We start from the raw sequence: 57,671 nt of genomic DNA, 5'->3' as shown, positions 1-57,671 counted from the left end.
CCGCGCCGTGCGGGCAATCTCCAGCAGTTTGCCGTCACGCAGCCACAAGGTGTTCCACTGCGCCGGCCCGGCGGCCATGGCCGCATCCATCTCCGGGCGCAGGCTGGCGAACTGGGCAAACAGGCCCGCCAACAGAAGGTGGGTGCTGGCCGTACTCGGACACAGCCGCGCGACTTCGGCGCAGCCCGCCAACAGGCTCAGCAGGCGTAGCTGCAGTTCGCGCGGCCAGCCGCTGTCCCGGCCCACGCCATAGAGCCAGGCATTCACTGCCGTCAGCACATGCAGATCCTCGATGCTGCGGAATGGCTTGGCGTAGGCATCCCAGCCATCGCCGGGCAGTCGCTCGCAGTGGGCCTGCTGCAGATGCAGACGGCCGTGGCTGATATCGGGCATCAATGGCAGGGCCGGCAGCGTTTCGATACGCACGCCCGGGTCGCCATTGCGCACCACGCCCATGGCCAGGCGCGGCGGCTCCCCGTGCGTTTCCTCACGAGCCGCCACCAACAACCAGTCGGCGGCCTCGGCGGCGGTAACGAAGTCCTTGCGCCCGGACAGCTGCAGATCATCCAGGCGGGTACTCATGTCCGCCGGGCGGGTGCTTTTGTTTTCTGTCACGCAGAGCGCGCCAAGGCTATGCGGCGCCGCCGGCCACAGCGCACGCAGGGCCGCCTGATAGCCGGACAGGAAGGCCAGACCCGGCGTGCTCGCCAGGCGCCCGCCGAGCAGGGCCAGGGTGAAGGGATTGCCATCGCCCACGCGCGCCAGCAAGGCGGTGTACCAATCCTCGAGATTACTCGCCGGCAGGCGGTCGCGGGTTTCCAGCAAAGATTGCCAGGGCATCGAAAAGTCCTCGTCGTCTGTCACACAAGCATCACCGAACCTTCATGGAGGTGACACCGGGTCTTCCTAGCCTGAGCTTGCCCAACAACATCGACCGGCCGCAACCCATCGCAAGGCTGGCTCACGGAGGCTACTCGATGACTCAGATCGCCCGAACTGCCGAACGCCGCCTGCAAGCCGAGCGTCTGCTCGGCCCGGATGCGCTGCGCGAGGCCCAGACCCTGCGCTACTCGGTGTTCAGCAGCGAGTTCGATGCCAAGCTCAAAGGCGCCGAGCTGGGCCTGGACATGGATGACTACGACCCGCACTGCCAGCACATCGGCGTGCGTGACCTCAACAGTGGGCGCCTGGTCGCCACCACCCGCCTGCTCGACCATCGCGCCGCCGCCAGCCTGGGCCGCTTCTACAGCGAAGAGGAATTCAGCCTGCACGGCCTGGCGCACCTCGAAGGTCCGGTACTGGAACTTGGCCGCACCTGTGTCGACCCGGCCTACCGCAACGGAGGCACCATCGCCGTGCTGTGGAGCGAGCTGGCCGAGGTGCTCAATGAAGGCGGCTACCGCTACCTGATGGGTTGCGCCAGCATCCCCATGCAGGACGGCGGCATCCAGGCCCAGGCGATCATGCAGCGCCTGCGCGAACGTCACCTGTGCACCGAACACCTGCGCGCGGAGCCGAAGAACCCGCTGCCGAGCCTGGATATTCCCGGCAACGTCATCGCCGAGATGCCGCCGCTGCTCAAGGCCTATATGCGCCTGGGTGCCAAGGTGTGTGGCGAGCCTTGCTGGGATCAGGACTTCCAGGTGGCCGACGTGTTCATCCTGCTCAAGCGCGACGAACTGTGCCCGCGCTACGCGCGGCACTTCAAGGCGGCGGTCTGAACGGCATGAACACATTGCGCCTGTACCTGCGTCTGGCCCGCCTGGCCGCCGTGTTGCTGCTGGGCGCGGCGCTGGCCGGCAATGTTGCCTTGATCGAGCGCCTGCGCCGGCATGACCTGATGGCTCTGCGTCAGCGCCTGACCTGCTGGTATCTGCGGCGCCTGAGCGCGGCCCTGCCGTTCGAGGTACAGGTGCAGGGCGAGCTGCCGACCGAGCCGATGCTGTGGGTCAGCAACCATGTGTCCTGGACCGATATCCCGCTGCTCGGCCAGTTGCTGCCGCTGTCCTTCCTGTCCAAAGCCGAAGTGCGCACCTGGCCGCTGGCCGGCTGGCTGGCGCACAAGGCCGGCACTCTGTTTATCCGGCGCGGTTCGGGCGACAGCACCTTGCTGGCGCGGCAGCTGCACCGCCATCTCAGTGCCGGGCGCCAGCTGCTGATATTCCCCGAGGGCACCACCACCGACGGCCAGCAGGTGCGCACCTTTCATGGTCGCCTGCTGACCGGCGCCATCGAGGCCGGTGTGGCGCTGCAGCCGGTGGCGATTCGGTATCTGCGCAACGGCGAAAGCGATCTGCTGGCGCCCTTCATCGGTGACGATGACCTGCCTTCGCACCTGCTGCGCCTGTTCGCCGGCGAGCGCGCATTGGTGCAGATCCAGCTGCTCGCGCCCATCGCCAGTACCGGCATCGAACGCAATGCCCTGGCTCGCCAGGCGCAGCGCGCGGTGCAGATAGCGCTGTTTGGCGAGGTCGAGACGCGTAGTCAGGAAGCCGCCTGAGAGAGATGTCGCAGAAACCACCGTCCAGCTCATGCTCACCCAGCCCGCTTAGCGGGGGGCTCCCAGCTGCCGCAGCTCGCTAAGCGCGAACGCCTGTAGCTGCGGGTAAAAGTCTCGGAAATCCGCGCTCAGCGGCTCGTACAACCGATCAAGCTCCAGCATTGCGCCAGCCAGCAACTGCGGCCGCGACAGGCGCCGGCCCATGCCATGCAGCACCTGCTCAAGCACGGCGAAGTCACGGTAGCTGCCGAGCCAGTCCTGTTCGGCCATGCGCGGAGCGATGCGGGCCAGGCGTTCGGGCAGTTCGGGCTGCGCGGCGAGCACCTGGTAGACCCGCCCGGTGAACGCCGGCAGGGGTTCGTCACCGTAATCCGCCCAGTCACGCGCCAGGCAGTGGTCGAAGAACAGGTCGAGCAGAATTCCCGAGGTACGCCGCCGCTCACCGGGAAAGCGCGCCCGTGCGCGCTCGGTGAGGGGATGGCTGTCGGTGAAGACGTCGATGCGTCGATGCAGGCGGATGGCGGCCTCGATCTCGGCTGGGAAACGCCCCTCCAGGCGACCTTTGACGAAATCGCCATACAGGCTGCCGAGCAGCTGCGCCGGCGCGCTGCCGCCCAGGTGCAGATGCGCCAGATAGTTCATGCAGCGCCCTGGCGCCAGGCCCTGGGCGTGACGCCCAGCCAGCGGCGGAAGATGCGACTGAAATTGCTGCTGTCCTGATAGCCGACTCGCTCGGCGACCGCCTCCACGCTCAGCGCCGTGTTCTGCAGGAGCCAGCAGGCCAGCTCCTGGCGCACCTCGTCGAGCAGTTGCTGGTATTGCACGCCCTCCTCGCGCAAGCGGCGGATCAGGGTGCGTTCGGACAGGTGGAACTCCTCGGCCAGCTGCTGCAGGGTCGGGTAGCGGCCCTGGCACGCCAACAGACGCAGCTGCACCCGTGCGCTCCAGTCGCTGCCTCGTGGGGTGCCGTGCAGCAACTGCTCGCAATCGCGCAGGGCGTTGCGTGCAGCAACCGGATCGGCGCTCAGGCTCGGCCGGTCCAGCCACTCCAGCGGCAGGCTGACGCCATAGGCCGGCGCGTCGAACACCACCTGCCCCAACAGCTCGCGGTAGCGCTCTGCCCAGGGCGGCTCGGGAAACGGGAAGGCGAACTCCAGCTCGGCCAGGGCCAGGCCGCCACACACGGCATCGAGCAGGCGCAGCGCGGTGCCGGCCATGGTGGCGAGGATATGTTCGCGGGCATCGCCCAGGTCGAAGGCCTCGTCGCCGCACATGTGATAGCGGCCGTCCCGTTCATAGCCAGTCAGGCGCACGCCGTTCATGCGCAGCACGCTGAAGCGCTCGACCACCTGCAGCACGCCGCGCAGGTCGGCACAGGCCACGGCCGCATAGCCCACCGGGCCATGCGCCGAGACCTGGGTGGCACAGCCGGTTTCCAGACCGAGCCAGGGGCATTCGGTGAGCTGGATAGCGCGGCGGATCAGGCGCTGGATCTGGGCGAAACACAGGCTGCGATTATCGGCGTGCAGCTGCTGCCAGTCCAACCCGGTGCCGGCAAGGATCTGCTCCGCGTCGAACCCGCGCCGCTGCAATGCGGCACACAGCAGGCGCGCATAGATGGGATGCAGGCAGGGCTGTAGCGAAGACTCGACGGACGGCATGGCGGGTTCCGGATCGGGCGAGATTGTCACCATAAGACGATTTTCTGCCCGCCTCAACGGTTACCGAGCTGGACAGCAGCGCGCATGCTGACTACAGGTCGAAGAACCCTGGAGATAACAAGATGGAAGCCCACACCACTGCCCTGCCCTATCGCGACCGCAAGCGCCCGCTGTGGCTGCTGTCGCTGTTCGTCCCCACGCTGGGCCTGATCGGCCCGGCCCTCTATCTGCTGGTGTCGCCCAGCGAGCTGTGGCTGTGGCTGTCGCCGCTGTTCTTCTACTTCGGCATTCCCCTGCTCGATGCGCTGATCGGCGAAGACCCGAGCAATCCACCGGAGTCGGAAGTGCCGGCGCTGGAGGCCGACCTCTACTACCGCTGGATCACCTACCTGCTGGTGCCGGTGCTGTGGGTCTCGTTCATCGCCGTCACCGCCTTCGTCGCCAGCCAGCCGCTGAGCTGGAGCGGGCTGCTGGCGATGATCATCAACACCGGCGGCGGCCTTGGCTTCGCCATCAACCTCGGCCATGAGATGGGGCACAAGAAGCCTGCGCTGGAGCGCTGGCTGGGCAAACTGGCCCTGGCCCTGAGCTGCTACGGACACTTCTATATCGAACACAACCGTGGCCATCACCGCGACGTTGCCACCCCGCACGACAGCGCCTCGTCGCGCATGGGCGAATCCATCTACCGCTTTGCCCTGCGCGAGCTACCCGGCGGCCTGCTGCGCGCCTGGCAGCTGGAGACGGAGCGCCTGGCACGTGGCGGCAAGGGCCCGTGGAGCCTGGGCAACGAGATACTGCAGACCGCCCTGATCAGCCTGGCGCTGTATGGCGGCCTGGTGTTCGTCTTCGGCCTCGGCATCCTGCCCTTCCTGCTGCTGAGTGCCGGTTGGGGCGCCTTCCAGCTGACCTCGGCCAACTACCTGGAACACTACGGCCTGCTGCGCCGCAAGCTGGACAACGGCCGCTACGAGGTATGCCAGCCGCACCACTCGTGGAACAGCAACCACCTGTTCTCCAACTGGGCGCTGTTCCACCTGCAACGCCACTCCGACCACCATGCTTACCCCACGCGGCGCTACCAGTCGCTGCGCAACTTCCCCGACCTGCCGCGCCTGCCCAGCGGCTATTTCGGCATGTACCTGGTGGCCTACGTGCCGCCGCTGTGGTTCCGCCTGATGAACCCCAGGCTGATCGAGGCCGTACAGGGCGATGCCACGCGCATCAACTTCCAGCCGGGCCTGCGTGAACCCCTGATGCGTCGCTACGGCCTGCACGAGATGGCCGCCTGAGTCGCTATCGTTAATCCCCCTCGCAGGAGCGAGCCTAGCTCGCTCCTGCATGCCGCTCTGTCGCGACCGCGCTGAGGCCCATCAGCCGTCTTGATAAGCAGTATCGGCGCAAACGATCTGAATATCGGACAAACCCGATATAAAGTTCGTCGCAACCCGATACACGACAGCAGCGCCATGACCACCGACATCGACGACATCATCAAGGCTCTCGCCCACCCCGTACGGCGCGAGATCCTGCAGTGGCTGAAGGAGCCGGAAAAGCACTTCGCCGACCAGGACCACCCGCTGGAGCTCGGCGTCTGCGCCGGCAAGTTCGAGCGCTGCGGCCTGTCACAGTCGAGCGTCTCGGCGCACCTGGCAACCCTGCAGCGTGCCGGCCTGGTGAGTTGTCGCAAGGTCGGTCAGTGGAGTTTCTACAAGCGTGACGAGGACGCCATCCAGGCCTTCCTGCACGAGCTAGACAGCCAACTCTAAGTAACACCTGCCGCGGCAGGATCAACTACCCGAATCACTCAGGAGCCGGCCCGATGCCGTTACCGCTTCTAGTCCTCGCGCTTTCCGCGTTTGCCATCGGCACCACGGAATTCGTCATCATGGGCCTGCTGCCAGAAGTGGCCGCCGACCTCGGCGTGTCCATCCCCGGTGCCGGCTGGTTGGTGACCGGCTACGCCCTGGGCGTGGCCCTCGGCGCGCCCTTCATGGCCCTGGTTACCGCCAACTGGCCGCGCAAGCTGGCCCTGCTGGCGTTGATGGGCATCTTCGTGCTGGGCAACCTGCTCTGCGCCACCGCCGCCGACTATGAGCTGCTGATGATTGCCCGCGTGGTCACCGCCCTGTGCCACGGCGCCTTCTTCGGCATCGGCTCGGTAGTCGCCGCCAGCCTGGTACCGGAGAACCGCCGCGCCTCGGCCGTGGCCCTGATGTTCACCGGCCTGACCCTGGCCAACGTGCTCGGCGTGCCACTGGGCACCGCACTGGGCCAGTACGCCGGCTGGCGTGCCACTTTCTGGGCGGTGACCGGCATCGGCATCCTCGCCTTCATCGGCCTGTGGCACGTGCTGCCTGCGGCCCGCGAACAACATCGCAGCGATATTCGCAGCGAGCTGCGTGCGCTGCGCGGCAGTGGCCTGTGGCTGGCCCTGCTGACCACCGTGCTGTTCTCCGCCACCATGTTCGCGCTGTTCACCTATATCGCCCCGCTGCTCGGCGAAGTCACCGGCGTATCGCCGCGCGGCATCACCTGGACGCTGCTGCTGATCGGCCTCGGCCTGACCCTGGGCAATATCGTTGGTGGCCGCCTGGCCGACCGCAACCTGGCCAGCGCCCTGGTGGGCGTGCTGCTGGCCCTGGCCATCTTCTCCGCCCTGGTGCGCTGGAGCAGCCCGCAACTGATTCCGCTGGAGCTCAACCTGCTGCTCTGGGCCATGGCCGCCTTCGCTGCCGTGCCGGCGCTGCAGATCAACGTGATGAACTTCGGCCAGGGCGCCCCGAACCTGGTGGCGACCCTGAATATCGGCGCCTTCAACCTGGGCAACGCCCTCGGCGCCTGGACCGGTGGCCTGGTCATCGACCAGGGGCTGGGCCTGACCGCCGTGCCCATCGCCGCCGCCGGCCTGGGCGCCGCCGCGCTGATCGTTGCTCTGCTCAACCTTTCCCTCAGTGGCGACAACCTCGCCACCGCTGTCCTCGACTGACCCCTCGGAGGCTTCACCATGACTACCCTGTTCGACCCCATCAAGATCGGCAGCCTGGAGCTGCCCAACCGCATCATCATGGCCCCGCTGACTCGCTGCCGCGCCGACGAAGGCCGCGTGCCCAACGCGCTGATGGCCGAGTACTACGTACAGCGCGCCAGCGCCGGCCTGATTCTCAGCGAGGCCACGTCGGTCACCCCGATGGGCGTCGGCTACCCCGACACCCCCGGCATCTGGTCCGAGGACCAGGTGCGCGGCTGGCTCAACGTGACCCAGGCGGTGCATGCCAACGGCGGGCGCATCTTCCTGCAGCTGTGGCACGTCGGACGCATCTCCGACCCGCTCTATCTGAACGGTGAACTGCCGGTGGCGCCCAGCGCCATCGCCGCCAAAGGCCACGTCAGTCTGGTGCGTCCGCTGAAGGACTACGTCACCCCGCGCGCCCTGGAAACCGAGGAAATCGCCGATATCGTCGAGGCCTATCGCCACGGCGCGGAGAACGCCAAGGCCGCCGGCTTCGATGGCGTGGAAATCCACGGCGCCAACGGCTACCTGCTCGACCAGTTCCTGCAAAGCAGCACCAACCAGCGCAGCGACCAATATGGCGGCTCCGTGGAGAACCGCGCACGCCTGCTGCTGGAAGTCACCGACGCCGTAGTCGGCGTCTGGGGCGCCGATCGTGTCGGCGTGCACCTGGCGCCGCGTCGCGACTCCCACGACATGGGCGATGACAACCCGCGCGAAACCTTCGGCCATGTCGCTCGCGAGCTGGGCAAGCGCGGCATCGCCTTCATCTGCACCCGCGAGAAGGAAGGCGAAGACAGCCTGACGCCCTTCATCAAGGAGCAGTTCGGCGGCCTGGTCATCGCCAACGAGCGCTTCACCAAGGAGCAGGCCAACGCCTGGCTGAGCGAAGGCAAGGCCGATGCCGTGGCCTTCGGCATTCCCTTCATCGCCAATCCGGACCTGCCCGCCCGCCTGGCCCAGGACGCCCCGCTCAACGAGCCGCGCCCGGAGCTGTTCTACGGCCAGGGGCCGGTCGGCTATATCGACTACCCGCGTCTGTAACACTTGGAGGCCGGTGCCCCGCACCGGCCAGCTTCTCCGTTTAAGGAAAGAACGATGCAGAACATCCTGATTACCGGTGCCTCACGGGGCATCGGCCTGGGCCTGGCCAAGGCCTACCTGGAAAGCGGTGCCCGGGTGCACGCCGTGGTCCGCAACACCGACTCACCGGCCCTGCACCAGCTGCAGCAGGACCATCCCGAGCACTTCAACCTGATCGCCTGCGACCTGAACCAGCCCGAGGCGCCACAACGCATCGCTGCGGCGCTGGGCGAGCAGTTGCTGGATATCGCCGTCTTCAATGCCGGGGTAATGGGCCCTCAGCACCAGGACGTTGGTCAGGCCAGCAGCGAGGAGATCGCCCACCTGTTCCTCACCAACGCCATCGCTCCGGTACACCTCGCCCAGCAACTGGCAAACCGCGTCACCAAAGGCGGTGTACTGGCCTTCATGAGTTCACAAATGGGCAGTGTGGCGCTGGCCCGTTCGGCCGAGATGCCGCTATACGGCGCCAGCAAGGCCGCGCTGAACAGCCTGCTGCGCAGCTGGAGCCAGGCCGACGACCGCCCGCAGGCCAGCCTGCTGACCCTGCATCCGGGTTGGGTGCGTACCGACATGGGCGGCAGTGACGCCGACCTCGACGTCGCCACCAGCGCCGCCGGTCTGGTCGCCACCATCGCCAGCCAGCTCGGCGCCAACAGCTGCCTGTTCCTCGACTACCAGCAGCAACCGCTGGCCTGGTAAAGGCTGCGCCGGTTCGCCCACTCCGGGGGAGCCGGCCAATGGCTCTTGCGCAAAGGGGCACCGAGCTGGCTATGATCGGAGCCCATGAACTCCGTTCCCCAGCTTCGCCAACCCTGCCCGCCCGGCGCCTGCGACTGCCAGCGCGAACGCCTGCAGGACAGCCCCGGCGCCGATCTGCGCATCCTCCTGCTCACCCGCGCCGAGGAAAAGCGCCTGCTCGAACGCCTGGAAAACCTGCGCGACCTCAACGACCTGCGGCATATGCAGCAACGCATGTACCAGCAGCTCGGCATCCATGTGCAGGTCGTCCCCGGCCTCAACGAAGTACGCAGCATGCGCGGCATTGCCATCCATATCGCCGACCACCCGGGCCTGTGCCGCAAGACCCGCCAGGCCATCCCCGCCGCCATTCGCCGCGGCCTGGAAAGGCAGCCGGAAATCGCCTATCGCCTGCTCGACGAGCATGACCTGCTGCGCGATGCCTGAATAACAGTCGCGCCCTGGCTAAAGTGCTACCTTGCAGCTAATAAGAGAAGAAAACCCAATCGACCTATGCCCTGAGACCGACGACATGCATGTCATGATCGTGGACGACGACCCGTGGATCGCCGGCCTGCTGCAACAACTGGTCAGCAACATGCGCCCATCGGCCAATATCGATTGTTTTGGTGATATCAGCAGCGCCCTGGATGCCTGGAAGCGCCAACGCTATCAACTGGTACTGGCCGACTGGAACCTGCCGGACGGTTCAGGGTTGAACCTGCTGCGAAGCATTCGACAGCACGACCACAGTACGCCACTGATCATGATTACCGGCCGCTCAGACCGCGAAAGCGTGATGGCTGCCCGCCCCCTGGGCATCAATGCCTATATCACCAAACCGTTCGAGATTCCCAAGGTCCGCGCCTACCTCGACCAGCTGCTGCCCCCAGCCGAAACCGATAGCGCAGTAGCGACCAACGAGGACGATTTCCTTGCCTACCTCGGCAAGCTCTCGGGCGGTGACCTGGATATACCGCTTCTCAGTGGGGTCAAGGATCGGCTCAAGCAGGCTAGCGAGGGGACTCCGCAGGACCTGCGCAAGCTGAGCGAGCAATGGCAGCAGGATCCCGCGCTTTGCGCCTACATGATCTCCGCCGCCAACAGTCCGGGCTATCGAGCCGGAGGAAAACCCTGCACCAGCCTGCTGGACGCACTCAAGTGCCTGGGGGAGCGAACCAGTCTCAACCTGGCAATCGGTTTGGCTCTACGCCAGAACTGCTGTGGCAACGACACCATGCTGGATCTGCTGCTGCAGGAACACCTGAACGCCTCCGAGCAGTTGGCAGAGCGCGTCACCCAACTGGCCAAACAATGTCGAATCGACCCCGGCCCTCTGCACGCAGCGGCCTTGCTTCATCGCATGGGTGAGCTGAGCGTCCTGTTGCAAGCCCAGTATTGGACGACCCAGGGCATGACGGTCGACGACAACCTTCTCAACCAGGCCATGGACCATTACGCGCGCCCATTCGCCATTGCTCTCAAGGCCCAATGGGGTCTGCCGATGCTGCTACGCGAACTGATCGGTGCCATCTACAGTCTTCCGAAAACCCAGGTGCACAGAGAACAGGTACTCATGCGCCTGGCTGCAGCCTTGTGCAACGACGAGCCTGCTGAAACCATCGCACGTCTGAAGAGCCTGGCCGGCGTGGATTGAACGCGAGCAACGCTGATTTATTGGGCTAGTCTCTCAGGCAGAAATGGATATTCGGACTACTGCCATGACTTCCGAGGCACCTGTAATCCTGATCGTCGATGACCAATCCAGCGATGTACTGATCCTAAGCGAAGCACTGCACGATCTAGGCGAGGTCATCAGCGCAACCGACGGCCGCACGGCCCTGGAAATCGCCCGCTTTTGCCGCCCCGACCTGGTCCTGCTGGACATTCAGATGCCCGGAATGAATGGCTTCGACATCTGTCGGGTGATGAAGTCGGACCCCAAGCTGTGCGATGCGGCCATCCTGTTTGTCACCTCGCACACCCAGTCCGACAACGAGATCAAGGCCCTCGAACTGGGCGGCGTCGACTTTATCCAGAAACCCCTCAACATCCCCGTCGCCAAGGCCCATGTGCGGGCCCACCTCAACCTGCGGCGCGAGGCCAAGCGACTTGCCTACTACGATGCCCTCACCGGCCTGCCCAATCGGGCGCTGCTGCAGGATCGCGCCGAACAGGCGCTGCAGAAAGCCCGACGCAATGGCGACAAGGTAGCCTTGCTGCTGCTCGACCTGGACAACTTCAAGAGCATTAACGACTCGGTCGGGCACTCGGTCGGCGACGCACTGCTGCAAGAGATTGCCAAGCGTCTGGCCGGGTCATCGCGAGGGATTGATACCGTATGCAGGCCTGGCGGCGACGAATTCCTCATCCTGCTGCCCGACATGCAGCGCATGGACGCCATCGGTGACTATATCGAGCGTCTGCTGAAGAGCCTCGCCGCGCCCATCGAGCTGGAGAAAAACCGTTACGACCTGACAGCCAGCGTGGGGGTCAGCGTGTTTCCTGATGACAGCGACAGTCCGGAAGCCCTCCACCGCCATGCCGATGCCGCCATGTACCTGGCCAAACGCGAGGGGAGAAACCGCTACCACTTCTTCTCGCAGAGCATCGAGACCAGCACGCGCGCTCGCCACCTGCTGGAGAGCCATATGCGCAGGGCTCTGGAGCAAGGCGTCTTCGAAGCCTTCTACCAGACCAAGTACGATGCCCAGCGCCAGGCCATCTGTGGCATGGAAGCGCTGATTCGCTGGCGCAATGGCGAAGGCAAACTGGTCTCGCCAGCCGACTTCATTCCCCTGGCCGAAGAAACCGGGCTGATCGTGCCGATCGGCAAATACATGCTGCTGCAGGCCTGTGCCGATGCCCGGCGCCTGCACCAGTGCGGCCACCCCATCAGTGTCAGCGTGAATATCTCCGCCGTGCAGTTCCGCGAAGAATCCTTTCTCGACATGGTCAAATCGGCATTGCACGAAACCCAGCTGCCACCAGCCATGCTGGAGCTGGAAATCACCGAAGGCGTGCTGGCCCACGATATAGGCGAGGCGGCCAAGCTGCTTGCCGAGCTCAAGCGCCTGGGCGTGAGCATTGCCATCGACGACTTCGGCACCGGCTACTCCAGCCTGACCTACCTCAAGCGCCTGCCGATAGACGTGCTGAAAATCGACCAGGGCTTCGTGCGCGACATGCTGACGGATAGCAGTGACGCAGCCATCATCGAGGCCATCGTGCGCATGGGCCAGGCCCTGGGCCTGGCCCTGGTCGCCGAAGGCGTGGAGCAACAGGCGCAGGCCGACAAGTTGCAGGAACTGGGCTGCCAAACCTTGCAGGGCTATCTATATTGCCGACCGATGCCCTTTGCCGAGTTGCAGCAGCTACTCAGTGGTGGCACGGTCAAGGTGGTGGGCGACCAGCACAGTTGAAACACCGCCAGAGGGGCGTTTGCCGTTGAAGAAAAACCGTGCCGTGAAATGGAGTACCGCCCTGGCTCTGCTCGCGGGGCTATCGGTCACCGCGCTGCTTGCCCACTGGCTGCAACAGGCCAATCAGCAGCAATTGCAGGCGGCACTGGCCAGTACCACCGAGCAGACCGCCGACGCAGTCATCGACCGCATCAACCTCTACCAATATGGCCTGCGCGGCGCGCGCGGGGCGGTGCTCACCAGCGGTGAGCGTGGCATCAGCCGAGCGCTGTTCCTGCGTTACAGCAAGACTCGCGATGTCGATAAGGAGTTTCCTGGCGCACGCGGTTTCGGCTTTATCCGCCGCGTACCCAAGGAGCAGGAGGCTTCATTTCTCGCCCAGGCCAGGGCCGACGGCAAACCCGACTTCAGCATCCGCCATCTGGCGCCGCATGATGGCGAGCGTTTCATCATCCAGTACATAGAACCCGTCGAGCGCAACCTGGCCGCCGTGGGCCTCGACATAGCATCGGAAAAAACCCGGCGCGAAGCGGCCCTTACCGCCATGCGCAGCGGCGGAGTGAGCCTTTCCGGGCCGATCACCCTGGTGCAGGCCACCGGCAAGCCGCTGCAGTCCTTCCTCATTCTGATGCCTATCTATCGTGATGCCGTCACCCCGAGCAGCCCGGCAGAACGCATGAACAAGGGCTTTGGCTGGAGCTATGCACCACTGCTGACCGAAGATGTTCTCAGCGGCTTGCGCCTGGACAATACGACCTTGCATCTGCGCCTGCGCGACATCACCGATGCCGATAACAACGTGCTGTTCTACGAGGCCAGCAGGCCCGCTACGACTGCTCCTGAAATCCTGAGCCAGGTAGTGGAACGGGATATCTTCGGCCGTCGCTGGCAGATCGAGTTGAGCGCCTACCCGCCGTTCGCAGCACACCTGCACCAGACCTCACCCAGCCTGGTCTACTTCATCGGCGGCCTGCTCAGCCTGATGTTCGCCGCACTGACCGGGGTGCTGGACGTCAATCGCCAACGGCGCCGGCAGATATTCGCCGAACAGGCACGCCTGGCAGCCATCGTCGAGAGTTCCAGCGACGGCATCATCGGCAAGACCCTGAACGGTACCGTCACCAGCTGGAACAAGGGCGCCGAACAGATTTTCGGCTATAGCGCCGAGGAAGCCGTGGGACGAACGTTGACGCAGCTGATCGTGCCACCGCAGCTGGCCGACGAGGAGGCTGAGATCCTGCGCCGCGTCTCGAAAGGTGAGCCCATCCAGGATTTCGAGACCCTGAGAAAGTGCAAGGATGGCAGCCTGCTCGACGTTTCTGCGGCGATCTCGCCGATTCGCGACGAGAAAGGCCAGGTGATTGGCGTCTCCAAGACCGTGCGCAACATTTCCGAGCGCAAGGCCAACGAAGCGAAGATCCTCGAGCTCAACGCCAACCTGGAACAGCAGGTTGCCGAACGCACCGCCGAGCTCAAGGAAATCAACGTACTGCTCTCCAGCGTGCTCGACGCCGCCTCCGAGGTTGCGATCATCGCCACCGATACTGCCGGCACCATCAGCATCTTCAATCGCGGCGCGCAGAACCTGCTCGGCTACAACGCGGCGGAGATTGTGGGCAAGCAGACCCCGGCCATCATCCATGTGGCAGACGAGGTGGCTCGCCGCGGCGAGGAGCTCAGCCACGAGTACGGCGTGATGATCCGCGGCTTTCGCGTCTTCGTACACAAGCCGGAGCTGGAGGGCGCGGAGATCCGCGAGTGGACCTATGTGCGCAAGGACGGCACGACCTTGCGGGTCAGCCTGGCGGTAACCGCCATTCGCGACAGCCAGGACAAGCTGGTGGGTTATCTGGGCATCGCCATCGACATTACCCAACAGAAGGAAGCGGAACGGCGCATTGCCGAGAGCCTGGCCACAACCCGCGCGATCCTCGATACCGCCGTCAACCCGGTCATCACCTTCAATGCCGATGGTTTTGTACAGAGCTTCAACCCCGCGGCACAGCGAGCCTTCGGCTACAGCGCCGAAGAAATGGCCGGGCGTTCGCTATTCGAGCTGATCAGCACGCAATCGCACGCCCGTCTGCAACGGCTGGTCGAAGGCTATGTCGGTCACGACAGCGGAGCAAAAGGCAACTCGCTGGAGCTGGCTGGCCTGCACCGCGGCGGCGAGGAGTTTCCCATCCAGCTGTCGATCGGCTCCATGCCCTCGGCGGGTCAGCCACTGCTGGTCGGGGTGATTACCGACCTCAGCCAGCAGGTGGCCTTGCGCCAGGAAGTGCTGGCCGCCCGCGACCAGTTGATGATGGCTGCCGACGTGGCCCAACTGGGCATCTGGTCCTGGACCCTGGAAAACGACGACCTGCAATGGAACGACCGGATGTACGAGTTGTACGACCAGCCGCTGGCATTGCGCGAACAAGGCCTGAATTACCAGCACTGGTACAGCCGGGTACATCCCGAGGACGCCGATGTGACCGCGGCCAAACTGCAGGCCGCCGTCGCTGGACAGGGTGTCTACGAGCCGATTTTCCGCATCGTGCGGAGCGACGGGCAGGTTCGCTTCATCCAGGCCGGCGCCCAGGTCGAGCGTAATGCCGAGGGCAAGGCCATCAAGGTCACCGGGATCAACCTCGACATCACCGCCCAGCACGAGGTGGAAGCGCAGCTGCGCTATGCCAAGGAACAGGCGGATGCCGCCAGCGCGGCCAAGAGCGCGTTCCTCGCCAACATGAGCCACGAGATCCGCACGCCGATGAACGCGGTGCTCGGCATGCTGCAACTGGTGCAGGCCACCGATCTGACTCCGCGCCAGCTCGACTACCTGCACAAGGCCCATGGTGCGGCGCAATCGCTGCTCGGCCTGCTCAACGACATTCTCGACTACTCGAAGATCGAAGCGGGCAAGCTGCAGCTCGACCTGCATGCCTTCGAGCTGGAACCGCTGATGCGCGATCTGGCGGTGATCCTTGCCGGCAACCAGGGGCAGAAGGATGTCGAGGTGATGTTCGATCTCGACCCGCAACTGCCGGAATCGCTCATCGGCGACAGCCTGCGCCTGCAGCAGATCCTCATCAACCTGGCCGGCAACGCCCTCAAGTTCACCGAGCACGGTCAGGTGGTAGTCAGCCTGCGCCAGCTGGACCAGCAGGGACAGACGGTTCGACTGCGCATCGCCATCAGCGATACCGGGATAGGTATCAGTGAGGACCAGCTCGAACGCATCTTCGAAGGGTTTTCCCAGGCCGAGGCCTCCACCACTCGACGTTTCGGTGGCACCGGCCTCGGCCTGGTGATCTGCAAGCGCCTGATCGCCTTGATGGGCGGCGAGCTGCAGGTGGCCAGTCGCGTCGGCGAAGGCAGCCGCTTCTGGTTCGATATCGAACTGAAAATGGCGACCCAGAGCTCCCTGCGCGCCTCCTGCAGCGCCATCGACAGCAACCTGCGCCTGCTGGTGGTAGACGACAACGCCGTCGCCGGCGAGCTGCTCATGCAACTCGCCGGCGACCTTGGCTGGCAGGCCCGCTATGCCAACAGCGGCATCACAGCACTGCGCGAGATAGAAGCCGCTGCGCAGCAAGGGCTGCCCTTTCAGCTCGTGCTGATGGACTGGCGCATGCCCGGCATGGATGGGCTCGCCACGGCTCAGCGCCTGGACGCATTGCATCTGGAGAAACCGCCGATCGTGGTGATGATCACCGCTCACGGCCGCGAGGTGATGAGCGACCTGCAACAGGAAGGCATGGCTCCGTTCAGCGCCTTCCTGACCAAGCCGGTAACGCCCATGCAACTGTCCCACGCCATACAACTCGCCTTGCACGGCCAGCAGACGAACGCGCAGCCCGCACGGCCAGTACCGCCTGCGCGCCTCGCCGGCCTGCATCTGCTGGTGGTCGAGGACAATGCGCTGAATCGCCAGGTCGCCCAGGAACTGCTGCAAGGAGAAGGCGCCCAGGTGCAGTTGGCCGAGGACGGCCAGGCCGGTGTGACGGCCGTGCTGCACGCCAAGCCGCCGTTTGACGCGGTGCTGATGGATATCCAGATGCCCGGCATGGATGGGCTGGAGGCGACTCGACTGCTGCGCGGCCATGCGCACCTTGCCGCCCTGCCCATCATCGCCATGACGGCCAACGCTTCCCGCGTGGACCGGGACAACTGCCTGGACGCCGGGATGAACGAGCATGTGGGCAAACCCATCGACCTGGAGCAGCTGGTGCACACCCTGCTGCACTGGACCGGGCGTTCCGGGGAAGCGGAGCTTGCCCCCCGAACGCTCAGCCAGGACGAGTCACTGATCGAGTCACGCGAATCGGTGCTGCGACGTTTCGGTGACAACCTGCAACTGCTGCGCAACGTACTGGGCAGTTTCGAGACCGAGATGCGCAAGCAACTCGACCAGCTGGAGGCCTGCGCGAACCGACGGGACGCCCGCGGGGCCATGTCGGTTCTGCACACCCTCAAGGGCAGCGCCGGCACCATGGGGGCCAAGGGCCTGTCGCGCGAGGCGGAGCGCCTGGAACAGCGTCTCAAGCAGGCCGCCGAGCCCGCACAGCTGGAGCTCTTGAGCGACCCGGCATGGCTTGCCGCACTCGGCGAGCTACTCACCAACAGCGCCAGGGAACTGACGACCATGTTCGCCGCTCCCGCCCCTCTCCCCACACAACCCAGTGCGGCCAACGACGACTGGCACACTGCCTTGCCACATCTGCTCGACCTGCTTGCCAGCGGCAACCTGCAAGCCGTCGACCAGGCGCAGGCGCTGGCATCGTCGGTGCCGGAGCAGTGGAGTGAGACCTACGCCGAGCTTCTGCTGGCCATAGAGGGGCTAGACTTCAAGCAGGCACAACGACTCGGCCAAGCACTTCTCCTCGCCGTACAAGGAGCCTGATGTGGAATCCTGGCTAGACCATCGCAAGACTCGCCCCAAGCTGTTGCTGGTCGACGACCAGCCCATGAATATCCGCATCCTGAACGAGCTGTTCCGTTTCGATCATGACGTGTTCATGGCCACTCGTGGCGAACAGGCCATCGAGATCTGCCGGGAGCAGCAACCCGACCTGGTGCTGCTCGACGTGGTCATGGAGGGCATGGACGGCTACCAGGTCTGCCGCCAGCTGCAGGCCGACCCGGCGACCCGCGACATCCCGATCATCTTCGTCAGCGCCAAAGGCGAAGAGGAGGACGAAGCCCTGGGACTGGAGCTGGGCGCGGTCGACTACATCAGCAAGCCCTTCAACCCGACCATCGTCCGCGCACGTGTCAAAACCCACCTGACCCTCAAGCTGCAGAGCGACTATCTGCGCAGCCTCGCCAGCCTCGACGGTCTCACCGGCATCGCCAACCGCCGTAGCTTCGACGAACGCCTGGCCAGCGCCTGGGCCCAGGCCTGCCGCGAAGGCAGCCCCCTGTCGCTGCTGATGATCGATATCGACCACTTCAAGCCCTACAACGATCACTTCGGCCACCAGCAGGGCGACAGATGCCTGCGCCAGGTAGCGCTGGCGCTGAGCCAGACCACCAGCAGGCCCTACGACCTGGTCGCCCGCTATGGTGGCGAGGAGTTCGCCTGCCTGCTGCCGGACACCCATCAGAACGGGGCGATTGAAGTTGCGCGAAAGATGCAGGCGGAAGTCGCCAAACTGGCCCTCTCCCACCCACTGTCGGAAACCAGTGACAAGGTTGGCCTGTCCATCGGCGTCGCGGTGCTGCTGCCAACCCCCTGGACAGAGCCGAGTGAACTGATCCGGGCCGCCGATGAGCAGCTGTACAAGGCCAAGCACTCGGGTCGCGGACAGATCAGCGTGGCCAGCCTCTAGGTCACAGCGAGTCCAGGTAGCGCTCTACATCCAGCGCCGCCATGCAGCCGGCACCCGCCGAGGTGATGGCCTGGCGGTACACCGAATCGGCCACGTCACCGGCGGCGAACACACCGGGCACGCTGGTCGCGGTGGCATTGCCGTCGCGCCCGCCGTTGACCACCAGATAGCCATCCTTGAGTGCCAGTTGGCCCTCGAACAACGAAGTGTTGGGCGTGTGGCCGATGGCGACGAACAGGCCGTCCACCGTCAGCTCGCTGCTGCCACCGTCGTTGTGCTTGAGACGCACGCCGGTGACGCCGCCGGCATCACCCAGCACCTCGTCCACTTCGGCGTTCAGGCGCAACTCGATCTTGCCCTCGGCGATGCGTGCATGCAGCTTGTCCTGCAGGATCTTCTCCGCGCGGAAGGTCTCGCGGCGGTGCACCAGGGTCACCTTGCTGGCGATATTGGCCAGGTACAACGCCTCTTCCACGGCGGTATTGCCACCGCCGACCACCGCCACTTCGCGGTTGCGGTAGAAGAAACCATCGCAGGTGGCGCAGGCTGACACGCCCTTGCCCATGAAGGCCTCCTCGGACGGCAGGCCCAGATAGCGCGCGCTGGCGCCGGTGGCGATGATCAGCGCGTCGGCAGTGTAGGTGCCGTTATCGCCGACCAGGGTGAAGGGCTTGCCGGCCAGGTCCACGGCATTGATATGGTCGAAGACGATCTCGGTCTCGAAGCGCTCGGCATGCTCCTGCATGCGCTGCATCAGCGCCGGGCCGGTGAGACCGTGGGCATCGCCGGGCCAGTTGTCGACCTCGGTGGTGGTGGTCAGCTGGCCGCCGGCCTGAATACCGGTGATCAGCAGCGGCTTGAGATTGGCGCGGGCGGCATACACGGCGGCGCTGTAGCCGGCCGGGCCGGAGCCGAGAATGATGACGCGGGCGTGACGGGTAACGGACATGGCCAACTCCTGGGAAGCTGCTCCCGATCCAGGGAGAACAGTTCTTGAAGAAAAAGGGGCAGTCCGAGCACTTGGGGAAGGCTTGGGAAGATTGGACGGCCCCGCTAAAGGGAACTGCCGGCAAGGCTACCCAGGCCCAGGCGATGAGGAAAATGTCGATTCTCAATGTGCCTGATAGCCCGCCGCTATACCCGCAGGGGCAAGCGCGGCCTTGACTATACTCGGCTCATTTCCCCTCTCGGGCAGTGCGATCGGCATGACCTTGCGCAAACGACTGTTCTGGCTGTTCGCTCCGCTGCTGGTGCTGGCCCTGGGATTTGCCTACGCGCTGTCGCAAAGCCTGATTCTCAGCCGTTTCGACCGCCAGGATGCCAACCTGCTCGAGGCCGAGGCAGAGCGCCTGCAAAACCTGCTGGAACAAAACCTGCGGCGCAATCTCGATCTGGTACAAAGCTATGCGCAGTGGGACACCAGCTACGAGTTCATGCACGGCCAGCACCCGGACTACCTGAGCCGCAATGCCGATCCGGATGCGCTGGCCGAGATGAATTTCGACTTCATGGTGTTCCTCGACCTGCAAGGCCAGGTGTATGCCGAGCAGTGGCAGCCACCGAGCCTGGCGGATATGTTCGCGCTCGACGGCAGGCGCCCGGCAAACCAGAGCGTGCTACGCCGCGACATACTGGCTCAGGCCAAAACCCTGATCGAGGCAACCGAAGAGGATCTGTACGGTGCGCTGATCGAAGTGCAGGGCGTCCCCCTGATACTGGCCATGGGCAGCATCAAGGACAATCAGAGCACCCTGCCCAAAGCCGGCACCCTGCTTGCCGGGCACTTCCTCGACGGCGAACGCATCGAGACGCTGCAGGGCCAGATCAGCGGTACCCTGCGCCTGCTGAGCGCGGATGACAGCGTACCGGGCTGGGTCCGGTTAGCCTCCCCCGGGGCATTCAACCTCAACCGCGTCGAGCTGAGCCCACGCCAGCTGCTGGACGAAGATCGGCAACAGGTCCTGCTGCGTTTCAGCAACAGCCTGAACCAGCCGCAGATGATCTTCGAGCTGACCCGCGACCGCCGTCTCTACCATGAGGGCCGCAAGGCCATCGTCATCTTTCTCGCCCAGGCTACGGGGGTCGGCCTGTTCGCCCTGTTGCTGATCTACCTGGGCCTGGAGTTCGCCATCCTGCGCCGGGTTTCGCGCATGCACCTGGACATCGCCGCCATCGGCCCGGACTCCAGTCAGCAACGCCTGAAGGATCGCGGCAGCGACGAACTGGGCCGGCTCGCCCAGGAAGTGAACCGCATGCTGGAGCGCCTGGAACAGAGCGAGGCGCGCGACCGCGAGATCCTCGATGCGATCGAGGACGGCTATTTCGAGCTGTCGCCGGAGGGCAACCTGCTGGCCGTCAACCGCGCCCTGTGCAGCCTCCTCGGCTATTCGGCCGAAGCGATGCTCGGCCAGTCCTACGAGCGCCTGCTGAGCCCCGGCGATGTCGAACGCGCGCGCCAGGACTTCGCCCAGGCCCTGGCCAACGGCGAACAGATTCATTTCACCGCACCGCTGCGGCGTGGCGATGGCAGCCTGGGCCATTACGAAACGCGCTTCTCGCTGATCCGCGACGGTCAGGGTCACTTCGCCGGCTTTCGCGGCATCCTGCGCGATGTCAGCGAACAGGTGGCCTATCAGAACCAGTTGCTGGACATGGCCTATCGCGACTCGTTGACCGGCCTCGGCAATCGCAAGGCCTTTACCGAACAGCTGCGGAGCACGCTGGACAAGGCGCAGCGCGAGCATGGCGCACTGGCGCTGATCTACCTGGACCTGGACCGGTTCAAGGAGGTCAACGACCGCTATGGCCACGATGTGGGCGACGCCCTGCTGCAGAGCATTGCCGAGCGCCTGCGCGGTGCGGTACGGCAGCCGGATCGGGTCTATCGCCTGGGCGGCGATGAATTCACCCTGGTGCTGCCGGGCAGCGGCAGCGCGGCGGCGGAAAAGCTCGCCGCACGCCTGCTCAGCGAACTGCAGGGCGCCGCGCAGATCGGCGAACTGCACATCGACTTTGTTACGCCGAGTATCGGCATCGCCCTCTACCCGGACCACGCGCAGAACCCGCAGGCACTGATCAAGGCGGCCGACAGCGCAATGTACGAGGCCAAGCGCGAACGCAATCGGGTCTGCCTGTACCACCCGGGGCTGCTTTCCTCGTCCACGCAAAGTGGTTAAGGTCGGCGCGTTTGCCACTGCGCGGAGCCGCTCGTCATGCCCACACCCGCCCTTTCCGGCCCCCAATACCTCGGCGAAGGCCTGAAGCTGGTCCTCAGCCCCGGCCTGCGCCTGTTCGTGCTGCTGCCGCTGACGATCAACGCCCTGCTGTTCGTCGGCCTGATCGCCCTGGCCGTGCAGCAGTTCGGCGGCTGGGTCGATAGCTTCATGCCCAGCCTGCCGAACTGGCTGAGCTTTCTCGAATACCTCATCTGGCCGCTGTTCGTGCTGCTGGTGCTGGTGATCATGTTCTTCACCTTCACCATGCTGGCCAATATCATCGCCGCGCCCTTCAACGGTTTTCTCGCCGAGAAGGTGGAAGTGGTGGTACGCGGTCGCGACGACTTCCCACCGTTCAGCTGGGCCGAGCTGATGGCCATGGTGCCGCGCACCATCGGTCGCGAGCTGCGCAAGCTCGCCTATTTCCTGCCGCGTGCCATTCCGCTGCTGATCCTCACCTTCATCCCCGGGCTCAACCTGGTGGCCGCGCCTCTGTGGATCCTGTTCGGCGTGTGGATGATGGCGGTGCAATATATCGATTACCCGGCGGACAACAACAAGCTGGGCTGGAACGAGATGCTCGCCTGGCTGCGCGAGAAGCGCTGGCAGAGCCTGGGCTTTGGCGGTGCGACCTACCTGGCGCTGATGATTCCCTTCGTCAACATCCTGGTGATGCCGGCGGCAGTGGCCGGTGCCACCCTGTTCTGGGTGCGCGAGCGCACGGTCACCACTCCGTAACCAGGACGTCACCTGGGCTTCATGGCGCCGTCGCAGACTGGCGTCATGAATGTCACATCCCTGCATATCGCCCTGGTCAGCGAGACCTTTCCGCCGGAAATCAACGGCGTGGCCAATACCCTCGGGCGCCTCTGCCAGGGCCTGCGCGAGCGTGGCCACCACCTGCAACTGGTGCGCCCGCGCCAAGCCGATGAGACAACGAGCAGCGACGACGAGCTGCTGCTGACCCGTGGCTGGCCACTGCCCGGCTATGCCGGCCTGCAGTGGGGCCAGTCGGCCCTGCACAAGCTGCTGCGCCGCTGGCAACGCCAACGCCCGGACGTGCTGTACATCGCCACCGAAGGCCCGCTCGGCCTCTCCGCCCTGCGCGCAGCAAGGCGCCTGGGCATCCCGGTGGTCAGCGGTTTCCATACCAACTTCCAGCAGTACAGCGGCCACTATGGCCTGGGTCTGCTGGCCCGCCTGCTGACCAGCTACCTGCGCTGGTTCCACAACCGCACGCGGATGACCCTGGTGCCCAGCCTCAGCCAGCGCGTGGAACTGCAACGCCGTGGTTTCGAGCGCCTGGAACTGCTCGCACGCGGGGTCGACGGCCAGCTGTTCCACCCCTGCCGCCGCTCCGCCGAACTGCGCGCTGCCTGGGGCCTGGGCGAAGCCGACATCGCCGTGCTGCACGTCGGGCGCCTCGCAGTGGAGAAGAACCTGGCCCTGCTGGTGCGCAGCTTCCGCGCCCTGCAGCACGCCAACCCAGGACGCCGACTGCGCCTGGTTCTGGTCGGCGACGGCCCGCAGCGCGCACAACTGCAGGCCGAGCTGCCGGAGGCCATGTTCTGCGGCATCCAGCGCGGCGAGCGGCTGGCCGAACACTATGCCAGCGGCGATCTGTTCCTCTTCCCCAGCCTGTCCGAGACCTTCGGCAACGTGGTGCTGGAAGCTCTGGCCGCCGGCCTGGCCGTGGTCGCCTATGACCAGGCCGCAGCCGCCCAGCATATCCGTCACGGGCACAACGGTGCTCTGGCCAGCCCCGGTGACGAGCAGGCCTTCGTCGACGCCGCCCATTGGCTGCTGGAAGACCCGGAGAGTCTGCGCCGGGTGCGCCTCAACGCCCGCCAGCATGCCGGCCGCCAGGGCTGGCCGGCGATCGTCGAGCAGTTCGAGCAACACCTGCTGGCCGCGCGCAGTACGCCAGTGCCGGTCGCAACGACATAAAGATCGATACCCCTCTTTCCAGAGCCTGGATGGGAGTGGCTTTTAGTGGGAGCGGCTGGGCGGCCTTCCGCTTCAGCCGCGATGCGGGCCGTATCGCGGCTGAAGCCGCTCCCACAGAGCCATATCTGACTACCCAAGCTGCTCTTGCACTCGGCGGTGGGGCTGGGAGGCAATCCGCCTTGGCCGCGACTTAGACCGCAAAGGAGAGTCGCGGCCAAGGCCCCTCCTACAGGCAGTGCTGGGCTTTTTTTGTGGGAGCGGCTTCAGCCGCGATGCAGGCCACACCGCAGCTGCCGCTTTGCGCGGATGAAACGGAGTGACTCCCAACAGCTCTCCCAATGACCTGAGCAAAACGCAGGCATAAAAAAGCCCCGGTGTGCCGGGGCTGAAGTGACCCGCCGAAGCGGATCAGGGGTAATGCACTCAGACCAGAGTCATCAGCGCTTCGCGGCTGAACGGCAGGATGTCCTGTTCGCGGCTGTCGCGGACCTTCACTGCCCAGTCCGGGTCGACCAGCAGGGCGCGGCCCACGGCCACCAGGTCGAACTCCTGCTTGTTCAGGCGCTCCAGCAGGTTTTCCAGGCTGGCCGGCTGGGCCACCTTGTCGGTGTTGACCATGAACTGCAGGAACTCGCCATCCAGGCCAACGCTGCCCACGGTGATGGTCGGCTTGCCGGTGAGCTGGCGGGTCCAGCCAGCCAGGTTGAGGTCGGAGCCTTCGAACTCCGGCTCCCAGAAGCGGCGGGTGGAGCAGTGGAAGATGTCCACGCCGGCATCGGCCAGCGGCTTGAGGAAGGCACCCAGCTCCTCGGCGGTCTGTACCAGGCGCGCGGTGTAGTCCTGCTGCTTCCACTGGGAGAAGCGGAAGATGATCGGGAAGTCCGGGCCAACGGCGGCGCGCACGGCCTGGATCAGCTCGATGGCGAAACGCGAACGCTGGGCCAGGTCACCACCATATTCGTCGGTGCGCTGGTTGCTGCCTTCCCAGAAGAACTGGTCGACCAGGTAGCCGTGGGCGCCGTGGATTTCCACGCCGTCCATGCCGATGGCCTTGGCATCGCTGGCGGCCTGGGCGAAGGCAGCGATCACCTCGGCGATGTCGTCCTTGCTCATGCCGTGCACCACGACCTTGCCGTCCTTCAGCTTCTCGCTCGGGCCATAGCCCGGCACGCTGGCATCCGGCTCGGTGCCCAGCTTGCGTACGTTACCCACGTGCCACAGCTGCGGGACGATCTTGCCGCCTTCGGCGTGCACGGCATCAACCACCTGCTTCCAACCGGCCAGGGCATCCTCACCGTAGAAGCGCGGCACGTTCGGGTAACCGTTGGCAGCCTTGTGGCCGACGGTGGTGCCCTCGGTGACGATCAGGCCGACGCCGGCCGCGGCGCGGCGACGGTAGTACTCCACCACCTTGGCATTGGGCACGCCGCCCGGCGAGAAGGAGCGGGTCATCGGCGCCATGACCACACGGGTCGGCAGCTCCAGGTTGCCCAGGCTGAAGGGTTGGAACAGGGCTTGTACGGGGGCGCTCATGAAGTCTCCTTGGGCCGGCCAGATGACCGGTCGTCTCGTTGATTGGATGTTAAAAAATCAGGGGCGCAGCAGCAGTTGCAGCCGCTCGATAAAGGCATCCAGCACCTGGGTATTGCCGCCGACCTTGAGCCGCGCCAGCACGCCCTGCCAGGCATTGCTGATGAAGACGGCCAGGTTGCCGCAGTCTTCGCTCGCGCTCAGCTCGCCGGCCTGTTGGGCCTGTTCCAGGCAGGCCTGGAGGATATCCACCGAGGCTTGCTGGATCTTCTCGACCTGCTCGCCGATGGCGGGTAGCAGCTCGGCCATCTCGAAGCTCAGGCTGCCGATGAAGCAGTGATACTGAGCCTTTTCCTGGCGACTGAAGTGCTGCTGCAGCTCGCGGTAGTAACTCAGGATGCGCTCGCGCGGGCTCAGCGCCGTGTTGCCCAGGGCCTCGGCATAGCGCGCCAGGCGTGGCTGATAGACGAAGTCCAGGGCCTGCAGGGCGAAGTCTTCCTTGCTGGCGAAGTAGTGATAGAAGCTGCCCTTGGGAATGCCGGCGGCCTGGACGATTTCCAGTACGCCGGTGCCGTGGTAACCGCGCCGGGTCATCACGTCCGAGCCCTTGGCCAGGATCAGGTCACGCTTGTCGAGTCGGATGCTGCTGTTCATGGCGGAAAGAATATGACCGGTCGTCTCGCTTCGCCCAGCACTATTGATTGCGGTGATTGTGCGGCAGAAGCTACCGCTCTATAGCCAGGTGACGTGCTGCTCCAGCGGGAAGCGCAGGCGCGGGTTGTACACGCCCTTCTCGCCCTGGCGCCCGACCGCCAGCAGCATGATCGGGATGGCCTGACGCGGAATATCCAGCACCTGGCGCAGGCGCACCTCGTCGAAGCCTTCCATCGGGCAGGTCGCGTAGCCGTGGCTCTGGAACGCCAGCATCAGGTTCTCGGCCGCCAGCGCGGTGGACTTCACCGCCCACAGGCGCATGTCGGCCTTGCTGTTGGGTTTGCGCATCAGCGGCTTGCGCAGGGCCAGCAGGCGCACCAGCTGGCGCTTGAACAGGCCGAGCAGGCCCAGTGGCCCCTGGTTGTACTGGAACGGTGCGGTTTTGCCGTAGAAGTGGCGGATACGCGCCGGCACTTCGGGCTCCGGCCAATACTCGACCACATCGGCACAGGCCTGCTTCCAGGTATCCGGCCGCGCCAGCACGGCAATGATCAGTGGCGCCTTGGCTGCGTTCTGGCTCATGCACACCGGATGCAGACGAGCCAGCAACGCCTGATCGCGCACCACCTGAAAACTCCAGGGCTGCAGGTTGCAGGAGTTGGGCGCAAGCACGGCCAGCTCCAGGCAGTCGCGAATCACCTCGTCCGGCACCGGCTCGCTGGTGAAACGGCGCACCGCGCGGCGACTCTCGATCAACGCCCGCAGCGCAGCGGGCGATGTCGTGGCATTCAGGTCATCGGGAGAGAAACTGGTCATCGAACGCCTCCTCGGCTGAGCTCTCGATTAGGCAACCGAGACGCCGAGGGGGCAATACGACAGGAGGGAATGAGCTGGAGTTTGGCGCAATCGCCCGCTTAGCCGAGGGCTTTCTCGATGGCCTGGATCAGCGCCGGATCGTCCGGAGTGGTGCGTGGCGAGAAACGCGCCAGCACGCGGCCATCGCTGCCCACCAGGAACTTCTCGAAGTTCCAGGTGATGTCGCCGGGAAACTCGGCGCCCTCACCCGCCAGCAGGCGGTACAGCGGGTGGCGATCCGGGCCGTTGACCTCGATCTTGCTGCCCAGGGGGAAGGTCACCCCGTAGTTGAGGCTGCAAAATTCGCGAATCTCCTCCTCGCTACCCGGCTCCTGCGCGGCGAACTGGTTGCAGGGCAGACCCAGCACAGTGAAACCGCGCGCACGATACTGCTGGTACAGCGCCTCCAGGCCGGCGTACTGCGGAGTCAGGCCGCACTTGGACGCCACGTTGACCACCAGCACCAGCTGGCCCTTGTACGGCGCCAACGGCAGGTCCTGGCCGTCCAGCGCACGCAGATTGAGATCGTGAAAGGCACTCATGAATAACTCCTTGAGCAGGCCACAACGGACAAAAAAGGCGCCCGTAGGCGCCTTTTTCGGTTACCTGAGCTTAGCAGCCGATACGCAACTTGAGACGACCATAAGTCGTATTGCGCGGCCACCAACCAGGTGATCTATCAGTGGTGGTGACCGCCTTCGCCGTGAATGTGGCCGTGAGCCACTTCTTCGGCACTGGCTTCACGCACGTCGACGATCTTGACCTGGAAGTTCAGGCGCTGACCGGCCAGCGGGTGGTTGCCATCGACGATCACGTCATCGCCGTCGATGTCGCGGATGGTGACGATCTGCATGCCGCCGTCCGGGCCGGAAGCGTGGAACTGCATGCCCACTTCCAGTTCGTCGACGCCTTCGAACATGCTGCGGTTGAGGGTGGCCACCAGCTCGGCGCTGTACTCGCCGTAGGCTTCGGTCGGCTCGATGGCTACGCTCACCTCGTCGCCAGCCTGCTTGCCTTCGAGGGCCTTTTCCAGGCCGACGATGACGTTGCCGGCACCGTGCAGATACACCAGCGGGGCGCCGCCAGCGGAGCTATCGATTACCTCACCGGCATCGTTGGTCAGGGTATAGTCGATGGAGACGGCCTTGTTGGCGGCGATCAGCATGGAGGGAAAACCTTTTGCTAGAGAATGGTAAGGGGCCAAGTCTACCCGTCACGTCCGGCGAATGCGAACGCGAGCCAGACAGACGGCCCCTGCTGCAGGGCTTCCATCAGGACGCCGAGGGCCACTGGGTCGCCGAGCTGTCCTGCGGCCATACGCAGCACCTGCGCCATCAGCCGCCGTGGCAGAATCGCGCCTGGGTACTCGACCCCACACAGCGCCAGCGCCTGCTCGGCCAGCCCTTCACCTGCGGCTGGTGCGCCGCCCAGGCAGCCCCCATGGATAAGGAATAGACATGCCGGCACGCAACATCCTGGTCATCAACTGTGGCAGCTCGTCGATCAAGTTCGCCCTGGTCAACGAGGCCCATTCGCAGTTCACCCTCAGCGGCCTGGCCGAGCGCCTGGGCAGCCCGGACGCAGTGCTGCACTGGCAACGTGGCGGCGAGAAGGACAGCCTGATGCTGCCGAACGGCGACCACCGCGCCGCCCTGCACCAGCTTCTGCCGCTGGTACAGGGCGCCGCCGGCGGCAAGCTGCACGGCATCGGCCATCGAGTGGTGCATGGTGGCGAACAGTTCACCGCAGCCTGCCGTATCGACGCCCACAGCCTGCAGGCGATCCGCGCCACCGCGCCGCTGGCGCCACTGCATACCCCGGCCAACCTGCAGGGCATCGAAGCCGCACTCAAGCTGTTTCCCAACCTGCCCCAGGTCGCGGTATTCGATACCGCCTTCCACCAGAGCCTGCCCGAGCACGCCTATCGTTACGCCGTGCCGGAGCATCTGTACCGCGAGCACGGCGTACGCCGCTACGGTTTCCACGGCACCAGCCACCGCTTCGTCAGTCGCCGCGCGGCGGAGATGGCCGGACTGGCTTATGGCGACAGCAGCTGGCTGTCCGCTCACCTGGGCAATGGCTGTTCGACCTGCGCCATAGTCGATGGCCAGAGCCGCGACACCAGCATGGGCCTGACCCCGCTGGAGGGCCTGGTGATGGGCACCCGCAGCGGCGATGTCGACCCCAACCTGCACGGCCACCTGGCGCGCACCCTGGGCTGGAGCCTGGAGCAGATCGACGCGATGCTGAACAAGGACAGCGGCTTGCTCGGCCTGTCCGGCCTGTCCAACGACATGCGCAGCCTGGAACAGGCCCGCGAACAGGGCCACCCAGGCGCGACTCTGGCCATCGAAGTGTTCTGCTATCGCCTGGCCAAGTCGCTGGCCGCCATGAGCTGCGCCCTACAGCAACTGGACGGGCTGATCTTCACCGGCGGCATCGGCGAGAACTCGCCGTTGATCCGCAGCAAGACGGTGAGCCACCTGAAACTGTTCAATCTCGCCCTCGACAAAGAGGCCAACGCCCGCTGCATCCGCGGTGTGGCCGGCAGCATCCAGGCCCAGGGGCACCCGCGAGTGCTGGTGGTGCCGACCAACGAAGAACGGCAGATCGCCCTCGACACCCTGGCCCTGCTCACCGCCTGATTGCTCAAGGAAAGCCCATGCATACCTTCTTCATCGCCCCCACCGGCTTCGGTGTCGGCCTTACCTCCATCAGCCTCGGTCTGGTCCGCGCCCTGCAGCGCGCCGGTCTCAAGGTCGGCTTCTTCAAACCGATTGCTCAGCCACACCAGGGCGACGAGGGCCCCGAACGCTCCAGCGAACTGATCGCCCGTACCCACGGCCTCACCCCGCCCAAGCCGCTGCCGCTGGCCCAGGTCGAACGCATGCTTGGCGATGGCCAGCTGGACGAGCTGCTGGAGGAAATCATCAGCCTGCACCAGCAGGCCGCCGAGGGCATGGACGTGCTGATCGTCGAAGGCATGGTGCCAACCCGCCACGCCAGCTACGCGGCAAGGGTCAACGTGCACCTGGCCAAGAGCCTGGACGCCGACGTGCTGCTGGTGTCGGCGCCCGAGGGCGAGGAAAGCGAGAACCTCACCGAGCTGTCCGACCGCATCGAGATCCAGGCCCAGTTGTTCGGCGGCCCGCAGGACCCCAAAGTGATCGGCGTGATCCTCAACAAGGTGCGCCATCCACAGGGTGTCGAAAGCTTCACCGAGCAGCTCGGCCGGCTCTCGCCGCTGCTGCGCGGCGACAGTTTCCGCCTGCTCGGCTGCATCCCCTGGCAGGACGAACTGAACGCCCCGCGCACCCGTGATGTCGCCGACCTGCTCAGCGCCCGGGTGATCAACGCCGGCGATTATGAACAGCGCCGCGTGCAGAAGATCGTGCTCTGCGCCCGCGCCGTGCCCAACACGGTGGCGCTGCTCAAGCCCGGCGTACTGGTGGTCACCCCGGGCGACCGCGACGACATCATCCTCGCCGCCAGCCTGGCCGCGATGAACGGTGTGCCCCTGGCCGGCCTGCTGCTGTGCAGCGATTTCCCGCCGGACCCGCGCATCCTCGAACTGTGCCAGGGCGCGCTGCAAGGCGGCTTGCCGGTGCTCAGCGTCAGCACCGGCTCCTACGACACGGCGACCAACCTCAACCGCATGAACAAGGAAATCCCGGTGGACGACCGCGAGCGCGCGGAAATGGTCACCGAGTTCGTCGCTGGGCACATTGACCTGGACTGGCTCAAGCAACGCTGCGGTGCACCGCGCGAGCTGCGCCTGTCGCCACCGGCGTTCCGCTACCAGCTGGTGCGCCGCGCCCAGGCGGCGAACAAGCGCATCGTCCTGCCGGAAGGCAGCGAGCCCCGCACGGTGCAGGCCGCCGCGATCTGCCAGAAGCGCGGCATCGCTCGCTGCGTGCTGCTGGCCAAACCCGAAGACGTATACAACGTGGCCAAGGCGCAGGGCATCGAACTGCCGCCGGGACTGGAAATCCTCGATCCGGACCTGATCCGCGAGCGCTATGTCGCGCCCATGGTCGAGCTGCGCAAGGGCAAGGGCCTGAACGCGCCGATGGCCACCGCACAGCTGGAAGACACCGTGGTGATGGGCACCATGATGCTGGCCCTGGACGAAGTGGACGGCCTGGTTTCCGGGGCCATCCACACCACCGCCAACACCATCCGCCCGGCCCTGCAGCTGATCAAAACCGCCCCTGGGTACAGCCTGGTGTCCTCGGTGTTCTTCATGCTGCTGCCGGAGCAGGTACTGGTGTATGGCGATTGCGCGGTAAATCCCGACCCCAACGCCGCCGAGCTGGCCGAGATTGCCCGGCAGAGCGCCGCCTCGGCAGAAGCCTTCGGCGTACCGGCACGGGTGGCGATGATCAGCTACTCCACCGGTGATTCCGGCAGCGGCGCCGAAGTGGAAAAAGTGCGCGAAGCCACCCGCCTGGCCCGTGCCGGCAATCCGGAGCTGCTGATTGACGGTCCGCTGCAATACGACGCCGCCGCCATCGCCAGCGTCGGCCTGCAGAAAGCCCCCAACAGCCCGGTAGCGGGTCGCGCCACCGTATTCATCTTCCCCGACCTGAATACCGGCAACACCACCTACAAGGCCGTGCAGCGCAGCGCCGACTGCGTCAGCGTCGGCCCCATGCTGCAGGGCCTGCGCAAGCCGGTGAACGACCTGTCGCGCGGCGCTTTGGTGGACGACATCGTCTACACCATCGCCCTGACCGCGATCCAGGCGGCGGCTAGAAGCTAGCGCCACGGGCCAGTGAAGGGCCGCAAGCACAACCGCCGCGCACGCTATCTGACGTGCGCGGCGGAGACAGGCCCCGTGGATTACGCCAGTTCGCTGCGCAACTGCCGCGCCGCCGCCACCATGTTCACCAGCGCGGCCTCGGTTTCCGGCCAGGCGCGGGTCTTCAGGCCGCAGTCCGGGTTGACCCACAGGCGCTCGGCCGGCACCCACTGCGCGGCCTTGCGCAGCAACTGAGCCATCTCGTTGCTGTCCGGCACCCGTGGCGAGTGGATGTCGTACACGCCGGGACCGATCTCATTGGGGTAGTCGAAGGCCTCGAACGCGCGCAGTAGCTCCATGTCCGAACGCGAGGTCTCGATGGTGATCACGTCGGCATCCATGGCGGCGATGGACTCGATCACGTCGTTGAACTCGCTGTAGCACATGTGGGTGTGGATCTGGGTCTCGTCACGCACCCCCGAAGCGGTCAGGCGGAAGGCCTCGGTCGCCCAATCCAGATAGTGCTGCCAGCCGGCCCTGCGCAGCGGCAGGCCTTCGCGGAACGCCGCTTCGTCGATCTGGATGACCTTGATGCCGGCGGCTTCCAGATCGACCACTTCATCACGGATGGCCAGGGCCAGTTGCCGCGCCTGCTGCTCGCGGGAGATGTCGTCGCGCGGGAAGGACCACATCAGCATGGTCACCGGGCCGGTCAGCATGCCCTTCATCAGCTTGTCGGTGCAGCGCTGGGCGTACTCGATCCAGGACACCGTCATCGGCTTGGGCCGCGACAGGTCGCCGACGATCACCGCCGGTTTCACGCAGCGCGAACCGTAACTTTGTACCCAGCCGAAGCGGGTGAAGGCGTAGCCGTCGAGCTGCTCGGCGAAGTATTCGACCATGTCGTTACGCTCGGCCTCACCGTGTACCAGCACGTCCAGGCCCAGCTTCTCCTGCACGTCCACCGAATGGCGGATCTCGCTGTACATGGCCTCGGTGTACTCGGCCGCGGACAGCTTGCCGGACTTGAACGACTGGCGCGCCAGACGAATGGCCGAGGTCTGCGGAAAGGAACCGATGGTGGTGGTGGGGAACACCGGCAGCTTGAGCAACGCCCGCTGCTTGGCGATACGTTCGGCAAACGGCGACTGGCGCTGGCTGTACTGCGCGGTCACCGCGGCCAGGCGAGCTTGAACCTGTGGCTTGTGGATGCGCGGCGAGGCGGCGCGGCCGGCCTGCACGGCACGGCTCACGGCCAGTGCCGCCTGTACCTCGGCGGCCTGCGGCTCGCGCAGGGCACGGGCCAGCACGGCCACCTCCTGGCATTTCTGCACGGCGAAGGCCAGCCAGCTCTTCAGCTCGGCATCCAGCTGGTCTTCACGGCTCAGGTCGACCGGGCTGTGCAGCAGCGAGCAGCTCGGCGCCACCCACAGACGTGAGCCCAGGCGCTCATGAGCCTGCTGCAGCACATCCAGGGCTTTTTCCAGATCGGTGCGCCAGACATTGCGGCCGTTGACCACGCCCAGCGACAGCACCTTGTAGGCTGGCAGGCGGTCGAGGATGGCCGGGAACTGCTCCGGCGCACGCACCAGATCAATGTGCAAGCCGTCGACCGGCAACGCGGCAGCCAGGCCGAGATTGTCGTCCAGGCCGGAGAAATAGGTGGCGATCAGCTTCTTGCCGGGCTCCTTCTGCAGCAGGTTGTAGGCCCGCTCGAAGGCGTTCTTCCAGGCCTGCGGCAGATCGAGAGCGAGAATAGGCTCGTCGATCTGCACCCACTCGATGCCCTGCGTGGCCAGGCGCTGGAGGATTTCACCGTAAACCGGCAGCAGGCGTTCGAGCAGGTCGAGGCGATCGAACTCCGCACCCTTCGCCTTGCCCAGCCACAGGTAGGTCAACGGACCGATGATCACCGGCTTGACGTTGTGACCGAGAACACGGGCTTCCTCGACTTCCTCGAACAGCTGCTCCCAGCTCAGGGCGAACTGCTGGTCGGCGGTGAACTCGGGGACCAGGTAGTGGTAGTTGCTGTCGAACCACTTGGTCATCTCTTGAGCATGAGCACCGCGACAGCAACTGTGGTTGCTGACACCACGCGCCATGGCGAACAGGGTGTCCAGGGTCGGCTTGCCACCGTGCTTGTGAAAGCGCTCGGGAATCACGCCGAAGGTCAGCGAGTGGGTCAGCACCTGGTCATACCAGGCGAAATCGCCCACCGGCAGCAGCTCGATACCCGCACTTTTCTGCACCTGCCAGTGCGCGGCGCGCAGCCCGCGACCAACGGCGCGCAGGCCGGCTTCGTCCAGCTCGCCTTTCCAGTAGGCCTCCAGGGCCTTCTTCAGCTCGCGGTCGCGACCGATGCGCGGGAAGCCGAGGTTGTGTGCCAGTGCCATGAGCGTCTCTCCTTGTTCGTGAATGGCGCCATTCTCGGCAGCCAACCAAGTTGAGACAAACTCAATAAATTCTTCACAAACTCAAAAATCACTCATGTTCAGCGAGGCGCCAGCGGGCGCCCCGCCACACGAATCAGGTCCCCGATTTGAAGCGGCTGAAGGCTCGTGTCAACGCCCGGTTGAAGCTCGGGTTGTTGTCGTTCTTGGTGTACAGCCGCGCCCGCACCTCGGCCGGCGGAAAGGTACCGGGGTCGGCCAGGATGGCCGGATCGACCGTGGCATCGGCCGCCGGCACCGCGTTGGCGTAGTACACCGTGTTGGTGATGGCGCCGATCACCTCGGGGGTCATCAGATGGTCCATCAGTGCCAGGGCCGCCTGCGGATGCGGCGCATCGGCCGGCACCACCATGGCGTCGAACCAGATCTGCGCGCCCTCGTGCGGGATGCCATAGCGGATCGCGTAGGGCTTGCCGGCCTGCTCGGCCTGGCCGGCGGCGATGGCGACGTTGCCATTCCACGACATGGCCAGGCAGGTATCGCCGTTGGCCAGATCGGCGATGTTGCGGTCATTGTCGAAGTAGCGGATGTAGGGGCGGACCTTGGCCAGATGTGCCTCAGCCTGCTTCAGGTCGTCGAGGTTCTGCCGGTTGATGTCCAGGCCGAGGTAACTGAACGCGGCGGCGAACACCTCGTTGGGATCGTTGAGAAAGCTCACTCCGCAGTCGGCGAAACGCGACACCACGGCCGGATCGAGGAGCATCGACCAGCTGTCGGTCGGTGCGTCGGCCATGCGCTGGGTGATCGCCTGCTGCTGATAGCCGACCCCGGTGGTGCCCCACAGATAGATGCCGGCAAAGCGGTTGTCCGGATCGAAGGCCGCCATGTGCCTGGCGAACTCCGGCCCGATGCCGGCGAAATGCGGCAGCGCGGTCTTGTCCAGCGGCTGCACGGCACCACTCTTGATTGCCCGTTGCAAATGCTGGCCGGCGGTCAGTACCAGGTCGTAGCCGCTGTGGCCGGTGAGCAGCTTGGTCTCCACCGTCTCCAGCGAGTCGAAGTGATCGACCACCACCTTGATCCCGGTCTTGGCCTCGAACGAAGACAGGGTGTCGGGGGCCAGGTACTCGTTCCAGATATACAGGTTGACCTGCTTGGCCGCCTCGCCGGCGTGCGCGCCGGCGCAGGCAAGCAGGGTCAGGGCCGGAAGAATGGCTGAACGTTTCATCTAGGCCTCCTGGCGCTTGGGCGCGGCGTATTGCGGCGAGGTGATGCAGGCGACATTGCCGCCGCCGAGGAGAATCTCCCGCGAGTTGTCGATACCGAGGATGCGGTGCCGGGGGAATAGCTCGGCCAGGGTGGCCTGGGCGATGCGGTCGTTGGGGTCACCAAACAGCGGCACGACGATGGCCGAGTTGCCGGCGTAGTAGTTGATGTAGGACGCGCAGATCTGCGTACCGGCCTGACGGGTATGGGTGGCGTCGTCCTGGTCCAGGCCTTCGGCTTCGGCGGCAGTCCATTCCAGCACGCGCGGCTGCGGCAACTTGTGGATTTCCAACTCGCGGCCCTGCGCGTCACGGGTGCTACGCAGGATGTCGTAGGCCTCCTGGTAGATCTCCCACTGCGGATCGGAGCGGTCGTCGGTCCACTGCATCACCACCACGCCGGGGCGCACGAAACAGGCCAGGTCGTCGATATGGCCGTCGGTTTCATCGAACTTGCAGCCGCGCGGCAGCCAGATCACCTGTTCGCAGCCCAGGTAATTCTGCAGGCGGCGGGTCATCTCGTCCTTGCCCAGGTGGGCGTTGCGGTTGCGGTTGAGCAGGCACTGCTCGGTGGTGAGGATGCTGCCCTGGCCGTCGCTCTGGATGCCGCCCATCTCGGCGATGAAGGGCGTGCGGTAACGGTCGAGGCCTTCGATTTCGAGGATCTTCTGGGCGATCTGGTCGTCCTTGTCCCAGGGGTAATAGAGGCCGCCGTCGAGACCACCGTAGGCGTTGAACTCGAAGTCCACGCCACGCACCTCGCCGGTCGCATCGTTGAGCAGGAAGGCCGGGCCGCTGTCGCGGAACCAGGTGTCGTTGCAGGTCATCTCCACCACCCGCACATGCGCCGGCAGCTGGCGACGGGCATTGGCGTACTGCGCCGCCGAGGCGCACACGGTGACCGGCTCGCTGCTGGCGATGGCGCTGACAATCTCGACCCAGACCTTCTGCGCCGGCTTGCCACCGTTGCGCCACACGTCGGGGCGCTCCGGCCAGCCGAGCCAGCAGCGGCTCTTGGGTTCGAATTCACCGGGCAGGCGGAAGCCGTCGGCCTTGGGCAGGGAAGTCAGGGTACGGGCCATGGTGCGGGTCTCGTCGGTGGCTGGAAGTAGCCCGACAGTACCCGTGGCAGAGCGCCCGCGACCAATGACGATAATCGCGGAACCCTTGAACTGAATTCACATATCAGCCAACTGATCGGTGAACCATTCGATGAACTGCGCCACCGCCGGCTTGTCCAGGCGCAGCCGCTCACAGACCAGCGCGTACTGCCCCAGCGACGGCACCTGGGCGGCGAACGGGCGCACCAGGCGGCCGCTGGCCAGATCCTCGGCGCTGGTCAGGTTGTCGCCAATGGCCACGCCCTGGCCACGCGCCGCCGCTTCCATAGTCAGCCCGGCATGGCCCAGGTACAGGTGGCGGCTGGGCTGGATATCGCCGGCGTGGGTGGTCAGCCAGGCGGTCCAGGTCTTGCCGTCCTGGTCGTCGTGCAACAGGCAGTGGCGAGCCAGATCGCGCGGGTGCTTGAGCGGCAGCTGGTTGAACAGCCCAGGGCTGCACACCGGGAAGAACTGCAGGGTCGGCAGCGGCCGCACGAAGTAGGTGCTGGCGTCCTCCGGGCCGGTACCGTAGGTGATCGCCAGGTCGATCTCGGCGCCGGGCAGCGTTGCCTCCAACGCTTGCTCGTGCAGATGCAGGGTGATCTGCGGGTGGCGTTCGGCAAAATCCGCCAGGCGCCCGACCAACCACTTCTGCGCCAACTCGGCGGTCACCGCGATACGCAGCTGGGCCTGCGAGCCGGGGTCACGCAGCTCGTCGCAGGCATCCAGGATCAACTCGAAGGCCTGCTGCAGGCTGTGCAACAGGCGCCGCGCCTGAGGCGTCGGGCGTACCTGACGGCCCTCACGCTCGAACAGCGGCGTGCCCAGCTGCTCCTCCAGCTGGCGAATCTGGTGGCTGACCGCACTGTCGGTGACGCACAGCTCCGCGGCGGCGCGGCCGAAATGCGCGTGGCGGGCAGCGGCCTCGAAGGTACGCAGGGCGGTAAGCGATGGCAGGCGGCGCATGAGACAGCTCGACAGTCAGGAAGGACGCATGCTGGCGCACAAGCCGGGCCAGGGGCAAGCGGCTCGACAGACCGGGCATCTTGAAGGAAACTCACCTAAAATCTTTATTGCTACAAATTTTCCTCACCTGCACGGAACCCGGACATGCTCGAACTCCGCCACCTCAAGACCCTGCATGCCCTGCGCGAGGCCGACAGCCTGGTGGAGGCGGCCGAGCGCCTGCACCTGACCCAGTCGGCGCTATCGCACCAGTTCAAGGAGCTGGAAAGCCAGCTCGGCCTGTCGCTGTTCATTCGCAAGACCAAGCCGGTGCGCTTCACCAGCGCCGGCCTGCGCCTGCTGCAGCTGGCCGACAGCATGCTGCCGCAGCTGCGTGCCGCCGAACGCGACCTGGCGCGCCTGGCTGGCGGCACGGCGGGACGCCTGCACATGGCCATCGAGTGCCACAGCTGTTTCCAGTGGCTGATGCCGACCATCGACCAGTTCCGCGATGCCTGGCCGGAAGTGGAGCTGGACCTGGCCTCCGGCTTCTCCTTCGCCCCCCTGCCCGCCCTGGCCCGCGGCGACCTCGACCTGGTGGTGACCAGCGACCCGGTGGAACTAGCCGGCATCACTTACGTGCCGCTGTTCACCTACGAGGCGCTGCTGGCGGTGGCCAACCAGCATGCCCTGGCGAGCAAGTCGTACATCGTTCCGGAAGACCTGGAAAAGGAAACCCTGATCACCTACCCGGTCGAGCGCGATCGGCTGGACATCTTCACCCGCTTCCTCGAACCGGCCGATATAGAGCCGGGTCAGGTGCGCACCTCGGAACTGACGGTAATGATGATGCAGCTGGTGGCCAGTGGCCGTGGCGTGTGCTGCCTGCCCAACTGGGCACTGCACGAGTACAGCTCGCGCGGCTATGTCACTGCCAAGCGCCTGGGCGACAAGGGCCTGTATTGCACCCTGTTCGCGGCCATCCGCGCCGACATGCTGGATGCGCCCTTCATGCGCGACTTCCTGCTGACCGCCAAGGACACCTCCTTCGCCACGCTGGAAGGCGTCAGCGCCGCCCGCAACTGACCCAGGAGCCCCACAACGCATGCGCAGCCCCCTGTTGATCGCCCTCTTGCTGATCCCACTCCTGGCCCACGCCCAGCCGCCGTTCGGCGGCCCGCCCCCCGAGGCCAAACAGGCCTGCCAGGGCCAGGCCGAAGGCAGCAGTTGCAGCTTCCAGGCGCCGCATGGGCGTATCGACGGCAGCTGTCGCCAGGTCCCGGAGGGTAATGTCTGCGTGCCGGCCGGCGGCGGCATGCACCCCGCAGGCGGCATGCCCGGTCAACCGCCGCGTACTGGCGACATGCGCCCAGGCAACGAACCGATGGGCCTGCAGCAACGGCCGCCCCGAGTGGATATCGCTGCCACTCCGGCGAACGCCACGCCCGTCAGCAGCCGGATTCCCGATACCAACCAGGGCAGCTGCTTCGATGCCGATGGGGTGATCCCCTGCCCTGCGCCCGGCCAGCCCTGGTATGGGCAGGATGCCCAATACGCGGGCGCCGCCCCCAGCTACCAGGACAACGGTGACGGCACCCTGAGCGACCGGGTAACCGGCCTGATGTGGCAGCAGGGCCATAACGAACAGCGCCTGGACTGGTACGCCGCGCGCCAGGACTGCGCCGACCTGCGCCTGGGCGGGCATGCCGACTGGCGCCTGCCGAGCATTCGCGAGCTGTTCTCCATCAGCGACTTTCGCGGCGCCGCCGGACAGCGCCCCTACCTGAACGAGGTGTTCGCCATCCGCGCGCCGCAAAGCATTTCGCAAACCGACCTCTTCGCCAGCAGCCACCGCCCGGAGATGATGGGCCAGACCTGGTCGGCGACCCTGTACGCCGGCCAGCACTGGGACCAGCCCGGCATGGAAGCGGCGTTCTTCATGAACTTCCTCGACGGGCGCATCAAGCAGGCCCCCACCCGCGGTCGCGAGGGATTGTTCCATCGCTGCGTGCGCGGTGCCCCCTGGGGCGACAACGCCTTCCACGACAATGGCGACGGCAGCATCAGCGACCAGGCCAGCGGCCTGACCTGGCAGCAGCGCGACGACGGCCGGACTCGCGACTGGCCGGCGGCGCTGGCCTATTGCGAGAGCCTCTCCCAGGCCGGGCACGCCGACTGGCGCCTGCCCAACGTCAAGGAGCTGCAGAGCATCGTCGACTACCGTCGCCCGCAACCGGCGCTGGACACCCGCTATCTGCAACTGAGCGACCCGAAAGCCTGGTTCTGGTCATCCACCAGCCTGGGCGACAACATCCGTCAGGCCACCTACGTGTGCTTCGGCAAATGCACCTCGGTAGAAGGCATCGACGTGCACGGCGCCGGAGCCATGCGCAGCGACCCCAAGCAGGGCCCGGTGGGCTCGGCTCAGGCGCAAGGCGGGCAGCACGACGAGATACGGGTGAACAACCTGGTGCGCTGCGTGCGCTGACTCAGGCCACGCCCTCGACCGCACCGGGTAGCGGCTCCACACGGTTGCGGCCCAGGTGCTTGGCGCGGTACAGGTTGGCATCGGCCTCGCCGAGCAGGCGCTCGACGCTGTCCAGCTGCAGGTCACCGCACAGGCCCATGCTCATGGTCACCCGCAGGCCTTCATGCACCTCGTGCCAGGGGTGTGCCTCGACCGCCCGGCGCAGGTTGTCACACAGCTGCCAGGCCTGCTCCGGCGTGGTTTCGGCAAAGGCGATGACGAATTCCTCGCCGCCGTGACGCGCCACCACGTCGCTCTTGCGCACATGCTCGGCGAGCAGGCGGCCGACGCGACGCAGCACCTCATCGCCCACGGCATGCGAGTAGGTGTCGTTGATCTGCTTGAAGTGATCGAGATCGCCGAGCATCAGGGTCAGTGGATGCTGGTAGCGCTGCGCCTGCTCGAACAGTCGCGAGGCCTGTTCGGCGAAGTGGCGGCGGTTGTACAGCTGGGTCAACGGGTCGCGAATGCTCAACTCGCGTAGCTGTTCATGGGCCTGGGTCAGGTCGGTACTCATGCGATTGAAGGCGTCGGCCAGCAGGCCGATCTCATCGCGCGAACGCACCCGCACCGGCTCGTTGAGCCGTCCGCGCGCAGCCATCTGGCGAATGGCGCGGGTCAGGCTGTCGAGATCAACGCTCATGCGTCGCGCCACCACCAGGCCGAGCAGCACGGCCAGTGCTCCGGCGACCAGGAACCCGGTGATCAGCGCGCGGCGCATGGCCGAGAGATAGAGCAGGTCCTGCGGCGACAGGTTGGGATCGCCCAGCGGCACGGCCAGCGCCACCAGCTGACCATGCAGCTCGACTGGCTTGGCTTCATTGAGGCGTTCTTCAGGGAAGATGTCGTCTCGTTGGAATCCACCGCCCGGCTTGATCACCCGCCCTTCGGGGTCCAACAGGAGAAACTTGAAGGCCGGACGCGCACGCCGCTCGAAGAACGAGTCTCGGCGAATCGGCGGCTCGCCAAACTGCCCTGGCTGCGGGCGATGACGCCACTCGACGAAACGTGGGAAAGGCTCGCTGCGCTCGGCCTGCTGCCACGAGCCATAGCGCTCGATATAGGCCGCTACATCGCCATGAAACTTGCCGAACGAATCCTCCAGTACGGCCTGGCGGAAATCACGCATCAGCATCCAGTAGGCAATCCCGCCGACCATGGCCGAACTCGCCAGGCTGATCAGCAGCAGGGTGATCGTCAGTTTGGCGCGCAACCTCAAGAGCCGTTTCCTTGTTCCACAGAAAAAAGGCGTTATAGCACGCTGAACGCGCCCCTCCTGCACTGCAGCCGCACAATTTCGCCGCTCGGCGCCGCCCCTGACAGCCCGCGGCCGCTGCCGCCGGAGCCGACTGGCGTCTTCGCCAAGCAGCCCCTCCGCTCGGAGCCGGGCTCGTCTGCCGTTAACCGACACGCAACAGCCCATCAGTTGTCGGAGCAGCCTCCCCCACTGGTCAGGTAGCTCAGGCGATGCCGCCGACCGTCGTGATCCTCGTAGACCATCACGGCACGGGGCACGCCGCAGATGCTGGAGACGTCGCTGGTAGAAATTACCCTGGCCACATCCAGATCCATTCCGTACTGGTATTGCACGATGTCGCAGCGCAGCGCCTGGCTGTCTGCAGCAGGTGCAGCGAAGGCGAGGGAAGACAGGCTGGCCAGCGCCAGAACGGCAAGGGCTTGCATGCTGATTACCTCTCGAAAATGACTGATCCGGGCGGCCGACCTTCTCTCGGCGGCGCGCCATGTCGATCATTCTGAGAGGCCGCGGGCGTGCGAAACAGCCAGATTCGCAGGACGCACATTTACCCCAAGGGCAACAATTAAGCGCAGCGCTGCCCTCCCCCAGGCGCTACTCTGAAGCGGTCTGTGAGCCGTCCGCAGCTCTGGCCCGGCCCTTGAGGGCATGAGAAGCCAGACGCACGCCTACCCGAGGAGTATTCATGAGCTTGTCGCTACTGAACCGCTACGCCTTCTTCGCCTTCTGCGTCCTGTTCACCCTGTGCAGCCTGCCGTTTCTCGGCGCCCATGAATGGTTGTGGGTGTTCACCCTGCTGGCCGGCGCCCTGAGTCTGGTGGGGCTCAACGACCTGCTGCAGACCCGCCACGCGGTGCGGCGCAACTACCCGATCCTCGGCAATATCCGCTACCTGGTCGAGGGCATCCGCCCGGAGATCCGCCAGTACCTGCTGGAAGGCGACCGCGAGGCGCTGCCCTTCTCCCGTTCGCAGCGTGGCCTGGTCTATGCGCGGGCCAAGAACGAGGGTGCGGATAAACCCTTCGGTACGCTGATCGACGTGTACCAGGGCGGCTTCGAGTTCATCGGCCACTCCATGCGCCCGGCCACCCACTGCGATCCGGCCAGCTTTCGCGTCAGTATTGGCGGTCCGCAGTGCACTCAGCCCTACTCGGCCTCGGTGTTCAATATCTCGGCGATGAGCTTCGGCTCGCTCAGCGCCAACGCCATCCGCGCGCTCAACCAGGGCGCCAAGCTGGGCGGGTTCTACCACGACACCGGCGAGGGCAGCATCAGCCCCTACCACCGCGAGCACGGCGGCGACCTGGTGTGGGAACTGGGCAGCGGCTACTTCGGCTGCCGCACCGAGGATGGCCGCTTCGATCCGGCTCGCTTCGCCGAACAGGCCGCCAGCCCTCAGGTGAAAATGATCGAGATCAAACTCAGCCAGGGCGCCAAGCCGGGCCATGGCGGCATCCTGCCCAAGCACAAGGTCACCGAGGAAATTTCCCTGACCCGTGGCGTGCCGATGGGCCAGGACTGCATCTCGCCAGCGTCGCACAGCGCCTTCTCCACCCCGCTGGAGCTGCTGCAGTTCATCGCCCAGCTACGCGAACTGTCGGGCGGCAAGCCAGTGGGCTTCAAGCTGTGCCTGGGCCATCCCTGGGAGCTCATGGGCATCGTCAAGGCCATGCTGGAGAGCGGCATCCTGCCGGACTTCATCGTCGTCGACGGCAAGGAAGGCGGCACGGGCGCCGCGCCGCTGGAGTTCACCGACCACATCGGCGTGCCGCTGCGCGAGGGCCTGCTGTTCGTGCACAACACCCTGGTCGGCTGTGGCCTGCGCGACAAGATTCGCCTCGGCGCCAGCGGCAAGATCGTCAGCGCCTTCGATATCGCCAGCGTCATGGCCCTGGGCGCCGACTGGGCCAACTCGGCACGCGGCTTCATGTTCGCCATCGGCTGTATCCAGAGCCAGAGCTGCCACACCAACAAGTGCCCGACCGGCGTGGCCACCCAGGACCCGCTGCGCCAGCGCGCCCTGGTGGTGCCGGACAAGGCCGAGCGGGTGCACAACTTCCACCGTAACACGCTGAAGGCGCTGGCCGAGATGATCGCCGCCGCGGGCCTCAGCCACCCCGAGCAGATCGAGGCCAAGCACCTGGTACGGCGCATGTCCGCCAGCGAGATCAAGCTGTACTCGCAGCTGCATGTGTTCCTCAAGCCGGGCGAGTTGCTGGGCGGCGAGATTTCCGGGGAGTTCTACCAGCGCATGTGGGCCATGGCCCAGGCCGACAGCTTCGCACCGGCCGAGGCCTGACGCTGCACTACTCCGCCCAGGGGTCGTAGCTGCCCACGCTCCATAACTGGCCTTGCGGGTCCCGGCAGGTGAAGCCGCGGCCGCCGTACTCCTCGTCCTTGATCGGAATGAGGATCTCGCCGCCGGCGCGCTGCACCCGGACGTAGGCCGCGTCGACATCCTCCATTACCAGGTAGATGCCCTGGGTATTGCCGCCCACCGGGCCCGGCTCACGCAAGTGCCGGCCGTACTCGCCATCCTGTAGCGAACCGAGCATCAGCATGCCGCCGCCATGCACCAGTTGCGCATGCTGGATGCTGCCGTCAGGCCCCGGCACGCGCAGCTGTTCGCGCAGCTCGAACACCTCGCACAGCCAGGCGATGGCCATGGCGGCGTCGCGATACAGCACGCAGGGAATCAGGGTGGAACGCGGGTCCATGGCGATATCTCCGAAGTGATCGCGGCTCAACCCGATTCAGGGCGGGCAAGCTCCAGCAACAGTGAAGCAGGTATCCCGCTGCGCGGATGCGGCGGTTCGCTCCGGGCGACGAGCTGCCAGCCTGCCGCCGCGACCAGCGCCAGCCAGGACTCCAGGGTACGGAAGTACCAGGGCATCGGCTCGGCAAACCCCGCGCCCATGCTGGTGAAATGCTCCAGGCGCCAGCCATCGCGATAGTCCTGCTCGCCACAGGCACTGCGTGGGTGCAGGGTCTGGATCAGCAGACGGCCGCCGGGCTGCAGCAGATCATGCCAACCGTGCAGCAGAGGCTGCAGTTGTTCTTCCAGCAGGGCGAAGTTGCACAGCAGCAGATCGAAACGCCCCAGGTGCGCAGCGCACAGATCCGCATGACGGCAAACGTGAAACTGCCCGCCACCGGCAAGCCGCGCGGCATCGATCAGCAGCGGCTGTGCATCCACCCCCACCATCTGCACGCCGTGCGCGCTCAGGGCCCGGCACAGCCAGCCCTCACCGCAACCGATATCCAGCGCCCGCTGCGGGTGCAGGGCCAGCGCCGCATCGAGCATGGCGGCATCGGTGACCAGGCGCCGGCTATCGATGCGCTGCTCGCGCACCACGTCTATCCAGCCCCTGGCATTGGTCTGCCAACTGTGCAGCAGGCGCCGTTCGCTCTCGTTCATCGTCCCCTCGGCAATATTTCGTTCGCGGCTGTGGGTCGCCAACTAAGCTTGGACCAAGGGGACCCGTAGCAGATAGCAGGCCAGTCGATCATGGGCTCATTGTGGCAGTCGGAGGCACCAGACACGACGCTTCTCGCAAGCGCCACGGAGGCGCTGTTAGCGCCCCCACCGCCACCGCGCCGGCAACGCCTGAAACAGTTCATCTGGCTGGTGGTGTTGTGCATGCTGCTGGTTGTCGGGGCGTTGGGTTACCAGGAATTCACCACGTCCCAGTGGCAGGCCCGCGAATTCAGCCGCTACGCCGCCAAGCTCGACTACCAGCTGCAAGCCGGGCCCAGCACCGCCATCATCTATCCCCGCGCAGGGCCCTTCGACAAGCGTCTCGGCTATGTGGGCTTGCCCGAGCTGCTGGAGCGCCTGCGCGAACGACATTTCCTGATCAGCGCCCAGGCGCGCTTCTCGCCCGCCCTGCTCGACTACAGCCAGCGCGGTTTCTTCCCGCCCTATGCGGAGAAGGTCCAGGCCGGCCTGAGCATCAGCGACTGTCGCGGCGAGCCGTTGTACCTCTTCCACTATCCGCAGCAGCTGTACGCCGGCTTCGCCGACATTCCGCCGCTGGTGGTCGACAGCCTGCTGTTCATCGAAAACCGCCACCTGCTCGATGCCGACCAGCCGCTGGCCAATCCGGCGGTGGACTGGCCGCGCTTCGCCAAGGCGGCACTGTCGCAGCTGGGCAAGAACTTCGCCCTGCAGGATCAGTCGGCCGGCGGCAGCACCCTGGCCACCCAGCTGGAGAAATACCGCCACTCGCCGGACGGCCTGACCCTGGAACCGATGGACAAGCTGCGGCAGATGATTTCCGCCAGCCTGCGCACCTATCGCCAGGGTCCGCAAACCCTCGCCGCACGCCAGGCGGTGGTGCGCGACTACCTGAACAGCGTGCCGCTCTCCGCCGCGCCCGGGCACGGCGAAGTGCATGGTCTGGCCGACGGCCTAAGGGTGTGGTTCGGCAGCGACTTTGCCCGCACCAACGCCCTGCTCGATAGCAACAGCGGCGTGCTGGCCAGTCGCGCCGAACGCGGCCAGGCGCTGCGCCAGGTACTGGCCCTGATGATCGCCCAGCGCCGCCCCTCCTATTACCTGGCCCAGGGGCGCAAGGAGCTGGAAAGCCTGACCGACAGCCATATCCGCGTGCTGGCCGACGCTGGCGTGATCGACTGGCCGCTGCGCGATGCGGCCCTGGCGCAGAGGCTGCACTTCCGTGACCTGGCGCAGCACCCGGCGATCCAGCCAGTGCAGGGCAACAAGGGCATCAACGTGGCGCGCTCGCGCCTGAGCAGCCTGCTCAACCTGCCGCTGTACGATCTCGACCGCCTGGACCTGGCCACCACCAGCACGCTCAACGCCGAGTTGCAGCAGAGCGTCAGCGCCTACCTGAGACGTCTGGCCGACCCCGAGTTCGCCGGCGAGATCGGTCTGTACGGCGAACGCCTGCTATCGCCGGAAAAAACCGCCGAGGTGCGCTACAGCTTCACTCTGTTCGAGCGCGGCCTGGATGGCGCCCGCGTGCGGGTACAGACCGACAGCACCGACCAGCCGTTCGACATCAACGAAGGCAGCAAGCTGGAACTGGGCTCCACCGCCAAGCTGCGGGTGCTGACCACCTATCTGCAGATAATCGCCGAGCTGCATCAACGCTACGCCGGGCAGGCGCCGCAAGCGCTGCGCCAGGTCGAGGTCAATCGCCAGGATCACCTCAGCCGCTGGGTCCTGGACCAGTTGATCGCCCGGCCCGAACTGAGCCTGAGCGAGCTGCTCGATGCGGCGCTGGAGCGCAAGTATTCGGCCAGCCCCTACGAGACCTTCTTCACCGGTGGCGGCGCGCACACCTTCAGCAACTTCAAGCGCGAGGACAATGCGCGCATTCCCACGCTGCGCGACGCCCTGCGCGAATCGATCAACCTGCCCTTCATCCGTCTGCTACGCGACCTGGTGCGTTACAGCACCTACAACGGCGCCAACAACAGTGCCGAGTTGCTCAAGGACGACAAGCACCCGCAGCGCGCCGACTACCTACGACGCTTCGCCGACCGCGAGGGGACGACCTTTCTCCTGCGGTTCTGGCGCAAGTACCAGGGCAAGAGTGCCCAGGAACGTCTCGATACCTTCCTCGACGGCCTGCGTCCCACCGCCGTGCGCCTGGCCGCCGTGCACCGCTACCTGATGCCGCAAGTGGACGAAGCCACCTTCGCCGCCTTCCTCAGGGCCCACGCCCCACAGGAAAAACTCAGCGACAAGAAGATCCAGCGCCTCTATCTGGACTACGGCCCCGGCGCCTGGAGCCTGCCCGACCAGGGCTACATCGCCCGCGTACACCCGCTGGAGCTGTGGTTGCTGGGCTACCTGATCGAGCAACCGCAGGCCAGCTTCCGCGATGCGGTGGCCGCCAGCGCCGAGCAGCGCCAGGAGGTCTATGGCTGGCTGTTCAAGACCCGCCACCGCAGCGCTCGCGACAGCCGCATCCGCACCCTGCTGGAGGTCGAAGCCTTCCTCGATATCCATGAGCGCTGGCAGCGCCTGGGCTACCCCTTCGATCACCTGGTGCCGTCCCTGGCCACCGCCATCGGCAGCTCCGGCGATCGCCCGGCGGCGCTGGCGGAGCTGATGGGCATCATCCTCAACGACGGCATTCGCCAGCCCAGCGTGCGCATCGACAGCCTGCACTTCGCCGCCGACACCCCCTACGAGACCCTGCTGCGCCATGACGCCCTGCGCGGCGAACGAGTGATGCCTTCGGAAGTCGCCGCCGCGCTGCGCGGTGCCCTGTCCCAGGTAGTCGAAGCCGGCACCGCACGGCGCCTGTCCGGCAGTTTCCAGACCGCCGATGGCACCGCCCTGATGCTCGGCGGCAAGACCGGCACCGGCGACAACCGCATCGAGAACGTCGGCCGCGGCGGCCAGGTGCTCAGCTCAAGGGCGGTCAACCGCACTGCCACCTTCGTCTTCTACCTGGGGCCACGGCATTTCGGCACCCTCACCGCCTTCGTCCCCGGCCAGGCAGCGGACAAGTTCCGCTTCACCTCGGCACTCCCGGTACAGGTGCTCAAGGGCATGGCACCGCTGCTCAGCCCTTATCTGGCCGCCGGCGAGCGCACCGGCTGCAGCCTGCCACCAGATCCGGTGCAGGCGCGTCTGAACTGAGCGAACCACCTATGCGGGAGCCCTTGGTGGGAGCGGCTTCAGCCTCGATGCTCTTCCGCCAAGCAATCTGCAGCCCCAGCGCGACTGCTAACCCCGCGCTCACTCTGTAGGAGGGGCCTTGGCCGCGACGCTGCCGCGCGGCCCCTGTCGCAAGCCGCTCCAACAAGAACGTGCACAAACAAAAAAGCCGATGCAAAGGCATCGGCTTTTCGGGCGGAGCACCAGGGCTTATTCGGCCTTGGCTTTCTCGGCGGCTTCCTTGATAAGGGTCTGCAATTCACCCTTCTCGAACATCTCGGTCAGGATATCGCTGCCACCGACCAGCTCACCACCGACCCACAGCTGCGGGAAGGTCGGCCAGTTGGCGTACTTGGGCAGGTTGGCGCGGATTTCCGGGTTCTGCAGGATGTCCACATAGGCGAACTTCTCGCCACAGGCCATCACCACCTGCGCGGCACGGGACGAAAAGCCGCACTGCGGGGCATTCGGCGAGCCTTTCATGTACAGCAGAATGGTGTTGTTGGCGATCTGCTCTTTGATGGTATCGATAATATCCACGACTCACCTCATCTCAACTTTCCCCGGTTTCGGCCGGGCGCGGTGCGGCGATTGTAACCGAAAAACCTAGCAGCGGGCTCGGGGATAGGGTCACAGCCAGGAGGGTTACGATTGTTTACCCCTCCTAAATGGGCAACGAGCTATGCCTCGCCGCTCGTCATCCTGAGCTAGAATCCGCCGCGTCCGGCACCCGCAGGCTGCATGACCAGATGGTCGGTCATGGCACTTGCCGTTCAGTGTACAAGCGTTAACCTTTGCGCCGGAGCGACTTGCCGCAGGGAGTGCTGCAGGTTTCCGACCCAACGGGGCGAAGAACAAGCCCCCTGACCTGGAGCCTTCCGAGCCCATGCTGCACTTTCTGCCTGCCGCCTTGCGCGGCGTCATCAGCGCCCTGCTGCTGGCCCTCAATACCCTGATCTGCTGCTGGCCGCTCTTTGCCACATCCCTGCTCAAGCTGCTGCTGCCGATTCCCGCGGTACAACGCGGGCTGCGCTTCGTCATGCATGGCATCGCCGAGGCCTGGATCGACGTCAACAAATTCTGGATGAACCTGGTGCGCCGTACCCGCTGGAACGTCGAGGGCATCCAGGACATGGACATGCGCCACTCCTACCTGGTGACCAGCAACCACCAGAGCTGGGCCGACATCCTGGTGCTGCAATACCTGCTCAACCGGCGCATGCCGCTGCTCAAGTTCTTCCTCAAGCAGGAGCTGATCTGGGTGCCGGTGATCGGCCTGTGCTGGTGGGCCCTCGAATTCCCCTTCATGAAGCGCTACAGCAAGGAATACCTGGCCAAGTACCCGGAGAAGCGCGGCCAGGACCTGGCTACCACGCGCAAGGCCTGCGCACGCTACAAGAGCAACCCGGTTTCGGTTTTCAACTTCCTCGAAGGCACCCGCCTCACCCCGCAGAAGCATGCCCAGCAGCAGTCCCCCTTCCAGTACCTGCTCAAGCCCAAGGCCGGCGGTATCGCCTTCGTGCTGGATGCCATGGGCGAGCAGCTGGATGCCCTGGTCAACGTCACCATCCACTACCCCGGTGGCACTCCGGGTTTTTGGGACCTGCTCTGCGGGCGCCTCGGCGAGGTGGTAGTGCGCTTCGAGAAGATGACCATCCCCACCGACTTCATCGGCAGGAACTACGACCAGGACGAGCAGTACCGCCTGCAGTTCCAGCAGTGGGTCAACCAGCTGTGGCAAGCCAAGGATGCCCAACTGGCCGAACTGCACCGCCAGTTCCCAGGCTGATCCGACGCCGAACGCCGAGTCTGGCTGGCGTCAGCCCTGCCCTCTGCGTTCGACAGTGCCCTGCTCCACCTTGCCGCGACGAGATGGCAGCGAGGCCAAGGCTAGAACAACTTATCCGGCCGCCAGTTGGCCCAATCCAGCTGCGCCGGGAAGGCACTGGCCTGCTCCAGCGGCAACCCCGGCGCCACCAGAAAACCCTGCATGGTGGTGCAGCGATGAGCCATCAACCAGTCACGCTGTTCCAGGGTTTCCACGCCTTCGGCAATCACCTCCAGACCGAGGTGATGGCCGAGGTCGATGATGGTGCTGACGATGGCCGCATCCTTGCGCGACTCCAGCATGTTGGAGATGAACAGCCGGTCGATCTTCAAGGTATCCAGCTCGAAGTGACGTAGATAGGCCAGCGACGAATAGCCGGTGCCGAAGTCGTCGATGGCGATGCGCACGCCTAGCTCGCGCAGCTGCTGCAGCTGCTCACGGGTGGTGTCGAGGTCCTGCATCAGTGCGCTCTCGGTCACCTCCACCTCCAGTTGCGAGGGTTTGAGCTGGTGCATGTCCAGTAGCCGGCGCAGATCCTCCACCAGTTTGGGCATGCCGAACTGCACCGGACTGACATTGAGGCTGAGCAGCAGGTTCTCGCCAAACTGCGTTTGCCAGGCCCGGCACTGGCTGATGCCCTGATTGAAGATCCAGGCGCCCACGCGATTGATCAGCCGGGTTTCCTCCAGCAGCGGTATGAACACCCCCGGCGAAATGGTCCCCGCGACCCGGTGCTCCCAGCGCAACAATGCTTCGAAGCCGCGCAGGCGACCGCTGGCCAGGTCGATCTGCGGCTGGTAGACCAGCACGAAGTCGTCCTGCTCGATGGCCGTGCGCAGGCTCTCTTCGAGCATCAGCCGCGAACGGGCACGGCCGTTCATTTCCGGCGAGAAGAAGCGGTACTGCTGGCGCCCTGCGCGCTTGGCCTCGTACATGGCCATATCCGCCGAGCGCAGCAGGCCGTCCACCGTCTGCCCGCACTCCGGGTAGCAGGCAATGCCGATGCTGGCGCCCAGGGTGAACTCGACCCCGTCCAGCTCATAGCGGACCGAGACCAGTTCGATCAGTTTTTCCGCCACCCGCGCAGCATCTTCGGGGTGGTCGAGGGAGTCGAGCAAGGCGGTGAACTCATCGCCGCCCATGCGTGCCAGGATGTCATAGGGGCGCAGGCAGGTTTTCAGTTGCTCGGCGATCTGACGCAGTACCTGATCGCCAGCGGCATGCCCAAGGGAATCGTTGACCCGCTTGAAGCCATCCAGATCGAGGTAAAGCACGGCCATGCGCTTGCCGCTGCGGTCGATACGCGACAATGCCGTCTCCAGCGACTGGTGAAAGCCGCGGCGGTTGTACAGGCCGGTCAGCGCATCGGTGATCGCCTGCGACTCCAGCTGGGCATGCAGGTTGCTCACCACCGACATGTCCAGGGCGATCAGCACCATGGAGTTCTGGTACTGCGGCAGCGGTGAGCAGGACAGCGCCACCGGCAGGTAGCCACCGTCCAGGGTCGCCAGCACGGCATCGTGTACCCGGTAGGTCTGGCCCGAGCGCCAGCTGCGGTAGAACTCGCTCTCACGCCAGTCCCCAGGCATTTCCGGGCGTTTCAGGTACGACAGCAGGCGGCTGTCCTGCAGGTCGGCCACCTCGCCGCGCAGCATCTGCGCCATGGCCGGGTTGGCGAAGCGGATCACGCCGTCCTGGTCGATCACCAGAATGCCTTCCGAGGCGTTGTCCAGCACCGAGGCGTTGAAGGCCCGTTCGCTATCCAGTTGCTGGCTAAGCTGCTGCAGCTCGTGACGATGACGCTCCTGCTCCAGCAACGCGCCGATCTTGTGCTTGAGCACCTTGGGGTCGAAGGGTTTGAGGATGAAGTCCACCGCGCCGATCGCATAGCCCTGCAATACCGACTCCTCGGTATGGGCAATGGCGGAGAGGAAGATGATCGGCGTGTAACGGGTATGCGGGCTGCCGCGCATCAGGCGGGCTACCTCGAAGCCGTCCATCCTCGGCATCTGCACATCGAGCAGGACCAGGCCGACGTCTTCATCCATCAGGCAGCGCAAAGCGTCCTCGCCACTGTTGACGGTGCGCACATCCCAGTCGCCATCGCCGAGCAGCGCCTCCATAGCGACCAGATTCTCTTCGCGGTCATCCACCACCAGCAGTACCTGCTGGTCATTCACGCTTTCAAGATGCATCTGCCGCATATCCCGTCTCCCTTTGCCAGGCGCGCTCATCCACGTACCTGGCGGCCAGTTTGTTGTGGCGCCGCACACAGCCAACGATGCAACATCTCCAGCAGGTCCTGGCGCGCGACCGGCTTGGCCAGATAATCATCGGCGCCAGCGGTAATGCACTTCTCCCGATCCCCCTTCATGGCGTGGGCGGTCAGCGCAATCACGGGAATCCGACACCCTCGCTCGCCCTTGAGAATCCGTGTGGCGGTATAGCCGTCCATGTTGGGCATGGCCATGTCCATCAGGATCAGGTCCAGGGGTTCGCGGGCGAACAGTTCCAGCGCCTCGATGCCATCCTTGGCCGGCACCACGGCGAGGCCGATCTCATCCAGCAGCGCAGTCATCGCGTAGATATTGCGGATATCGTCATCCACCAGCAGCACCCGTTTGCCAGCCAGGCCAGGGCCCTCGGCCTGGGGTTCCTGCATGCTCGTCAGGAACCCCTGCAGGGCGGCGCTGAGCTGGCTCATATCGTCGCCACTCTTGCGCACCACCAGGGCGGAATAGCGACGCAGACGCTGCAGATCCTGGCGGGTGATATCCACGCCGGTGTTGATCACCACCTGGCAGCCCTGCAGCGAGCGCAGGCGGTGCAGGCTGTCGAGCAGTTCGAAACCATCCTGATCGGGCAGATCGAGGTCGATCACCAGGGCGTCGAACTCCTGCTGCGCATAGGCCTGATGCGCCTGCTCGGCGCTGTCGGCAGTGCGCACCACGAAACCCATCTGCTGCAAATGCTCGCGGTAATGGTCGCGCTCAACCTCGACGTCCTCCACCAGCAGCAAGGTGCCGGCCACGGCATCTGCAGGCGCCACGATGTCGTGGAACACCTGTTCGAGCGCCTCTCGACCGATGGGTTTGACCAGGTAGCGGGTGCCGTCGTCCTGCCAGTCCTGAGGTTGCGGTACACAGGAGAGGATGTGCACCGGCACGCCACGGTGCTGCACCAGGCTGCGCAGACGTCGGTAGATCTGCCAGCCACTGATGTCCGGCAGCAGGATGTCGAGAATCACCGCAACGAAACGCTCGCTCTGTAGCAGGGCGATGGCCTGTTTGCCATTGCGGCAAAGCACATAGGAGAAACCATGGGCCTGGGCCGACTCGGCGATTACCGCGGAAAAGTTGGCGTCATCCTCGACGATCAGTACCGTCGGCCCGCTGCCGCTGCGTTGCGGCGAGCTGGTCAGGCGTTCGTCATCCGGTACCTGCTGCATGAGGGCCAGCACAGGCAGGCGCACGATGAAGCGCGAGCCCTGCCCGGGCGCGCTCTCCAGGGATATCTGCCCGCCCAGCACTTCGGTCAGCTGACGGGTAATGGCCAGGCCCAGACCAGTGCCGCCGAAACGGCGACTGGTGGAGCCGTCGATCTGCTGGAAGGCCTGGAAGATGCGTTGATGTTGTTCGGGATCGATGCCGATACCGCTGTCGCGCACCACGAACTGCAGGGTTTCACGTTCATCGTCGAGCGAAACGGCCGAGCGACTTATCGCCAGCTCCACCTCGCCATGTTCGGTGAACTTGAGGGCGTTGGACAGCAGGTTGCGCAGGATCTGCTGCAAGCGCCCACGGTCGCTGTGGATCACCCGCGGCACACCGGGTTCGAGCTGGGTGATCAGACGCAGGCCCTTGATCTCGGCCATCGGCCGCAGGCTGGAATCCAGCTCCACCAGCAGGTCGTGGATATTCACCGGCTCCAGCTTGAGCTGCACGCGGCCGGCCTCGATCTTGGCCAGATCGAGCACATCGTTGATCAGTTGCAGCAGGTCGTTACCGGCCTTGTAGACAATATCGGCATGCTTGACCTGTTTTTCGCTGAGGTTGCCGGCGACGTTGTGCCTGAGCTGCTCGCTGAGGATCAGGATGCTGTTTAGAGGCGTGCGCAGCTCGTGCGACATGTTGGCGAGGAACTCGGACTTGTAGCGGTTGGCCAGCGCCAGTTGTTCGGCCTGTTCGCGCAGACGTTGCTCGGCGGCACGGCGCTCGCTGATGTCGATGATCACGGCCTGCACCAGCAGGTCGTCGCCGCTGCGCAATGGTGACAGGCCCACCTCCAGGGGAATCAGGCTGCCGTCGCGGTGCTGGCCGAACAGCTCGCGGTTGCCGCCCATGCGCCGTGGCGATGGGTCTTTGAGGAAGATTTCCCGTAACCCAGGGTGATGGGCCCGCACCGGTTCAGGCAAGAGCATTTCCACGGGTTCACCGAGCATCTCCTCCCGGCTGTAGCCGAACATCTGCTCGGTCTGACGGTTGACCATGGTCAGGCGACCGTTGCCGTCGACCAGCACTATGGCGTTGGGCGAGGCCTCCACCACCAGGCGGAAGCGCTCCTCGGCCGCCTTGCGCTCGCTGATATCGATGATGACCGCCTGCACCAGCAGCTCGTCGCCGTTGCGCAGCGGCGACAGGCCGACCTCCAGAGGGATCATGCGGCCATCGCGATGCTGCCCGAACAACTCGCGGTTGCCACCCATGCGGCGGTGCTCGGGTGCCTTGTAGAAGGCTTTGCGCATGTCGACATGACCATGGCGCAGGCTCTCCGGCAGTAACCGCTCCACCGGCTGGCCCAGCAGCTCGGCACGCGGGTAGCCGAACATCTGTTCGGTCTGCTGATTGACCATGGCGATGCGCCCATCACTGTCGACCAGCACCATGGCATTGGGCGAGGCCTCCACCACCAGGCGGAAGCGCCCCTCGCTTTCGCGTATCAGCTGGCTGCGCCGCTCGCTGTCGGCCAAGGCACGCTCACGCAGGTAGAGGAAGCCGCCAACCAGCAGCGACAGCAGCAAGGAGGCCAGCAGGCCGCTACCCAGGCTGACCGGCAGACTGTTGTCACGCACCGTGGCCTCGTACGCCGGCGTGCTGGTCACACGCAACAGCCACTCGCGGCCATAGATATCCAGAGCTCGCTGAATGGCAAAACGTGGCGACTGGACCTTCTCAGCGCTGCGCTGCACCAGGGGCTGGTCAGCGGCCGCAGGGTCGATCAGCTCGATCCGGTACAGCTCACTGCCACTGCCGAGGATGCCCCGCATCAGGTCCTTCATACGAAACGAGCCGGAAACCATGCCCAGCAGCGCCTCCCGGCGCTCCTCGGTCGTACTCAGCGGCACGTTCTGTCGATACACGGGCAAGTACAACAGCACGCCGGCCTGCACATCCTTGTCGGCCTCCTGTTTGAGGCGCAGCGGGCCGGTCAGCACGGCTTCACCGCTGTCACGAGCCTGATTGATGGCCGCTCGGCGCGTCGCTTCGCTGTACATGTCGAAACCCACCACCCGACGGTTGCGCCAGTCCAGCGGATGTACGAAATCGGCGACCAGATAGGCATCACGCTCGCCGGCCGGGTAAATCTGAAAGTCCGCACGCCCTTGGGCATGTACGCTTTCGAGAAAGGCCGGGAGCGCGTCGGCCTGCAGATAGCGCGCCCAGCTCAGGGCCTGCACGCCGGGGTAACGCTCCTGTAGCTGCAGTTGATCGGTGGCACGCTGCCACTCGTCATGGGAGACGTTGTCGCTACCGGCCAGCAGGCCGGACATACCGCGCAGAACCATCTCGTAGGTACGCATGCGCTCGCGCACGCTGAACTCGACACCGTCCACCGCCAGGGAAAACCGCTGCTCCTGGGTCAAGCTATTGCTGCCGGCGAGGGTCTGCCACTGCCACAACACCAGGCTACTGAGACCGGCCAACAGCAACAGGCTGACCAGCAGTGGCACCCAGGGCTTACGAGGGTTTGGCGCGTTTGCGGCTTCGTCCATGAATGCTCCTGATCCAGTCACGGCACGCCTGGATTGGCCAAGGCGCACCTGTCTCCGCGCGGTTGCCCACACGGCCTGCTGAGAGTGTAGTCAGGAATTTTCAGTCGACCCCGGTGCCGGAATTCACCCCGCCATAAAAGCAAAAGGCCCCTTGCGGGGCCTTTGTTCGTAGCAGCGATCAGTACTGCGCGCCGGGCAGCGGACGCAGGGTGACTTCCACTCGACGGTTCTGCGCGCGGCCATCGGCCGTGGCATTGCTGGCAATCGGCTGGTCAGGGCCGGCGCCGCGAGTGCTCAGGCGCGAGGAGTCCACGCCCTGGGCCATCAGATAGTTGGCCACGCTCTGCGCACGGCGCTGCGACAGGCTCATGTTGTAGGCATGGTTACCGGTGCTGTCGGTGTGACCAACAATTTCGACACTGTTCTGGTTGTACTGGCGGAAGGAGGACGCCAGGTTGTTCAGCGGGCTGTAGAAGCTGCTGGCTATGTCTGCCGAGTCGGTGGCGAAGGTGATGTTGCCGGGCATGATCAACTGGATAGTATCGCCCTGGCGCTGCACCTCGACCCCGGTGCCCTGCATGCTGCGCCGCAGCTCTTCTTCCTGTTTGTCGACGTAGTAGCCGTAACCGGCACCAGCAGCACCGGCGACCGCAGCCCCGATCAGCGCGCCCTTGCCACGGTTGTCGTGGTTGATCGCTGCCCCAGCAACGGCACCGGCCAGGGCACCCAGGCCGCCGTACTTGGCAGTCTTGCTCATGCCGCCGCTCTGGCCACCAGACTGGGCGTCATAGGGGTTCTGCGAGGCACAGCCTGTCACCAAGGCTACCAGTACTGCGGCAAGGGTCAGGCGTGAAGTGTTGAACATCTTGTAGGCTCCTGAAACAGAGGTTGAGCGCCGGTCATGCCAGCTGAAACTTAGAGCAGAGGGCACAGGAAAGATTCCTCAGCCCCGCACAAAGGGATTCTCGCGCATCTCGTCACCCAGGCGGGTATCAGGGCCATGACCTGTGACCACCGTAGCATCCTCGTCGAGGGTGTACAGGCGCTTGATCGAACGCACGATAGTGGCCTGATCGCCGCCCCACAGGTCAGTACGGCCGATACCGCGACGAAACAGGGTGTCGCCGGCAATCAGCAGCTTGGCCTGGGGGAACCAGAAACTGGTGGAGCCCGGCGTATGTCCCGGCGTGTGTAACGCCACACCGCAGCCACAGGCCAACTCCTCGTCGTCGGCCAGCCACTGATCCGGCGCTGGCACCGGCGTGTAAGGCACGCCGAACATGCGGCACTGCATCTCCAGGTTGTCCCAGAGGAACTGGTCGTCCTTGTGCAGGTGCAGGGTGGCGCCGGTCTTCTCCTTCATCTGCCCGGAGGCAAGAAAGTGATCCAGATGGGCGTGGGTGTGGATGATGCTCACGACCTTGAGGCCGTGGGCTTCGAGGCGCGCCATGATCAGTTCGGGATTGCCGCCCGGGTCGACGACTATGGCCTTCTTGCTGAGCGGGTCGCCGATGATGGTGCAGTTGCACTGCAAGGGGCCGACCGGGAAGGTTTCGCGAATCAGGCTGGGCTGGGCGGTTTCGCTCATTGGATGATCCTCGTCGCGGGCACAGGGGCGGCACGATAATCGCTCGGCACCCTGCCCGTCCATTTGCGGAACGCCCGGCGAAAGTTGGACGGGTCGCTGAACCCCAGCAGATGGGCGATTTCGAATAGCGGCAGGTGGGTGGTGCCGAGGTATTGCAGGGCCAGGCTGCGGCGTACCTCGTCCAGTACCTGTTGATAGCTGGTACCGCTGGCCGCCAGATGGCGACGCAGGCTGCGATCGCTGGTGTGCAGCGCTCGGGCTGCACTGGCCAGGTCGGGAAAGTCGCCGGGGCGCGCCAGCAGCAGGCGACGCACCCGGCTGAGCAGGCCTTCCTGCAGGTCCAGGCTGGCCAGCAGCGCCTCACACTGCTGCTCGCACATCTGCATGGTGGCCGGGTTGGCCAGCGCCATGGGGTGGGCAAGGTAGGTCCGTGGCAGACGAAACCAGTGCCAGGGCTGGTCGAAGCGGGCCACCACGCCGAACGCCTGCTCATAACGCCCGGCGTGTTCCGGCTCGGAGTAGGCGAAACCAACCTCGACTCCGCGCGGCGGCTCGCCCAGAAGAAACTCGGCAATGCTGTACAGACTGCCGAACAGGCCTTCGGCCGCAAAGCGAGCGAGGGCGCCGAGCGAGATCGACTCACGGGCACGCAATTCGAGGCTGTCTTCCTGCTCCACCAACTGCAGCTCGAAAGTCAGGCCGAGGACCCGGTAATAACGCAAGGCGAAGTGAATGGCCTTGCCCAGGTCTGCGCTGGAGAGCAAGGCGTAGCCGAGAATGCCATGGGCCGAGGCATTGAGCCGCAACCCCAGCAACAGCCCTAGCGCCGGCTCATCGCACAGGGTCAGGGCACTGCTGGCGAGCAGATGGAAATCCCCCAAGGCCAGACGCCCGGTCGGGTTATGCAACACCTCGGCACGCAGTCCGGCATTGGCCAGCAACCTGTCGCGACTCACTCCACGCTCC

At 65.4% G+C, this 57,671-nt stretch carries 45 protein-coding genes and 1 pseudogene (2 of these 46 running past the window's edge); 23 read left to right on the top strand and 23 right to left on the bottom strand.

The annotated features are described in order from the left end of the window. Positions 1–840 carry the 5' portion of an acyl-CoA dehydrogenase family protein gene (locus AYB31_RS14705; RefSeq protein WP_068829445.1) on the bottom strand. The gene continues 39 nt to the left of window position 1, outside the view, so only the first 840 of its 879 coding nucleotides appear in the window; its start codon is at positions 838–840; its stop codon lies beyond the left edge, outside the window. A gap of 137 nt (positions 841–977) precedes the next feature. On the opposite strand from AYB31_RS14705, the gene olsB reads away from it, so the two are divergent. Further along, positions 978–1,721 carry an L-ornithine N(alpha)-acyltransferase gene (gene olsB, locus AYB31_RS14700; RefSeq protein ID WP_068829444.1) on the top strand — a complete coding sequence of 248 codons (744 nt, stop codon included), beginning with the start codon at positions 978–980 and terminating at the stop codon, positions 1,719–1,721. 5 nt (positions 1,722–1,726) lie between these two features. Next, positions 1,727–2,500, top strand: a complete 774-nt coding sequence (locus AYB31_RS14695) for a lysophospholipid acyltransferase family protein (protein WP_068829443.1) — start codon at positions 1,727–1,729, stop codon at positions 2,498–2,500. Positions 2,501–2,548: 48 nt separating this feature from the next. On the opposite strand, the gene AYB31_RS14690 is transcribed toward AYB31_RS14695, so the two are convergent. Next, positions 2,549–3,142 carry an acyl carrier protein phosphodiesterase gene (locus tag AYB31_RS14690; RefSeq protein WP_068829442.1) on the bottom strand — a complete coding sequence of 198 codons (594 nt, stop codon included), beginning with the start codon at positions 3,140–3,142 and terminating at the stop codon, positions 2,549–2,551. Next, positions 3,139–4,161, bottom strand: a complete 1,023-nt coding sequence (locus AYB31_RS14685) for an AraC family transcriptional regulator (RefSeq protein ID WP_068829441.1) — start codon at positions 4,159–4,161, stop codon at positions 3,139–3,141. The genes AYB31_RS14690 and AYB31_RS14685 overlap by 4 nt, the downstream gene beginning before the upstream one ends. 122 nt (positions 4,162–4,283) lie before the next feature. Here AYB31_RS14685 and AYB31_RS14680 point away from each other — a divergent pair, with 122 nt between their 5' ends. The 10 genes from AYB31_RS14680 to AYB31_RS14635 all read left to right on the top strand — a co-directional run bounded on the left by AYB31_RS14680 (position 4,284) and on the right by AYB31_RS14635 (position 18,236). Continuing rightward, on the top strand, positions 4,284–5,453 hold the full coding sequence (locus tag AYB31_RS14680) for an alkane 1-monooxygenase (RefSeq protein ID WP_068829440.1): 1,170 nt from the start codon (positions 4,284–4,286) through the stop codon (positions 5,451–5,453). 177 nt (positions 5,454–5,630) lie between these two features. After that, positions 5,631–5,930 carry an ArsR/SmtB family transcription factor gene (locus tag AYB31_RS14675; RefSeq protein WP_068829439.1) on the top strand — a complete coding sequence of 100 codons (300 nt, stop codon included), beginning with the start codon at positions 5,631–5,633 and terminating at the stop codon, positions 5,928–5,930. A 53-nt stretch (positions 5,931–5,983) separates the two neighbouring features. After that, entirely contained in the window at positions 5,984–7,150 is a 1,167-nt protein-coding gene (locus tag AYB31_RS14670) for an MFS transporter (RefSeq protein WP_068829438.1), read from the top strand. An 18-nt stretch (positions 7,151–7,168) separates the two neighbouring features. Next, positions 7,169–8,218: an alkene reductase gene (locus tag AYB31_RS14665; protein WP_068829437.1), complete on the top strand. Its 1,050-nt coding sequence runs from the start codon at positions 7,169–7,171 to the stop codon at positions 8,216–8,218. A gap of 54 nt (positions 8,219–8,272) precedes the next feature. Continuing rightward, positions 8,273–8,959, top strand: coding sequence for an SDR family oxidoreductase (locus tag AYB31_RS14660; protein ID WP_068829436.1), 687 nt, complete (start codon positions 8,273–8,275; stop codon positions 8,957–8,959). 84 nt (positions 8,960–9,043) lie between these two features. Continuing rightward, on the top strand, positions 9,044–9,445 hold the full coding sequence (locus AYB31_RS14655) for a hypothetical protein (protein WP_068829435.1): 402 nt from the start codon (positions 9,044–9,046) through the stop codon (positions 9,443–9,445). 85 nt (positions 9,446–9,530) lie between these two features. Continuing rightward, complete coding sequence (locus AYB31_RS14650) at positions 9,531–10,655, top strand: response regulator (protein ID WP_068829434.1); 1,125 nt, start codon at positions 9,531–9,533, stop codon at positions 10,653–10,655. Between the two features lie 64 nt (positions 10,656–10,719). Next, positions 10,720–12,420 carry a two-component system response regulator gene (locus AYB31_RS14645; protein WP_236715562.1) on the top strand — a complete coding sequence of 567 codons (1,701 nt, stop codon included), beginning with the start codon at positions 10,720–10,722 and terminating at the stop codon, positions 12,418–12,420. 43 nt (positions 12,421–12,463) lie between these two features. Beyond that, positions 12,464–17,308, top strand: coding sequence for a PAS domain S-box protein (locus AYB31_RS14640; protein ID WP_201787427.1), 4,845 nt, complete (start codon positions 12,464–12,466; stop codon positions 17,306–17,308). A gap of 1 nt (position 17,309) precedes the next feature. After that, complete coding sequence (locus tag AYB31_RS14635; RefSeq protein ID WP_068829431.1) at positions 17,310–18,236, top strand: diguanylate cyclase domain-containing protein; 927 nt, start codon at positions 17,310–17,312, stop codon at positions 18,234–18,236. Position 18,237: 1 nt separating this feature from the next. On the opposite strand, the gene trxB is transcribed toward AYB31_RS14635, so the two are convergent. Continuing rightward, the gene (trxB, locus tag AYB31_RS14630) at positions 18,238–19,185 is read right to left on the bottom strand and encodes a thioredoxin-disulfide reductase (RefSeq protein WP_068829430.1); all 948 of its coding nucleotides are present in this window, start codon (positions 19,183–19,185) and stop codon (positions 18,238–18,240) included. Between the two features lie 256 nt (positions 19,186–19,441). Between trxB and AYB31_RS14625 the strand changes: the two genes are divergently transcribed. From AYB31_RS14625 to AYB31_RS14615, 3 genes are read left to right on the top strand one after another with little or no spacing between them, the layout of a single operon-like run. Further along, positions 19,442–21,412, top strand: a complete 1,971-nt coding sequence (locus AYB31_RS14625) for a sensor domain-containing diguanylate cyclase (RefSeq protein ID WP_068829429.1) — start codon at positions 19,442–19,444, stop codon at positions 21,410–21,412. Positions 21,413–21,448: 36 nt separating this feature from the next. Then, positions 21,449–22,189 (top strand): sulfate transporter CysZ, encoded by a 741-nt coding sequence (gene cysZ / locus AYB31_RS14620; protein ID WP_068829428.1) that lies wholly within the window; start codon positions 21,449–21,451, stop codon positions 22,187–22,189. A 45-nt stretch (positions 22,190–22,234) separates the two neighbouring features. Then, positions 22,235–23,398, top strand: a complete 1,164-nt coding sequence (locus AYB31_RS14615; RefSeq protein ID WP_236715561.1) for a glycosyltransferase family 4 protein — start codon at positions 22,235–22,237, stop codon at positions 23,396–23,398. A gap of 423 nt (positions 23,399–23,821) precedes the next feature. Here AYB31_RS14615 and AYB31_RS14610 read toward each other — a convergent pair whose 3' ends face one another. From AYB31_RS14610 to AYB31_RS14590, 5 genes are all read right to left on the bottom strand, one after another. After that, positions 23,822–24,931, bottom strand: coding sequence for an NADH:flavin oxidoreductase (locus AYB31_RS14610; protein ID WP_068829426.1), 1,110 nt, complete (start codon positions 24,929–24,931; stop codon positions 23,822–23,824). Positions 24,932–24,988: 57 nt separating this feature from the next. Beyond that, the gene (locus AYB31_RS14605; RefSeq protein ID WP_068829425.1) at positions 24,989–25,582 is read right to left on the bottom strand and encodes a TetR/AcrR family transcriptional regulator; all 594 of its coding nucleotides are present in this window, start codon (positions 25,580–25,582) and stop codon (positions 24,989–24,991) included. 78 nt (positions 25,583–25,660) lie between these two features. Next, positions 25,661–26,398, bottom strand: coding sequence for a nitroreductase family protein (locus tag AYB31_RS14600; RefSeq protein ID WP_068829424.1), 738 nt, complete (start codon positions 26,396–26,398; stop codon positions 25,661–25,663). A 98-nt stretch (positions 26,399–26,496) separates the two neighbouring features. Further along, positions 26,497–26,979 (bottom strand): glutathione peroxidase, encoded by a 483-nt coding sequence (locus AYB31_RS14595; RefSeq protein WP_068829423.1) that lies wholly within the window; start codon positions 26,977–26,979, stop codon positions 26,497–26,499. 137 nt (positions 26,980–27,116) lie between these two features. Next, positions 27,117–27,602 (bottom strand): FKBP-type peptidyl-prolyl cis-trans isomerase, encoded by a 486-nt coding sequence (locus tag AYB31_RS14590; protein ID WP_068829422.1) that lies wholly within the window; start codon positions 27,600–27,602, stop codon positions 27,117–27,119. Between AYB31_RS14590 and AYB31_RS14585 the strand changes: the two are divergent. From AYB31_RS14585 to pta, 3 genes and pseudogenes are all read left to right on the top strand, one after another. Further along, positions 27,571–27,892, top strand: a pseudogene (locus tag AYB31_RS14585) (DUF3565 domain-containing protein). The gene AYB31_RS14590 and the pseudogene AYB31_RS14585 overlap by 32 nt on opposite strands. Positions 27,893–27,894: 2 nt before the next feature. Next, positions 27,895–29,082 carry an acetate kinase gene (locus AYB31_RS14580; RefSeq protein WP_068829420.1) on the top strand — a complete coding sequence of 396 codons (1,188 nt, stop codon included), beginning with the start codon at positions 27,895–27,897 and terminating at the stop codon, positions 29,080–29,082. 17 nt (positions 29,083–29,099) lie between these two features. Continuing rightward, positions 29,100–31,199, top strand: coding sequence for a phosphate acetyltransferase (pta, locus tag AYB31_RS14575; protein WP_068829419.1), 2,100 nt, complete (start codon positions 29,100–29,102; stop codon positions 31,197–31,199). A gap of 80 nt (positions 31,200–31,279) precedes the next feature. Here pta and metE read toward each other — a convergent pair whose 3' ends face one another. The 4 genes from metE to AYB31_RS14555 form a co-directional block, all read right to left on the bottom strand. Next, a complete protein-coding gene (gene metE / locus AYB31_RS14570) occupies positions 31,280–33,571 on the bottom strand; it encodes a 5-methyltetrahydropteroyltriglutamate--homocysteine S-methyltransferase (protein ID WP_068829418.1) in 2,292 nt (763 codons plus the stop codon). Between the two features lie 133 nt (positions 33,572–33,704). Continuing rightward, on the bottom strand, positions 33,705–34,796 hold the full coding sequence (locus AYB31_RS14565; RefSeq protein WP_068829417.1) for an extracellular solute-binding protein: 1,092 nt from the start codon (positions 34,794–34,796) through the stop codon (positions 33,705–33,707). After that, positions 34,797–35,915 (bottom strand): agmatine deiminase, encoded by a 1,119-nt coding sequence (gene aguA, locus AYB31_RS14560; RefSeq protein WP_068829416.1) that lies wholly within the window; start codon positions 35,913–35,915, stop codon positions 34,797–34,799. A 96-nt stretch (positions 35,916–36,011) separates the two neighbouring features. Next, the gene (locus tag AYB31_RS14555; protein ID WP_068829415.1) at positions 36,012–36,899 is read right to left on the bottom strand and encodes a LysR substrate-binding domain-containing protein; all 888 of its coding nucleotides are present in this window, start codon (positions 36,897–36,899) and stop codon (positions 36,012–36,014) included. Positions 36,900–37,043: 144 nt separating this feature from the next. Between AYB31_RS14555 and metR the strand changes: the two genes are divergently transcribed. Together metR and AYB31_RS14545 are read left to right on the top strand one after the other, a co-directional pair. After that, positions 37,044–37,964 (top strand): transcriptional regulator MetR, encoded by a 921-nt coding sequence (metR, locus tag AYB31_RS14550; RefSeq protein WP_068829414.1) that lies wholly within the window; start codon positions 37,044–37,046, stop codon positions 37,962–37,964. Positions 37,965–37,983: 19 nt separating this feature from the next. Then, positions 37,984–39,366, top strand: coding sequence for an Lcl C-terminal domain-containing protein (locus tag AYB31_RS14545; RefSeq protein WP_068829413.1), 1,383 nt, complete (start codon positions 37,984–37,986; stop codon positions 39,364–39,366). 1 nt (position 39,367) lies between these two features. Here the strand turns inward: AYB31_RS14545 and AYB31_RS14540 are convergent, their stop codons facing one another. Together AYB31_RS14540 and AYB31_RS14535 are read right to left on the bottom strand one after the other, a co-directional pair. After that, positions 39,368–40,624: a GGDEF domain-containing protein gene (locus AYB31_RS14540; RefSeq protein ID WP_068829412.1), complete on the bottom strand. Its 1,257-nt coding sequence runs from the start codon at positions 40,622–40,624 to the stop codon at positions 39,368–39,370. 203 nt (positions 40,625–40,827) lie between these two features. Next, on the bottom strand, positions 40,828–41,088 hold the full coding sequence (locus AYB31_RS14535; protein ID WP_068829411.1) for a DUF2790 domain-containing protein: 261 nt from the start codon (positions 41,086–41,088) through the stop codon (positions 40,828–40,830). A gap of 257 nt (positions 41,089–41,345) precedes the next feature. Here AYB31_RS14535 and AYB31_RS14530 point away from each other — a divergent pair, with 257 nt between their 5' ends. Continuing rightward, on the top strand, positions 41,346–42,959 hold the full coding sequence (locus tag AYB31_RS14530) for an FMN-binding glutamate synthase family protein (RefSeq protein WP_068829410.1): 1,614 nt from the start codon (positions 41,346–41,348) through the stop codon (positions 42,957–42,959). Positions 42,960–42,966: 7 nt separating this feature from the next. Here the strand turns inward: AYB31_RS14530 and AYB31_RS14525 are convergent, their stop codons facing one another. Beyond that, the gene (locus AYB31_RS14525; protein WP_068829409.1) at positions 42,967–43,377 is read right to left on the bottom strand and encodes a VOC family protein; all 411 of its coding nucleotides are present in this window, start codon (positions 43,375–43,377) and stop codon (positions 42,967–42,969) included. Between the two features lie 26 nt (positions 43,378–43,403). Next, positions 43,404–44,078: a class I SAM-dependent methyltransferase gene (locus AYB31_RS14520; RefSeq protein ID WP_068829408.1), complete on the bottom strand. Its 675-nt coding sequence runs from the start codon at positions 44,076–44,078 to the stop codon at positions 43,404–43,406. Between the two features lie 90 nt (positions 44,079–44,168). On the opposite strand from AYB31_RS14520, the gene AYB31_RS14515 reads away from it, so the two are divergent. Continuing rightward, on the top strand, positions 44,169–47,279 hold the full coding sequence (locus AYB31_RS14515) for a transglycosylase domain-containing protein (RefSeq protein WP_068829407.1): 3,111 nt from the start codon (positions 44,169–44,171) through the stop codon (positions 47,277–47,279). Between the two features lie 228 nt (positions 47,280–47,507). Here AYB31_RS14515 and grxD read toward each other — a convergent pair whose 3' ends face one another. After that, positions 47,508–47,837: a Grx4 family monothiol glutaredoxin gene (gene grxD / locus AYB31_RS14510; protein WP_068829406.1), complete on the bottom strand. Its 330-nt coding sequence runs from the start codon at positions 47,835–47,837 to the stop codon at positions 47,508–47,510. Positions 47,838–48,183: 346 nt separating this feature from the next. On the opposite strand from grxD, the gene AYB31_RS14505 reads away from it, so the two are divergent. Then, complete coding sequence (locus AYB31_RS14505; RefSeq protein WP_068829405.1) at positions 48,184–49,086, top strand: acyltransferase; 903 nt, start codon at positions 48,184–48,186, stop codon at positions 49,084–49,086. 101 nt (positions 49,087–49,187) lie between these two features. Here AYB31_RS14505 and AYB31_RS14500 read toward each other — a convergent pair whose 3' ends face one another. The 5 genes from AYB31_RS14500 to AYB31_RS14480 all read right to left on the bottom strand — a co-directional run. Further along, complete coding sequence (locus AYB31_RS14500; RefSeq protein WP_068829404.1) at positions 49,188–51,329, bottom strand: putative bifunctional diguanylate cyclase/phosphodiesterase; 2,142 nt, start codon at positions 51,327–51,329, stop codon at positions 49,188–49,190. Between the two features lie 26 nt (positions 51,330–51,355). Then, positions 51,356–55,117 carry a CHASE domain-containing protein gene (locus AYB31_RS14495; protein ID WP_068829403.1) on the bottom strand — a complete coding sequence of 1,254 codons (3,762 nt, stop codon included), beginning with the start codon at positions 55,115–55,117 and terminating at the stop codon, positions 51,356–51,358. 178 nt (positions 55,118–55,295) lie between these two features. Continuing rightward, a complete protein-coding gene (locus AYB31_RS14490) occupies positions 55,296–55,982 on the bottom strand; it encodes an OmpA family protein (protein WP_068829402.1) in 687 nt (228 codons plus the stop codon). A gap of 78 nt (positions 55,983–56,060) precedes the next feature. Next, on the bottom strand, positions 56,061–56,705 hold the full coding sequence (locus AYB31_RS14485) for an MBL fold metallo-hydrolase (RefSeq protein ID WP_068829401.1): 645 nt from the start codon (positions 56,703–56,705) through the stop codon (positions 56,061–56,063). Beyond that, a protein-coding gene (locus AYB31_RS14480) for an AraC family transcriptional regulator (protein WP_068829400.1) crosses the window boundary here: on the bottom strand, positions 56,702–57,671 show its 3' portion. Its footprint extends 74 nt past the window's final position; the window shows 970 of its 1,044 coding nt (coding positions 75–1,044); its start codon lies off the right edge, out of view — the gene reads right to left on this strand; it ends in the stop codon at positions 56,702–56,704. The genes AYB31_RS14485 and AYB31_RS14480 overlap by 4 nt, the downstream gene beginning before the upstream one ends.

The sequence above is a fragment of the Pseudomonas sp. BMS12 genome, from assembly GCF_001592875.1.
GTDB lineage: Bacteria > Pseudomonadota > Gammaproteobacteria > Pseudomonadales > Pseudomonadaceae > Aquipseudomonas.
The sequence above is the reverse complement of the archived record's forward strand: the minus strand, read 5'-3'. Positions and strand labels throughout refer to the sequence as shown.

What these genes read in the sequence shown, in the direction of transcription:
- olsB (WP_068829444.1), top strand. Translation starts at nt 978, where the DNA reads ATGACTCAGATCGCCCGAACTGCCGAACGCCGCCTGCAAGCCGAGCGT.
- AYB31_RS14695 (WP_068829443.1), top strand. Translation starts at nt 1,727, where the DNA reads ATGAACACATTGCGCCTGTACCTGCGTCTGGCCCGCCTGGCCGCCGTG.
- AYB31_RS14690 (WP_068829442.1), bottom strand. Translation starts at nt 3,142, where the DNA reads ATGAACTATCTGGCGCATCTGCACCTGGGCGGCAGCGCGCCGGCGCAG.
- AYB31_RS14685 (WP_068829441.1), bottom strand. Translation starts at nt 4,161, where the DNA reads ATGCCGTCCGTCGAGTCTTCGCTACAGCCCTGCCTGCATCCCATCTAT.
- AYB31_RS14680 (WP_068829440.1), top strand. Translation starts at nt 4,284, where the DNA reads ATGGAAGCCCACACCACTGCCCTGCCCTATCGCGACCGCAAGCGCCCG.
- AYB31_RS14675 (WP_068829439.1), top strand. Translation starts at nt 5,631, where the DNA reads ATGACCACCGACATCGACGACATCATCAAGGCTCTCGCCCACCCCGTA.
- AYB31_RS14670 (WP_068829438.1), top strand. Translation starts at nt 5,984, where the DNA reads ATGCCGTTACCGCTTCTAGTCCTCGCGCTTTCCGCGTTTGCCATCGGC.
- AYB31_RS14665 (WP_068829437.1), top strand. Translation starts at nt 7,169, where the DNA reads ATGACTACCCTGTTCGACCCCATCAAGATCGGCAGCCTGGAGCTGCCC.
- AYB31_RS14660 (WP_068829436.1), top strand. Translation starts at nt 8,273, where the DNA reads ATGCAGAACATCCTGATTACCGGTGCCTCACGGGGCATCGGCCTGGGC.
- AYB31_RS14655 (WP_068829435.1), top strand. Translation starts at nt 9,044, where the DNA reads ATGAACTCCGTTCCCCAGCTTCGCCAACCCTGCCCGCCCGGCGCCTGC.
- AYB31_RS14650 (WP_068829434.1), top strand. Translation starts at nt 9,531, where the DNA reads ATGCATGTCATGATCGTGGACGACGACCCGTGGATCGCCGGCCTGCTG.
- AYB31_RS14645 (WP_236715562.1), top strand. Translation starts at nt 10,720, where the DNA reads ATGACTTCCGAGGCACCTGTAATCCTGATCGTCGATGACCAATCCAGC.
- trxB (WP_068829430.1), bottom strand. Translation starts at nt 19,185, where the DNA reads ATGTCCGTTACCCGTCACGCCCGCGTCATCATTCTCGGCTCCGGCCCG.
- AYB31_RS14625 (WP_068829429.1), top strand. Translation starts at nt 19,442, where the DNA reads ATGACCTTGCGCAAACGACTGTTCTGGCTGTTCGCTCCGCTGCTGGTG.
- cysZ (WP_068829428.1), top strand. Translation starts at nt 21,449, where the DNA reads ATGCCCACACCCGCCCTTTCCGGCCCCCAATACCTCGGCGAAGGCCTG.
- AYB31_RS14615 (WP_236715561.1), top strand. Translation starts at nt 22,235, where the DNA reads ATGAATGTCACATCCCTGCATATCGCCCTGGTCAGCGAGACCTTTCCG.
- AYB31_RS14610 (WP_068829426.1), bottom strand. Translation starts at nt 24,931, where the DNA reads ATGAGCGCCCCCGTACAAGCCCTGTTCCAACCCTTCAGCCTGGGCAAC.
- AYB31_RS14605 (WP_068829425.1), bottom strand. Translation starts at nt 25,582, where the DNA reads ATGAACAGCAGCATCCGACTCGACAAGCGTGACCTGATCCTGGCCAAG.
- AYB31_RS14600 (WP_068829424.1), bottom strand. Translation starts at nt 26,398, where the DNA reads ATGACCAGTTTCTCTCCCGATGACCTGAATGCCACGACATCGCCCGCT.
- AYB31_RS14595 (WP_068829423.1), bottom strand. Translation starts at nt 26,979, where the DNA reads ATGAGTGCCTTTCACGATCTCAATCTGCGTGCGCTGGACGGCCAGGAC.
- AYB31_RS14590 (WP_068829422.1), bottom strand. Translation starts at nt 27,602, where the DNA reads ATGCTGATCGCCGCCAACAAGGCCGTCTCCATCGACTATACCCTGACC.
- AYB31_RS14580 (WP_068829420.1), top strand. Translation starts at nt 27,895, where the DNA reads ATGCCGGCACGCAACATCCTGGTCATCAACTGTGGCAGCTCGTCGATC.
- pta (WP_068829419.1), top strand. Translation starts at nt 29,100, where the DNA reads ATGCATACCTTCTTCATCGCCCCCACCGGCTTCGGTGTCGGCCTTACC.
- metE (WP_068829418.1), bottom strand. Translation starts at nt 33,571, where the DNA reads ATGGCACTGGCACACAACCTCGGCTTCCCGCGCATCGGTCGCGACCGC.
- AYB31_RS14565 (WP_068829417.1), bottom strand. Translation starts at nt 34,796, where the DNA reads ATGAAACGTTCAGCCATTCTTCCGGCCCTGACCCTGCTTGCCTGCGCC.
- aguA (WP_068829416.1), bottom strand. Translation starts at nt 35,915, where the DNA reads ATGGCCCGTACCCTGACTTCCCTGCCCAAGGCCGACGGCTTCCGCCTG.
- AYB31_RS14555 (WP_068829415.1), bottom strand. Translation starts at nt 36,899, where the DNA reads ATGCGCCGCCTGCCATCGCTTACCGCCCTGCGTACCTTCGAGGCCGCT.
- metR (WP_068829414.1), top strand. Translation starts at nt 37,044, where the DNA reads ATGCTCGAACTCCGCCACCTCAAGACCCTGCATGCCCTGCGCGAGGCC.
- AYB31_RS14545 (WP_068829413.1), top strand. Translation starts at nt 37,984, where the DNA reads ATGCGCAGCCCCCTGTTGATCGCCCTCTTGCTGATCCCACTCCTGGCC.
- AYB31_RS14535 (WP_068829411.1), bottom strand. Translation starts at nt 41,088, where the DNA reads ATGCAAGCCCTTGCCGTTCTGGCGCTGGCCAGCCTGTCTTCCCTCGCC.
- AYB31_RS14530 (WP_068829410.1), top strand. Translation starts at nt 41,346, where the DNA reads ATGAGCTTGTCGCTACTGAACCGCTACGCCTTCTTCGCCTTCTGCGTC.
- AYB31_RS14525 (WP_068829409.1), bottom strand. Translation starts at nt 43,377, where the DNA reads ATGGACCCGCGTTCCACCCTGATTCCCTGCGTGCTGTATCGCGACGCC.
- AYB31_RS14520 (WP_068829408.1), bottom strand. Translation starts at nt 44,078, where the DNA reads ATGAACGAGAGCGAACGGCGCCTGCTGCACAGTTGGCAGACCAATGCC.
- AYB31_RS14515 (WP_068829407.1), top strand. Translation starts at nt 44,169, where the DNA reads ATGGGCTCATTGTGGCAGTCGGAGGCACCAGACACGACGCTTCTCGCA.
- AYB31_RS14505 (WP_068829405.1), top strand. Translation starts at nt 48,184, where the DNA reads ATGCTGCACTTTCTGCCTGCCGCCTTGCGCGGCGTCATCAGCGCCCTG.
- AYB31_RS14500 (WP_068829404.1), bottom strand. Translation starts at nt 51,329, where the DNA reads ATGCGGCAGATGCATCTTGAAAGCGTGAATGACCAGCAGGTACTGCTG.
- AYB31_RS14495 (WP_068829403.1), bottom strand. Translation starts at nt 55,117, where the DNA reads ATGGACGAAGCCGCAAACGCGCCAAACCCTCGTAAGCCCTGGGTGCCA.
- AYB31_RS14490 (WP_068829402.1), bottom strand. Translation starts at nt 55,982, where the DNA reads ATGTTCAACACTTCACGCCTGACCCTTGCCGCAGTACTGGTAGCCTTG.
- AYB31_RS14485 (WP_068829401.1), bottom strand. Translation starts at nt 56,705, where the DNA reads ATGAGCGAAACCGCCCAGCCCAGCCTGATTCGCGAAACCTTCCCGGTC.